This window comes from Nonomuraea sp. LP-02, assembly GCF_036289125.1.
GTDB lineage: Bacteria > Actinomycetota > Actinomycetes > Streptosporangiales > Streptosporangiaceae > Nonomuraea > Nonomuraea bangladeshensis.
Genome location: NZ_JAXCLK010000001.1, coordinates 2,869,380 through 2,926,323, shown reverse-complemented (window position 1 = coordinate 2,926,323; position 56,944 = coordinate 2,869,380). Strand labels below are relative to the sequence as shown.

Below are 56,944 nucleotides of genomic sequence, written 5' to 3'. Positions count from 1 at the left end.
TGGCCCGCCACGGTCCGGCGAGCAGGTCGGCGGCCTTGAGGAAGATCGCCGCCCGCTCGTCGAACGACAGCGCCCGCCAGGCGGGGGCCGCCTGGAGCGCGTTGTCGATCGCGTCCCGCACGTCCTGGGCCGTAGCGTCGTTGGTACGGCCCAGGACGGAGGCATGGTTGTGCGGCTGCACCACGTCGATGGGCGCGCCGCCGCCGAGCCGCTGCTCGCCGCCGATGGTCATGGTCAGGTCGAGCGAGGCCCCGGAGAGCTCCTTGATGCGGTCCTCCAGCGCGGCCCGCTCGGCGCTGCCCGGCGCGTAGCCGTGGATCGGCTCGTTCACGGGCGCGGGGACGTTGCTGATGGCATCCATTACTACTTACCCCCAAGGGCGCGAAGGAAGAAGGCGACGTTGGCCGGGCGCTCCGCCAGGCGGCGCATGAAGTAGCCGTACCAGTCGTCGCCGTACGGGACGTAGACGCGGACCGTGTGACCGGCGCCCGCCAGGGACTCCTGCCGGTCGGTCCGGATTCCGTAGAGCATCTGGAACTCGTGGTCGCCGATCGAGCGCCCGAAACGGTCGGCGAGCAGCTCCGTGATCGCGATCAGGCGGTCGTCGTGCGTCGCCACCATGGGGTAACCCTTCCCCGCCATGAGGATCCGCAGGCATCGCACGTACGCCTTGTCGACCTCGGCCTTGTCCTGGTGGGCGACCGAGGCGGGCTCGCGGTAGGCGCCCTTGACCAGCCGGACGCGGGAGCCCTCGGCGGACAGGTCGCGGCAGTCCGCCTCGCTGCGGAACAGGTACGCCTGGACGGCCACGCCCGTCGCCGGGTAGTCCTCGCGCAGCTTGCGCAGGATGCCGAGGGTGGAGTCGACGGTGGTGTGGTCCTCCATGTCGAGGGTCACGGTCGAACCGTTGAGCGCGGCGGCCGCGCAGATCTCGCGGGCGTGCTCCAGCGCCATGGCGTCGTCGAGCCGCTGCCCGACGGCCGACAGCTTGACCGACACCTCGCCGCGCACGCCGAGCCCCAGCGGGCGCAGCGCCTCCAGCAGCGTGATGTACGCGCCGGCGGTGGCCTTGGCGGCGCCCGCGTCGAGCGTCTCCTCGCCGAGATGGTCGATGGTCACGGCCAGGTTGGCGTCACGGAGGCGTTCGACGGCGACGCGGGCCTCCTCGACGCTCTCGCCCGCGACGAACCGCTGGACCACCTTGTTGGTGAGCGGGAAGCCTGACACGGAGCGGCGGACGAGGCCACTCCTGGAAGCGGCGAGCAACAGTTGACCGAGCATGTGCTCAAGTTTAGAAATCGCAGGTCAGAGGGGTCCACTGACGGGCGTAACGCCTCTTGTGGCAGGCTGTCATACAAATGTATGACCCGGCAGACCTACAAGAGACCGTGGACGAGATCGCCGCCCGGCTGGGCGCCTCCGCCACGCTGGAGGACCGCTCGTTCCGGCTGCTCGCCTACGGCGCTCAGCACGGTGACATCGACACGGTCCGCCAGGAGTCGATCCTGCGCAGGCGGGCCAGCGGCGAGGTGCGCGACTACTTCGAACGCTACGGCATCGCCCGCGCCGGCGGGCCCGTGCGGATCCCGGCCGACGCCGCGCTCGGGGTCCTCGCCCGGGTGTGCTGGCCGCTGCGGCACGGCGAGGTCACCTACGGCTACCTGTGGCTGCTCGACTCCGGCGCGCTCACCGACGAACGCCTCGCCGCCGTCGCGCCGCTCGTGGCGAGGGCCGCCGCCGCGCTCGCCCAGGAGGCCAGGAGCCGCAGCGATCTCGGGCGCGGGCTGCTCGCGCTGTTCTCGGCCGACCCGGAGGAGCGCGCGGGAGCCGTCATCGAGACGGCCAGCCCGGTCACCGGCCCGGTCACGGCCATCGCGGTACGCGAGTCGCAGGAGCGGGTCGCCGCCCTGTGGACGCTGCCGCGCGGGGTGCTGGCCCGCCCCGGCTCGCCGGTCGCCCTGCTCGCCCCCGCGCACCTGGCGGGGGAGGTGGCGCAGACGGTGCGGAGCGCGTACGGCACCGCCGCCGGCGTCGGCGCGCCCCGTACGGACCTGGCCGACGCCTGGCTGAGCTGGCGCGAGGCCCGCCAGGCGCTGCGCATCGCCGAGCACTTCCCCCGGTACGCCCCCGTCGCCCGCTGGGAGGACCTGGGCGTGCACCGTCTGCTGGCCCGGCTCGGCCTGCCGGACCTGCGCGAGCTGGCGGCCGAGGTCGCGGCGCTGGACGACGAGCTGGCCCAGACCGTGGAGGTCTATCTCGACCAGGGCGGCCACGCCCAGAAGGCCGCCGCCGAGCTGGGCATCCACCGCCAGACCCTCTACTACCGGCTGGGCAAGGCCGAGCGCTTGGCGGGCCGGGACCTGTCGGACGGCGACGACCGCCTGGCCGTCCACCTGGGGCTCAAGGCCGCGCGCCTGTGCCGCCAGGAGCGCCCGTAGCCGGTGCGCTCCTGGGCAACGGTGCGCTCCTGGACAAGCGAACGGCTCCGGCAGGGAAACCCTGCCGGAGCCGGAAAAGTTCGTCAGGCGCAGGCGGCCTCGTACACCCGGACGAGCTCCTGGCTGACCCGCTCCCAGGAGTAGCGCGAGCGCGCCCGGTCGGCGCCCGCGTAGCCGAGCGCGGTGCGCAGCGTCGGGTCCTGGAGCAGCTCGCGGGCCAGCCGCGCGGTGCGGGCGGGGCGGTCCGGCGGCACCAGCAGGCCGGTCACGCCGTCGATGACGGAGTCGAGGTGCGCGCCCACGGCCGAGGCGATGACCGGCACGCCGCAGGCCATGGCCTCCAGCGCGACGATCCCGCTCGCGGCCTCGCGCGGCACCGACACCACGGCGTCCGCGCTGCGCATGAGCTTCGGCACGGCCGGGCGCTTGACCTGGCCCAGCAGCGTCACGCGGTCGGCGACGCCGAGCTGCTCGGCCAGCACGCGCAGGCGGCGGGCGTCGCGGTCGGCGTCCAGGTCCTCGGGCTCGGGGCCGCCGGCGATGACCAGCTCGACGTCCTGCAGGCCCTGCAGCGCCCGCACGATGGTGTGCGCGCCGCGGTCGGGGGTGAGCGGGCCGACGTGCAGCAGCCGCTTGTGGGAGCCGCGCGTGGCGACCGGCCCGCGCCGCTGGAAACGCTCGGTGTCGACGCCCGGGGGGACGATCGCGATGTTGTTGCGCGGCACGCCGAGCCGGATCAGCGCGGACTCCTCGTCGCCCGAGCCGGCGATGACGGCGCGGGCGCGGCGGCCGAGCGCCCGCTCGACGTCCTTGTGCGCGGTGTCGACGGTGTGGAACGTCTGCGTCACCGGCACCGACAGCCCCTGCGCGCCGGCCACGGCGGCCAGGCCCCAGGTCCAGGAGTGCGCGTGGATCACGTCGGGACGGTCGTGGTTCCACCGCTTGGAGAGGTGGTCGCCGAGGTCGTTCAGGTAGGGCAACACGTCGTCGGCGGGCAGGTCCCTGGCCGGGCCCACGTCCAGCTGCTCCAGCGTGACACCCGGGGCCACCCTCGTCTTGGGCTTGCCTTCGGCGTTGTCACGGCGGGAGTAGATGGTGACGTGGTGCTCGCGGCCCAGCTCGCGGGCGACGGCGAGAAGGCGGTGGCGCTGGCTGCCTCCGGCGGAAGCGACGATCGCGATATTCATGGCACACCTCAGCAACGTGAAAAGCGTCAGAAGGTGTGCCTGCGTCTTAGGCACGGAAAGGCTGTGCCCTAGAGAATACCCAGGTTTGCCGCGATCGCAAACCCCCACAACTCAGACACCCCGCAGCGCGAACACCACGATCTCGTCCCAAACCTGGCCGCGGGAGAACAGGTTGCGGTCCTCCTCGACCGCCTTCACCACCGCGCTGGGCGCCTGACCTGCGCATCTGGCCAGCACGTCGGCCAGGCGCTCCTCGCCGTACGGCTCGCCCCGGTCGTTCCTGGAGGAGATCAGGCCCTCCGAATAGAGCACCAGCGTCTCCCCGGGAGCCACCGTCAGCGTCTCCACGCTCGTCTCCGCCTCGGGCGAGATGCCCAGCGGCACGCCGCCGCCGGCCGCGTAACGCACGCCCCCGTCGGGCTGCAGCAGCACCGCGGGATGGTGCCCCGCCGACGACATCCGCAGCGTGCGCCCCTTGACGAACCCGGCCACGGCCATCACGAACATGCCCGTGCCCTGCGCCACCAGCGCCTCGTTGACCTTGCGCATCACCAGGTCGGGATCGGACTCCCAGGCGCTCAGCACCCGCAGGCCGCCGCGCACCATGGCGCTGACCGAGGCCGCCTCCTCGCCCTTGCCCGCCGCGCCGCCCAGCGCGAAGCCCCAGCCCTTCGAGACCGGGAACACGTCGTAGAACTCCGCGCCCACCGACGAGCCCGGATGGTAGACGGCCGCCGCCTCGTAGCCGGGCACGTCGGGCAGGTTGCGCGGCGCGACGCTCGCCGACAGCGCGTCCGCCGCCCGCGAACGGCTCTGGTAGCTGCTCTGGGCGCGTACCGCGAGGCCGAGCTGGAGCCCGACCTCCTGCAGCACCGCGAGGTCCGCCAGCGTGAACGGCGACCGGTCGTGCCCGCGCACCAGCGTCAGCACGCCGTCGCCGTTGCCGATCGGCACGCACACCAGCGAGCCCGCGCCCATCGCCGTCAGCAGCGGCCCCTCGGCGGAGAAACCCAGCAGCGTCTCGTCGTCCACCATCTCCTGGACCACGCCCGTGCGCCGCTCCAGCACCTGCAGCACCACCTGGCTGCCCATCGGGTCGCTCGCCTCGACCTGGCGTACCAGCCCCGCCACCGGCAGGTTCTTCGGCCCCATCACGGCCGAGCGGCGCGCCAGCCCGTCGCGTACGAGATCGGCGATCACCCAGTCGGCCCACTCGGCCGCCAGCAGGCGGGTGGCCCGCGCCACCGCCACCGGACGCAGCAGCGCCTGCTCGTCCAGCAGCAGCTTGCCCATCTTGACCAGCAGGTCCTGCCGCTTGGCCGCGGCGATGAGCAGCGCGCCGTCGGACTGCTCGGGCCGCCGCGCGCCCGGCTCGGGAAGCTGCACCTCCGTCGGCAGCGCCACGGCCGCCACCATCTGCTGCGGCTCGCCCGGCATCGTCAGCCTGGTCAGCGCCACCTGCACGGTGTGGGTGCGCCCCTGGTGCGCCAGCCGGGTCTCGAACGCCGACGGCTGCCCGGTCTGCAGCACCGACGTCAGGTGCGAGCGGAACGCCGCCCGCCGCGACACGTCCACCAGCAGCGGGAACGAGCGGCCGACCAGGTAGCCGTCCGGGCTGCCCAGCATCCGCGAGGTCTCGGGGTTGATCCGCCTGACCACGCCGCCGCCGTCGAGCACGATCACCGGCACGGGGAACGCGCGGAACACCTGCCGCAGCAGCTTCAGCTCGCGCTGCGCGCCGTCCTTCCTGCCCGCCGTGCGTTTGGGGGCCTTGCGCAGCTGCTCGCGCGCCTCGGCCAGCAGCTCGACGGCGGTGTCGAGCTCGGCGAGGGTCGCGTCGAGCGTGGGCGCGAGGTCGTTGGGATAGGCGGTCCTCGCCTCACGCAGCGACGTGACGCGCCCGGCCAGCGCGTCCAGCGCATGTTCGAGGTCCGGCATGGTCATCCTCTGACGCTACGCTACTCGGGATATTGGTTGCCATATGGGGTAGAGGCTTATCGCTATGGAATCGACCGCCTTGATCACCCCCGGTCTCGCCCGTGACCTCGCCGCTCTCGGCCGTCTCGGCGAGGACACCTCGATGGAGAGTGTGCTGAGGGGGCTCACCACGGCGCTGGCGGCCGGGGTGCCGGGCTGCGCGGGCGCCTCCGCCGAGCACTGGCGCGACCAGCGGGTGCTCGTCTCCGGCTCGCACAGCGAGCTGATCATGCTCGTCGAGGGCGAACGCGAAGTCGGCGAGGGCCCGTCCGTGGAGGCCAGGAAGAGCGGCGCCCGCGCGTCCGTCGCCGACGTGCTCACCGACGGCCGCTGGCCCCGCTACGACGCCCTCGCCACCCGCTGGGGCATACGCTCCGCGCTGGCCGTGCCCATCGACGTGGCCCAGGCCCAGCTCGTCGTCGGTCTCTACTCCGTACGGCCCGGCGCGTTCTCGCCGCAGGGCGCCCACTCGCTCACCGACATGCTGACCGAGCAGCTCGGCGTCGCCATGGCCAACATGTGGGACTTCGAGGAGGTGCGCACCGACGCCGCCCAGCTCCAGGAGGCGCTCGCCGGCCGCGCGCTCATCGACCAGGCCAAGGGCATCATCATGCAGACCAGCGGATGCTCCGCCGAGGACGCCTTCGAGGAGCTGCGCAGGATCTCGCAGCACCACCAGGTCAAGGTAGCGGACCTGGCCAGGCTCCTCGTGGAGGAGCACCAGCGCAAGTCACGCCGTTGACCCGCCGCCCGGCCCTCATCGCTTGATCACCCGAGGGCGCCGAGGGCGTCGTCGAGCGTGTCGTAGAGCGGCAGGCGCTGCGCCAGGCCCGTGATCCACATCACCTTCGACTTGGAGTACTCCACGCCGACCAGCGCGAACCTGGACCCTGAGGCCAGGCTCGTCTGCCAGTGGTGCACGATCAGGCCCAGCGCGCGCGAGTCCATGAACGTCACCCCGGCGAGATCGAGGATCACGTCGGCACCCGCCATCGACAGGTAATCGGCGAACTGCTCGCGCGTGGTCGCGTCGAGCACGCCGTCGACGCGGATCACGCTGATCCCGTCGACGGTAGACGACGTCAGGCTCAGGGCCGCCGCGGTCCCTTCGCCGTTCTCCGGCATTGTCACGCAGCAACCCTACTGTCACCGCGCGAGCGAGGAATACTTCCGGTGTCAGGGGGGACACTGGACCCGAAGTCCAGCAGAGGGCTTTCGTCTCGAGAGTAGAGCGAGGTGTGCCTCTGCATGGGCTTTTTCACATTGCTCCTGCGGAGGCCGCCCTGCATCCATATGAGGAGCAGCGATGGCTGTGCAGGAATACGTCCTCGAGGAGATGACCGCCGAAGAGCTCCTGGCCGAGATGGCCCGGGAGGACACCCCCGCAAGCCTCAGGGAGCGGCTGCGTGAGCGCATCGTCGAGATGCACCGGCCGCTCGCCATGGAGATCGCCCGGCGCTACCGCTACCGGGGCGAGCCGTTGGAGGATCTCCTCCAGGCCGCGTATGTTGGCCTGATGAAGGCCGTCAACGGCTTCGACGCGAGCCTCGGACACGCGTTCAGGGGCTACGCCGTCGTCACGATGACAGGGGAGGTCAAGCGTCATTTCCGCGACCGCACCTGGGCCATCCGGGTGCCGCGCCTGTACCAGGAGCGCCGCTCCGAGCTCAACAGGCTCGTCGCCGACCTCAGCCAGGACCTCGGCCGATCGCCGACCGTCGCCGAGCTCGCCGCGAAGATGAACATCACCGAGGAGGACGTCCTGCTCACGCTCGACGCCTCCGCCGCCTACAGCACGCTCTCGCTCGACGCGCCGCTCGGCACCGACGACGACGCCGCCTCGCTCGGCGACGTCATCCCGGAGGACGACGACACGCTGAGCACGATGGTCGACAGGGAAGCGGTCAAACCACTCATCGACGCGCTCCCCTCGCGCGAGAAACACATTCTGCTGCTACGGTTCTTCGGCAACATGACGCAGGCGGAGATAGCCGCTGAGTTCGGGATCTCCCAGATGCACGTCTCGCGCATCCTCAGGAAAGTACTGGACCAGCTGCGTACCGAGCTGGTGGGTTGAGAAGAAGGTCGCCGGGTGAACGAGGACGTCGAGCCTCAGTCGGGCCACGCGGGCCCGCCACCCGGCGCGCCCGTGAAACGGCTCCGGTTCCGGCTGCCGGACCTGCCACAGGTCCGGCAGTTCGCTGAGGACGGAGCCCGCGACGCCGGCATGCCCGAGGAATCGATCGGCGACTTCGTCATCGCCGTCAACGAGGTCGCCACCAACGCCGTCACCCACGGCGCCGACCAGGCCGTCCTGCGCACCTGGGTCGCGAGCGGTGAGCTGGTCGTCGAGGTGCACGACGAGGGCACCTGGAAGCCGGGGCCGATGCCCGGCGCCGTGGGGGGCATGGGGCTGTGGGTGGCCCGGCTGCTGTCGTCCGACCTGACGCTGCGCGTCGGCGACGGCGGCAGCACCGTGATCATGCGCTTCCCCAGCAAGTGACCCTCGCGGGGGCGCATGAGGAACGGCCCCCCGCCTGGATCACGCGGAGGGCCGTTCGGTCTCGGGGTGGGGCCGGCAGGTCAGCGCCGGGCGCGGCCCCGCCAGTTGCTGTATCCGCTGCGGATGCCGGCCGTGCCGACGCCCGCCTGGTGCAGGGCCAGCAGGCACAGACCCAGCAGCGCGAAGGTCATGCCGGAGAACCCGCCGGGGATCTTCGCGCCGACCAGGTCGAGCAGGAAGCCCAGCCCGAAGATGATCGCTGCGACTATCGCGAGCATGTCATCTCACCTCATCCCTGGTTGTGGTCGGGTTGTGGGAGCCGTACATGGACGTGTGCGCGCCGATCGTCCCTGCCGTCCCCGGCGGCGTCATCCCGGGCGTCGCGTTCGTCGTCGAGGAGAGCGCCAGGAGCCGCTCCAGGACGCTCCTGTACTCGCGCAGCGCCTGCCGGAGCTGCTCGGTGTCCGGGGCCCCGGCGTCCTTCCAGCGCTCGCGCAGGGCGGACGTACGGCTGTTGAGGCTGGCGGTCACCGACTCCACGACCTCGCTCAGCAGGCCGTCGGCGCGCTGCACGGCGTCGCCGGGGTCGTCCACGAACGCGGCCTGCAGGTCGCGCCAGCGGGACTGCACCTCGGCCGGGTCCTGGTCGAACAGGGCCACGTCGGCGGGGGCGGCGTGCGCCGGCGCCTCGGCCGGGACGGCCCCGGTGGTGGTGCCGGCGGCGTGCGGGGGAGGCGACGGCATGGTGGTCTGCTCGCTGCGGGCGAACTCGTCGTCGCCGTCGTCCAGGGGGTCGTCGTCCAGGCGGTCCTTGTCCAGGGGGTCCTTGTCCAGGGGGTCCTTGTCCAGGGGGTCCTTGTCCAGGGGGTCGCGCGTCTCCGCCGAGTGGACCTTCTCGTCCTCGCGGACCTCGCGCCGATCGGGGTCGTCGAAGCCGCCGGTGCGATCGGGATCGAGGTGGTCAGGCCCGGTGCGATCAAGGCCGGTGCGATCGAGGCCGGTCTGATCGGGGTGGTCGTCCAGGACGTCCCGCCCGGTCCCGGTCCCGGCCACCAGTACGTCCCGGGTCTCGGCCTTCTCCTCGTGCCCGTGCTCGTACGCGTCGCGATCCCGTACGTCGTCGTCCCGCCCGTCGGGACGTTTGGCCGGAACCTTCAGCTCATCGCTGCCGCTGCTCATATCTCCCTCACCGTCCTCGGGTGGTTTCCTGGAGCAGCTCCTCGAACAGCGCGCGGTAGTGCACCATGGCCTGGCGGAGCTCCTCGGTGGAGGCTTCCTTCCTGGCCGCGCGGCCGCTGATCTCGTGAGCCGTCCGGTAGTGGTCCAGGGTGGACGCGTGCCGTACCGACAGGTCGGACAGGCGCTGCTCGAAGTCCTCAGTGGGGTAGCCCCGCTCGGCCATGACGGACGTGACCAACTGGTCGGCCTCCGTCACCGCGAACATGGGGGCGTCCACGAAACGCTCCTGCACCTCGGTCCACCGGTTCGCGTACGAGTCGCGGGTCTCCGGGGGGAGGGGGCGGATGTCGAGCTCCTTGAGCCGCTCCTCGCGGGCCCGCAGCTCCTCCTCCGCCTCGCGACGGTTGTCGCTCTCGGCGACCACGCGTTCGTACTCGGGGCCGAAACGCTCGCGGAGATGACTGCTGCGCTTCTGCCGCTGACCGACGAAATATGCCACAGCGGCGAGTGCCACCACCGCGACCACGACGACGGCCACCCACGCAAAGGTGGTCATGATCTTCGCCTCCGGTCTCTCAACTTGAGACCAGCGACTTCCCTCGAACGGGTAGGTAAAACTCGCCCAACCCCACTAAAAGGCCCGGATCGGCGTTGCCAAGCCCGATCCTCCCGCCCGGTATCGGCCCTTCTGCCGCGCCCGGCTACCGCCCCTCACCCAGCGCCCGGCGCGCCTCCTCCAGCACGACCGCCACGTGCGACCCGCCCGCCGCCGCCGGAACCTCACTGAACCCTTCGGCGGCGTCGTACCGGACGTCGAGCCCGGCGTCCACCAGCCGCTGCGCCCACCGCAACGCCGTGTTCAGCCGCTCGGCCGCCGGCGGCCTTCCTTGCGCCGCCGCCGACAGATTGCGCAGATTGGTCGCCGGTCCCGACTGAGCATGGGCCCGCGCCAGCTTCCACGGCAGGGCGCGGCTGTGGTCCATCATCGGCTTGGCCAGCCCCGCGGCCCGCTTGGCCTGCAGCACCCCCGACTCGCTGACCCCGAAGTGCCCCGCCAGCTCCTGCACGCTCATGCCCTGGGCGACCAGCCGGGCCAGCTCCTCCCGATCGATGGTCGGCTTCCGCCCCACCTGCCACCTCCACTACCGCTTCACGTGTGCGCGTGTACCTCCGATGTGCGCTAAGGTTATGACGTCCCGCCCCGCAGGGGGCGGCCGACAAACCGGGACGTAGCGCAGCTTGGTAGCGCACTTGACTGGGGGTCAAGGGGTCGCAGGTTCAAATCCTGTCGTCCCGACCAGATTTTCACTGGTCGAGCAGGGTGTCATCCATCAGGATGGCACCCTTTCGCATTGGTGAGTGACTAACTGATTGACTACCGGGCGAAGAGGGTGTCCATCGCCGCAGCTCCTTGCAGGAGTACTGGGCGGATCTGCTTACGGTAGACGGCTTCGGTGACCGCTGTTCCGCTGTGGCCGACGAGCCGGGCGATGTCTTCCAGGGGGACGCCGGAGTCGGAGAGCAGCGAGACGAAGCTGTGGCGCATCTCGCGGGGCGTCCAGTAGTACGCGGGCATCCCGGCGTCCTTGACGATCTTCCGGAACGCGCGTCGGACGTTGTGTGCGTCGAGCGGTGTGCCGACGAGCGAGGCGAAGACGAGGCCATGATCCTTCCACTTCTCGCCTGCCTCCTTTATGTCCTTCCGCTGCTGCTCCCGGTGAGCGATGAGCGCTTCTACGCATCGCTTGGGCAGCGCCAGGGAACGCCGTGAGCGCTTGGTCTTGGTGTCGCCTCCTTCGCGTACCGAACGCCACACGGCGATCCACAGCGGGATGTCCTTGTCCGGGTCGCCGACGAGATCCACCTCCTTCCAGGTAAGCGCCCGCAGCTCCTCTGTACGGGCACCGATCAGCAGCGACAGGACGACGTAGGCGTACAGGCGCGTGTCCTCGGCCGCGGCGAGGAGGGCGGTGGCCTGATCGAGGGTGAGGGACTTGGACGGGCGGCCTTCCTTGCCTTCTGGGATCTCGCACAGGCCCACGACGTTACGCTTGACCTTGTCGCGGGCCTGGGCGAACTTCACCGCGCGGTTCAGACACGAGTGGAGCAGCCGCACTGTACGGGCGCTGAGGACCTTCGCCTTGGCGACGAGCCACCGGTCCACATCCTCGGCGCTGAGCTCGCGCAGCTTGCGGGCGCCCAGGTCGGGGATGATGTACACAGTGGCGACGTCGCTGACGACAACGTCGGCATCCCTCGGCGCACTGCGGCAGCCGCCCACCACCCTCTGACCTTGCGCTGAAATGAACGATGAGGGTGATTGCTCCGCTTTGAGAAGCGGAAGGCCAAGCTGCCGCGCCGCTTCCGGTGCCCGGGCCTGGCGGCCCTGCGCTCCGGGTCGGCTTGCCACCGGATACGCGGGTTGCTGTGGTCTGCTGTACAGCAGGGAAATACAGCAACGCCGCCTCACGCAGCCTGATCGTCCCGTACAGCATCACACTGTTGAGCAGCAGCGACGGCTCCCGACCACGGCCCTCCGCTTCACTCGTAATGAAGGGGTCTCCACCGTTCCCCGGTCTGCCTCTACAGCGGGTGGGGCTCATCAAGCTCGGTTGCTGGTGGTCGATCCCGGAAAGTGGTCGCGATGACGAGCGCCGCTGCGACCAGGAGGTGCCATCGGGTCATCTCGGTCGCGTACGCGAGGTGTTCGCCGCCCGCGACGATGAGAACCGTCACGAACCCCTCGACGGCGGCGAGGGTGAGGAGCACACCGATCCCCCATGCGACACGGTGCCGCGTCCGACCTGCCATGACACCGCCGGCCGCCGCGGCCAAGGCGATGAGCACGATCAGCACGCCGTCCACGTCGGCCTTGCAGGACCACGCGCCGGGTTGCTTCCACAGCAGTTCCGTCGGCGGTGTGGAGGTGAACCAGCCGAAGGAGGTGGACTCACCGGTCGGAAGAGAGAGCCGGCCGACCGTCCACGCAGCCGCCACGATCGCCGCCGCCCAGAGCACGATGCCCTTCCGCGCCGGAGGCAGGGGCGAACGTGCTGCCACAAGCAGCGCCACGATGGCCACGGTGTAGCAGACGATCGACGGCCAGGGCTCATCGACGGGAAGGGGCCGGTCGGTGAGGGGGTGGGTACCGGACGGGAGGGAGATCGCGAGCAGCCTGAACACGAGCACGGCACAAACCGCCGCGCTCCCTAGGAGCGTGGTCCGGCGCGAGGCGCACAACAGGAGACCGGCCAGGACCACCGGCAGCAGGAGTTCGCCCCACGACAGCAGCTGCCACCACGGGCTCGTCGTCATGAGGAAGGAAGCGGCGGAGTCGGCTCCCCAGCAGATCCCGACGTTCAGCTCTGCCGCGCTGATCCTGGAAGTCTTCAGGATGACCGGCCCGGAGACAGCCAGGACCGCCCCGACGCGGAGTGCCTTTGCAGAAAGGCGCGTCTCCGCATGAAATGCCTGCGTCACGACGGCCTCTCCGTTCCCCCGCTTGCTGGTAGATCGACTCGGGCGACAGTAGCGGACGAAGGTCGTGATCCCGCAAGGGTGATGACAGCAGCGCTGACAGCAACGTCCCCGCACACGGGCTCACTTCGGCTACCGTCCACCACCTTCTGATCAGGATCTCCGCTATCTGAGCAGGGTGATTGGTCCGCCTGAAAAGCGGACGGTGCTATGACGCCTGCACTGCCAAGCGGACACAGGTGAGGCAGGCCCGGGCTGCCCCTCGTGAGAATGGCAACGACCATCCGCAGATCGGCAGCGGATGTGCTGGCTTGCCACAGAGGCTCGTTCTGCTGTCACCATGTACGGCATGCTGAACGGCGTCTCGTCCCAGGCCGGATAGTCCCAGCCGGTAGCCGTCTTGGACGTTCACCGGCCCGGCGTCCACGGTCTACACCAATAGGTCATCCCAGTGGATGGGCCAGCGTCGTGCTCCGCCGAGCAGTTCGCCGGGCTCGCCGTCGAGTTTCACGAGTGCCAGCGTGCCATTACGTAGGATGCTCACCACCGTGCCACGTTGCCCAAGGAGCCATGATGCGAACGCTCGTGTCCTGGCTGGGCTATGGAGCATATCCACGATCTTGACTCGGCTGCCGATGGTGCTCCCAGCCGTCGTCATGGCGCGCTCTCTTCCATGGGGGAGGCGCTGGCGGCGTGCCCCACGTCGCCGATCGCCTGAGCGAGTGGGTGCTTGGCGCGTAGATCGGCGTACCGGAAGGCGATGCGGTGGGCAGCTCGTTCAGGTTCGATGGCCGGGTGCCAGGCGTAGATGGCGCGCTTGCGTTCGGGGTCCCAGCCGGTGCGCCACCAGAATCGGTCGCCATCGCACCAGACCACCAGCCCTACCCCGACCGACACCAGGGCGAGGTCGTATCCCGCAGGGATGTCTGCCTGTATGCCGTGCTCTCTCTGGAGGGTCTGGCGCAGGAGATCTGCGGACAGGGCGGCTTGCGTTTTCTTGCCGTTCCTGGGCACGGCGATAATCTGATCCTGCATCGTTGATGCCCCAAGCTCTCGATGCTCCGGACCCCCGTCTGCGGGTGGTGTTGCAGCACCGTTCGTCCCGTAGGTGGGGGTCTACTAAAGGGCCCCGCTTTAGGGGGGCTAAAGTCGAGAGTAGAGCTCCGGCCAGGCCCTCGCAATAGGGGGTCTAAAGTGCGCCGAATGTCGGCCCCTGAGGAGGCAACGCCCGGATGGACTTGAAGACGCTGAGAGAGGTCGCGCAGGTCAACGATCCCGTGGAACGAGCCCGTGTGCTCAGCCGACTCATGACCGAGGAGCAGGGGTTGGTCGCCGAGGCTGCCAAGATGCGCCGACAGGCCATCGCAGAGGCGCGGGAGTCAGGGATGAGCCTGGAGGAGATCGCCGGGCGGCTGGGTGTCTCGCCCGGACGCATCTCGCAGATGAGGAAAGGGCCGACCGCTCGTGCGCCCGAAGGCCCTGCCTCGCCGGCCCCTCGGGTGTTGGTGCAGCGGGCGTTGCCGACCGAACCCGCGGTCAGGGGGTCCAAGTCCCTGTTCCTGGCGGAAGCGGAACGGCAAGGGCTCAAAGCTGATCGCCGGATGCTCTACGTCGGGCTCGAACCCGCCAGCGATCATGTCGCGGCCTGTCTGCGGGTCGAACCCGGTATGGACATCGTGGCGCGGCGCAAGATGATGACCGCGAACGACATACCCGTACGCATCGCGACCAGCTACTTCCGCGCGGACCTGTTCGGCGACACGAGAATCGCCGAGCCGGAGTTCGTGAAGCCGTCGCTTCAGTCCGCGCTGACCGCGCTCGGTTACTCGTTCGGTCACGCGGAGGAGAACCTGACTGCTCGGCCGCCGACCACCTTCGAACGCGAGACGCTGGAACTGGAGCCCGGTGAGTGGATCGTCCAGGTGCTCCGCGCGAGCTATTCCACCGAGGACATGCCCATCCACGTTCTTGAGACGATCTGCGCCGCGAACCGGCACATCTTCTCCATCGGCCAGGTCTCCGGGTACGACGAATTCTGAGTGACGAACTGAGTGGCAATCGCGCCGGACGACCTTGGACGATGAAGGGCCGGCAAGGACTATATCCCCAGGTTGGGGCGGGTCTCGGCCGCGATCCCGCCCCCTCATGATGTGCCTGGGGGTCAAGGGGTCGCAGGTTCAAATCCTGTCGTCCCGACTTGTGAGGAACCGCAGGTCGGAGGCCGTTTTCGAGAAATCGGGAACGGCCTTTTCGCGTATTCCTGCGGCCAATCTGGGACCAGACTAGGACAGATCGACGCGCCTGGCTCTTCTCGTGGAGCAGGTCCAGGTCGGTGAGCACTTCGATGAGCCTCGAGAGCGTGATCACGAAGTAGCGTCACGGGCCAGCGGCGTCAGGTCGTAGGAGAGCGAGGCGAACCGTGGGCGTCCGACCAGGGCCAGGTAGAGCAGGTCATGAGCGGCGGGTGCGCCGGCGGCGGCCTCCAGGGACGCTTCCCTGACGCTGCGGACCGGGCGGCAGAACAGGCCCTGTACGGCCGCAGCCGTACAGGCGTGCTGCGCCAGCGCTCCGGCGGCCCGCAGGAGAGCGGGGTAGGCCTGGGGTCCCTCCTCCCGGACCACGCGCCCGACGTCGGCGGTGATGAGAACGGCCAGGTTCATGCCGCCTACGTGGATCTGCTCGGGCGGGTAGGTGAAGGCGGCCTGGACCGCCGCCATCGCGGCGCCCGGTTGTCGCATTTCCAGGGAGGACGGCGGGTGGCGGTCGTCGCACCTTCGCGGCTCCAAGGGAGACAGCGCGTACCAGCCGTCCGGCAGGCCGGTCACGTTCCTGAGCGCCAGCCGTACTCTCAGGCGCGAGGTCGCGGCAGGTGAGCCCGGCGGCGGATCCGTGAGCGCCTCGGCGACCGCCCGGGCAGCCGACTCCGGCAAGGGCCTGGGGTCGGCCGACACGCCGCGCGGCCCCAGACCGGCGCTGCGCCAGGAGGGCAAGAGCGGCAAGGCGACGGCGGCCGAGGCGCCGGGGGTGATCGTGATGCCCGCGGGATCCGGGACGAGGGTGAGCCCATGGCCGGGCGCACGTTCGGCCAGGGCTCCCATGAGGTGCCCGGCTTCCAGCTCGGCCAGGGCCTCGGCGAGCGAGCCGTAGCCGGCGGGCAGCCGGTCCGGACGGCGCCGCAGATCCAGCCTGACCCTCCGGGCGGGGCGCGGCGAGCCGGGGCCGGCCAGGGTGCGCCGGACCAGGTCGACGCGCCAGGCACTGATGCCGATCCGCAGCCAGGGCTCGATCAGGTAGGCGGCGCGCGGCGAGGGGTAGGCGCGGTGGTCGTTGAACGGGTTGTGCGGCTCCCAGCGGGTCGGGGTGAGCACGTCCGTCAGGAGCCTGGCCAGGGCGGAGCCGAAGTCACCCCAGGCCGCGAGCGAGCTCAGCGGGGTGCCTGGAACGGCGGGCGGCTCGGGCCGTACCGGGCCCTCGGAGTGCGGGCCCTTGCCCGGCCCGTGCTCGTGGACGGTGGCCAGGACGGCGGCGATGCTGTCGGCCGACGAGTCGATGCCGTCGGCCGACGGGGCAGGGGACTCCGTCACGAGAGGCTCCGTCACGGGAATGGGTGGGGTGGCAGGCGGTCGGGTCCACGTGTGGGGCGGCGGCCCAGGAGGGCGGGGACGCTCCAGAGCCGGTCCAGGCCGCGCAGGCGCCGGTTGGCGTGGCCGAAGGTCATCGGCAGCGTGCCCGGCACGATCACCTTCGCCGCGTGCAGGCCCAGACGGTCGCGGATGACGGGATGGCTCTGGTCCACGGCGGCGAGCTCCAGGCCGAGCCCACGCAGATGGCCGACGTAGTGGTCGAGAACCGCCCACAGGTCGCCGCCGGGTGGAGCGGGGGCGGGCACCGGTTCCGGAGCGTCCTCCAGGAGGAACGCGTACTTCCCTGCCGCCTCCGGCAGGCCGTACACGGCGACGTGGTCCTCCATGGTGCGGATCCGGTCCGGGTCGTCGAGCAGGCGCAGCAGCCGCTCCCTCGTGTAGTCGCCCGGCGCCCGCCTGGCCCGGTCGGCGGCGGATTCGACGTCCACGGCGATCTCCGCGGCGGCCGAGACCATCGCGGCCACCGGATCGGGATGCGCTCCTGCGGCGAAGAAGGCCGCGGGCTGCCTGCCGTCCCTCCGCCGGGCCATCGCCAGGGCGACGGGGACGCCGAGATCGTTCGTGGCGTCGAGGAATTCCAGGACGTACCCACGGTGGTCGAGGCGATCGACCAGGTGGGGCAGCAGGAGATGATCGTCCGGTACGGCGAGGCGGGGCAGCGGGGTGCCCGCGTACCAGGCCATCAGGAACGCGTCGCGCTCCGCGACCTCGAAGAAGCCGTGCAGCACCGCCTCCGCCAGGCTGTTGCCCAGCCCGCAACCGCTGGAGGTCTCAGCCACGAACCTGGCCGCGTCGCTTCGTGGCAGCCCCCAGTAGGCGACGTGCTCGGGGACGAGGAGGGGCGTGGAGCGGGTGAAGGACCAACCTTGAGCCCAGGTGGTCGGCACGTCGGGGGTGTAGGGGACCAGGGTGCGGTGGGGGTCGGTCCGGTACCGGTCGGGCTCGTGCAGGCCCAGCGTGGCGGGATCGACCGCGCGGTCCGGGCCCAGGTCGGCGAAGGCCGCCCACACCGCACCGCCTGCGCCACCCGCCCGCGCCACCCTGCCCGCGCCACCCGTGCCGGCCGCGCCGGCCAGGCCGCCGTGCGGGCGCATGCCGCTGAGTCGCTCGACCGCCTCGAACAGGGCCACCCGCTCCGACTGCGCGAAGTCCCCCGTCCGGCCGAACCCGGCCACCTGCCCGTCCGGGTCACCGGCCAGCATCGCGGCCACCGTGGGCAGGGCCAGGGAGCCACTGCGTCTGAGACCTGCCACTGGGCCGTAACGCGAGTCGATGAGCGTGTCGTGCAGGCGTGAGCCCTCGGTCCTTGGGTTGTGGGTCCGCAGGGTGCCCGCGACGGCCGGCAGCGGTGCTCGGGCAGCGGGTTCTGCGGCGGGGGACGACGTCTGTGCGACGGCCGTCGCAGCCGGGGGCGATGGCTGGGCGATGGGCTCCTCCGCCGGCCGCGGTGCGCATGTCGGGCATCCCTCCGTGCGGGGCATGACGGTGTGGCGGGTCAGGGAGCCGTGGTCGGTCCGCAGGGCGTAGACGACGTCCGCGTGCTGCTCGGCGTTGGCGAGCATCGTGGCCGCCAGCTCCAGCAGAGCGGGCTGGAAGGCGGGCGATGCCACACCTCGCAGGGTGAGCCGCGGGTCGCCCACCGGGACGGCGGTCCCGAACGCGGCCAGCCGCTGGGTCTCGGCGCAGGCCAGGCAGACGCCGCCTTGGGGGCCCTGGACCGGGCCGATCAGGACCAGTGCGCCCTCGTGGCAGATCGGCAGTAACGGATGCCGTCTGCTCTTGGTGCGGGCGGCGAGCTCCTCCAGCTCGGCCAGGCGGTACCGGGTCAGGAAGAGCGCCTCGGCGTCCGTGTCGCGTAGCTCTGTCGCGCAGGAGAGGATCTTCATTGGGCGCGTCCGAGGACGAGCGGCCGCGCCGCGCGGGCAGGGGGTACCCGGACCGCGACCAGACCCGAAATCGCCCACAGCCCGCCGGCCCCGGCTTCGTCTGCTACGAGTGCAGCCGGCCTGAGCGCGGTGGCCTCAGCTCCACAAATCTCATGCTCGCCGGCCAGGGCTGCGAGGGCCTGCTGAAAGCGGGCCTCGCCTTCGCGGGAACCAGACGGCCAAGCATGGTCCCGGTACCCCCAGGGAAGCGGCTGGGGCGAGGGCTGCCATGCCGGGGTCGCGCCGCAGACCGGTGGACCTTCGGCGATCGACCGGCCCGCTCGGCGCGCCTGTTCCCTCGCCGTCGCCGCGAGCAGGGCGAAGGCTGCCGCCTCGCCTGCTTCGGCTTCCACCGCCCAGCCGAGGACGCACCCGCGTGCACTCACCTGGGCATGCACCACGCCGGCCGCGAGCCGTACCACCTCGATGCCCGCCGGTACGGCCAGGCGTAGGGTCAGCGCTTTCCACCAGCGGCGCGCCGCGGGATCGTCGGCCCACTCCGCCTCCTCCACGAGCTCCACGGCCTCCACCGGTTCCAGCCGGTCGCGATGGGTGGCCAGGCGCAGGGCCAGGCCGCGGGCGTGCAGGTGATCCATGCCGACGGCCACGTCGGAGGGCCGGGCGACCGCGGACAGGGCGGCGTGCAGGCGGGCGGCGTCCAATGTGGTGCCATAGCCCACCATCTCGCCACAGGCGGCCAGGTTGACGGGGAGCTGGGGCAGATCCTGCGCCTGTGGGGCGGGCACCAGGCCCAGCTCAGGATCGCCGAGGACGTCGAGTGCCGCCATGGCCTCCTCCCAGGAGAGCGCCTCGCGGGGTGGCTCGGCGTCGGGCCAGGGGTGATAGGCCATCCTGAGCGGGTCGAGGCGAGCGACCAGGACCGCGTGGTGCGGTGTGGGGGTCTCGCGCCCTTCCCGGGAGGGGTCGGGCAGCCCGGCCGCCGCGCACAGCAACCGGTGCACCGCAGCCCCGGCCACCAGTGCGCAAAGGACCTCGGGCGGCTCCGCGGCGGGCCCGTTCGACAGGCGGGGGGCCGCGTCGGCGGATGCCTCATTCGCCGATGTCTCGGTGGACCCGCCCGACAGGCGGTGGGCCACGGCGGCGGCCTGCGCTGCCGCCGTGTCGGCGGAGCCCGGGGGTACGGCGTAGCCAACCTCTCCCAGGCACCCGGCCACCACGGCGAGCTGGTCTGACGCCTCCAGCGTCAGCGTGGAGGCCGGCCCCGGTACGCGGCGGTAGCGCATCCCCGCTGCGGCCAGGGCGCGCTCGGCGGCGGCGGCCGGTGCGCCTGCGCCGCAGATCGTGAACACCGTCCCGGCGAGCCGGTGCCACGCGGCGGCGGGGTCGGCCGCCGAGGACTCAAGCCAGGCGGCCACCGCGATCGGCGGCAGGTCGGGGCCCGGTTCTCCCCACCCCTGCGGCACGGCCACGAGCATGTCGTGCTCGCGCAGCTGGCCGATGATCAGCTCGATGGCGCGGGCGACCGGTTCCGGGGTGCCGGGTGGGGCGGCCAGCTCGGGGGCGGGCACGCCGCCCGCCAGGGCCGCGGCGAGGTGCTCCCACAGCCGCCACAGCCCGGCCCCGCCGTTGACGGTGAAGCTCGACGTCCATCCGCGTACGTGCACCCCGTCGGCGGTGGGGGCGGCGTGGACGACCGGGCGCAGCCGGAGCACCTCCGTCATCGCGCCACCGACCCGAGGGGCGCCCCGAGCTGTTCGCGCCAGCTGGTGCCCGTCACCTGCTGGACCGCGCGGGCCATCATCGAGGCGGCCAGGTACCGCTCCATGGGGGTGACGTCGCAGACGGCCAGGAGCTGGTAGAGCATGTTCGTGCCGAACCGGTAGACGGTGAAGCTGCGGCCGAGCGGAGGCCGGGTGAAGTCCACCGAGCGCAGCGCCCGGTGGTATTCACTGACCTCGCGCGGGGCGCCCGGGTCCCAGCGCCGGGCGGTGCGTGGATCGTCGAGCAGGGCGGCGCGTGCGGCGTAGCCGGGTCCGAGCTCCATCACCAGGACGCCGTCGTCGTAGGCCTGCCCGGCCTCGGCGCGGGCCGCCGCGCTCCAGGCCCGCCAGGCCGACACGGCGGCGGAGGGTCGGTGTCCTTCGGCGATGCGTGCCACGAGGTCGACGGTCGCCTCGCGGTTGCGTTCCCAGGCGGTGTCGAGACCATGCCGGACCCGGCCGTCCGGGTCGTGCCAGGTGAGGAAATCCTCCACGTGCGACAGGAAGGAGTGGTAGCCGTGCTGCAGGCCGTGCGGGTACTCGTCGGCGTGCACGGTCATCGCGGTGATCGCCAGGGCGATTCGGCCGGGCGCGCTGTCGCCGTCCGATGCGAGCTGGTCCAGGGCGGTACGGCACGGCGGCATGCCCCGTTCGAGCACGCGCGAGCGCAGCCGTACCAGCTCGGCCGAGCCCAGCAGCCCGGCGGTCGCGGCGTGGTCGGCGGGGGTGGTGGTGACGGTGTTGTCGGGAAAAATGGGTTCGTACGGCCCGGCGACCAGCTCCAGGCGCCCGGCCTCGCGCGAGTGGGCGAGTAGTTCGGCGGGGGTCTGCCGGTGGGTCGAGGGGTGGCGGCTCAGGTGGCCGCGCAACCGATCGGCGACCAGCTCCGCGGCAGCGGCCAGCTCCGCCGGGGCGGCCGCTCCGAGCGCGGAGACCGGGTCCGGGGCGCTCATCGTGCCTGGGCCGAGTCGGAGGCGGACGCGCAGGTGGGGGCCGTGGAGCCAGTGGCGCTCGACGTGCCCGCGTACGCCCGCCGCGACCGCCTCCCCCAGCGCGGGAAAGACGGCCTGCCTGAGCAGCCCCGCCTTGACGGGCTCGTAGTAATAGCAGACGACGTCCAACTCGCTCATGAGGCTCTCCAGCAGGATTCGACGATGAGCTCGGTCACCGGTTCGTCCACGGTCCCCGGTACGGGCAGGGCCTCCACCAGGGCGATGTCCTCGGGGTACCGCTCCAGGTGGGCGGGCAGGCAGCGCAGGTGCAGCGCGTTGCCCAGATCGACGTACTGCGGCTTGGCCGCCCGCAGCTTGCGCAGGAACCCGGCCAGCGAGTCCACGGCCGTGGACGCCTCGGCGAACAGGTGCTCGGGCAGCCCGTGGCGGGCCCGGAGGCGGGCGGCGGCGACGGCGGGATGCTCGCTCCTGAAGGCTTCGCGCAGCGCGGTGGCCGCGTCGTCGGCGAACTTCCACTTGCGGCGCTGCAGCACGATCCCGTCGTGGGTCAGCCGTCCCAGCTCCGTCACGCCGCCCGTCTCGCGCCGGCCCGCGAGGCCGGACAGTGCCGGATGCCCGCACACCAGGTCCGCGGTGAGGGGCGCGGTGCGGTCCGGTAGCGAGTAGGGCACGAGGAAGCCGAGGTAGAGCACGCTCAGGGGGCGTCCGGTGGCGCGGTCGACGACCCGGACGAGCTCGGTGTCCTCGTCGTGGACGAGGTCGAGCTCCTCGGGCGGGAGGTCGGCCCAGCGCGGGTCCTCGCCCACCTCGCGGGCGGTGACCATGGGGTGCAGGTTGGCGTTGAAGCCCAGCACCGGGCGGTATTGCACGGTGTCGGGGCCCAGGACGCGGTGCAGCCATTCCGTCACGGCCGCCGTGGCCGAGGGGTCGAGCTGGGGCAGGAAGCGGCTGGTGAACCTGGCGAACCCGGCGTAGACGTGGTTGACCGCGAGCCCGCCGCCGGGGACGGGCTGGACGAAGTAGGAGTAGGAGACCGGCCGGGCGTGCACCCAGGCGGGCAGCAGGTCCGCGGCGGCGTTGACGGCTTCCCCGGGGATCTCGCGGTCGAGCGAGTGCGGGTCGCCGGCGGCGGAGATCAGCTCGCGCACCTGCTCGCGGGCGGCCTCGATGCCGGGGTCGCGCTGCCTGTTGCCGAGCACCTGGCTCCAGACCTGCGACATCAGCTCTGTGCAGGCGGAGAGGGGCACGCGGGCGCCGCTGCCGTACAGGTCGACGAACCGCTCGGTGACCAGGCGGCGGACGAACAGGTGGTGGTCGAAGAGCATGGTCAGCGGGGTGAGCCGGGCCAGCGCGGGCAGGTCGGCGCGACCGTGCCTGGCGCCCAGGGCCAGGGGGCGGGGGAGGGTGACGTCCTCCATGAGAACCGGCACCCCGGCCAGGTCGGCGCCCACGAGCTCGCCCGTCTCCCGCCAGTCGTCGGCGAGCGCGGCGAGCGCGGCCGGGCGGGCGGCGGCGGGCAGGCTGGAGAAGGCCGCGGTGCGCTCTCGCAGGCTCGCCAGCCGCCCGGCCAGCGAGCCGCCCGCGACCGGAAGATCAGCGATCACGCCGTCTGAAACCACGCCGCCGGCGGCCGGGGTGGTCTCCAGCCAGCGTGCCAGGGAGCCCAGCACGTCCGGGTCCTGCGGGTCGACCGGCCACACCGGCACGATGAGCCCGACGTCGATCATCTGTCCCACGTACGCGCCCGCCACCTGCGCGGCCGCCGGGCTGGCGATGTTGCGCGCCAGCAGTTCGGCCAGTTCCCGAGGGGTGCGTTCCCCCTGGCGCAGGTGCCGGAGGAGGAAGGCGATCGGCCCAGTGAGGGCGAGTTCGACCCGTTCCTCTCGGGCCGCGTGCACGTGGGTGGCGTCGGCCTGGGGGATGTCGCGCTGGTACACCACCCGCCCGTCGCGCTCCCGCAGGGCGGGTGCGAGCCGGTGCGGCAGGTCCACGCGTCTGCCCGGGTCTCCGAGGAGGGCGTTCAGCAGCCGTGTGACCAGGACGTGGTTGACCTGCGAGCAGGCGCGCGGCTGGGGGTCGAAGCCAGGGCGTCCGTCCCACCAGCCGAGGCCGACCGAGGTGTACCAGGACAGCGGGCTGGTCTTGGAGGTGGCGCGCAGCGCGTAGCGCAGCACGGTGGGCTCGGCCTGGCGGGCGCGCTTGTCGGGGCGCCCGGCACACGCGGCCGTACGGTCCACGCCGTACAGCAGGTCGCGCCCGGTGAGGGTGACGGCCTGGCGCAGCGGCTCCGCCGTACAGATGCCGGCCAGGACCTCGCGTTCCGCCGTCAGCGCGTCGCCCCATCCGGCCGCGAGCTCCTGCTCCAGCCGGGCGCGTGCGCGGGCGGCGGCCAGCCACCCGGCCAGTCCGGGCACCCTTTCTGGCAGGTCGCCGAGCCGGGCCACGAGGGATTCGCGCGGCACCCGGCCGTTGTGGACGTCGCGCCGCAGCGGCAGCACCACGGCGCGGTGGAAGCCGAGGGAGTGGCGGGCGGCACTGGCCGCGAGCGCGTCGGCCAGGCCGGGCGCGGCCGCCTCCATGGTGCGCAGCAGCCCGGCCAGCTCACGCAGGGCCGCACGCCACGGCTCGGCCCGCTGGGGACGTTCGGGGTACGGCAGGGCCGCGCGCCTGACCACCGCGAAGGGCGCCAGTTCAGCGCTCGCCGTACCGCTGCCTGACGGCCTGTCCAAAGTGCTGGTCATCACGCATCCTCTGTGGGTGGTCCCCCGGCCACCCGTGAGCGGCCGGGGGGTGTGAGCGGCTTCCTAGATCGGGTCGATGGAGCAGCAGGAGCTGCACGACATCGACAGGTTGGAGCAGCTGATGCCGGAGGCGCCGGTCTCGGGAAGCGCGACGCTGTCACGCATCGCCGTCACCGACAGCTCCTCCAGAGCCAGCTCGTCGACCTGGAAGGCGAAACTGGGCATGGCACCTTCTCTCACTCAGGTGGGTTGGATGCACGAGCAGCACGAGGAGGTGGTCAGGCACCCGGAGGCGGCGGTCTCGGGGAGGGCGACGCTGTCGCGCATCGCCGTCACCGACAGCTCCTCCAGGTTCAGATCCGTCACCTCGAAGGGGAAAGCGGTCATCGCACGCTCCCTACTGGATGACGATGCAGCAGCAGGACGAGGACGTGGCGATCGAGGTGAACGCGCTGCAGGCGGAGGCGCCGGTCTCGGGAAGCGCGACGCCGTCGCGCATCGTGGTGACCGACAGCTCCTCCAGAGCCAGGTCCTCCAGGTTGAAGGTCAGGTTCGGCATGGGGTTTCATTCCTTTCCGTACACGTGCGAGTGCGGCTGGCGGGTGGAAGGGAAGCGGCGGGCACCTCCTTCAGTCCAGGGCGCGGCGGCCGAAACCGAGCGCGCCTGCGACCGCGAACCCCGCGCCGGCCACCGCCATGACCAGCAGGCAGAGCCAGAACGCGAGGTGCGGGATCTGGGGGACCATGACCGCGCGCATGGCCTCGCTGACGTAGGTGAGCGGGTTGAGCGCGCAGACGACCTGAAACCACGGCAGCCGCTCCAGCTCCGGCCAGGGGAACTGGGTGGCCCCGGTGAACATCAGCGGCGTCAGCACCGCCGCGAAGACGGTGTTGATGCCCCGGGGCGAGACCGCGGTGCCCAGGGTCATCCCGATCGCCGAGCCCACGAAGGCCCCCAGGGCCATGACGAGCAGGGCGGGCGGCACGGAGGCGAGGGCGATCTCGGTGCCCGGCAGGACGAGCAGGCCCAGCGGGATCATGACCGTTCCGGCGAGCAGGCCGCGAACCGTGCCGAAGAGCATCTTCTCGACGGCCACCAGCCAGATCGGCAGCGGCGCCAGCAGCCGGTCCTCGATCTCCCTGCTGTAGGAGAAGTCCAGCGTCAGCGGCAGCGCGGTGTTCTGCAGCCCTCCGACGAAGGCGTTGAGCGCGATGACTCCAGGCAGCAGCACCGCTCCGAAGTCGCCGCCGACGTAGCCCAGGTCGCCCAGGACCGTGCCGAAGACGAACAGGATGAACAGCGGCTGCAGCACCACCTGGGTCAGGAAGGCGGGCAGCTCGCGCCAGGTGACGACGAGGTCGCGCGTGAGGATGGCGGCGAAGGAGCGCGCCACGGGCGGCCTGGGGGTCGCGGCCCTGGCCTCGTCGATGGTGGTCATCGCAGCTCCCGTCCGGTGAGGCGGAGGAAGACGTCCTCCAGGCCGAGGCGGGCGAACTCCACCCCGGCGAGCGTGAGGTCATGGCCGGCCAGCGCCTTGACCACGGTGGGCAGCACCTCACCGGGATCGTGCGAGGTGTACAGGCGTACGCGCCCGCCCGGCAGCTCCTCCACGCGTTCGACGGTCTCGACGGCGGCGAGCGCCGCGGCCGCCGCGCCCTCGGCCGAGTCCAGCGCGAGCGTGAGGGTGTTGCTGCCCGGCAGCTCCCTGACCAGGGCGCCGGGGGTGTCCAGCGCCAGCACCTTGCCGTGGTCCAGGATGGCGACCCGGTCGCAGAGTTTGGCCGCCTCGTCCATCTGGTGCGTCGTCAGCACCACGGTCACGCCGCGCTCGCGCAGCTCGGCGATGCGCTCGTGCACGAACAGCCGCGACTGCGGGTCCAGCCCGCCGGACGGCTCGTCCAGGAACAGCACGCGCGGCTCGTGCATGAGCGCCCTGGCGATCATCACGCGCTGCGCCTGACCGCCGGAGAGCCGGTCGGCGCGGTCGCCCGCGCGGTCGGCCAGGCCCATGCGCTCCAGCAGCTCGTCGGCCCTCCTGCGCCGCTCGGCGCGGGGCACCGCGTGGTAGGCGGCGTGGCACTGCAGGACCTGCCGGATGCTCAGCGAGCGGTCCAGGTTGGTCCGCTGCGGCACCACGGCCAGCACCTGCCTGGCCCGCGTCGGCTCCCGCAGCACGTCGACGCCCTCGACGACCACCCGGCCGCCGCTGGGACGCACCCGCGTGGTCAGCACGCCGACCGTGGTGGTCTTGCCGGCCCCGTTCGGGCCGAGCATGCCGAAGACCTCTCCGTGGCGTACCTCGAAGCTGATCCCGCCGACCGCGGCACGGGGATTTCCCCGGTAATTCTTGGTGAGATTCTCGACCTCGACAGCGTTCATTTCTTCACCGATACCGATCGCGTCGTGGAAACGGGCGAAGCGTATTCACGTGGGCTCACGACAGTCAAGGTCCGAAAAATTGGCCGACCGCTGTCAGTACACCCTTCCGACAGCATGGTCAAGACAGCAGAAAAGCTGTCAGGTGGTCGCGGCGGGACGCGGCCCATACTCCGGGAGTCGAACTCCAGCACCTGGGAGGTGAATCATGTCCCCTGCGATCACTACAGCCGACTTCGGCCTCGCCGACCTGGATCTGTCCAGTCTGCAGGTGACGGCCATGCGTGACGCCGTCGCCCTGCCCGAGACCGGCGCCTCGTCAGGATCGTCGAGCTGCGGCGGTTGCTCCACCTGCGGCTCGTCGTCCTGCTGCGGCGGTACCGAGATCGAATGATTTACCGGCCGGGACGCCGCTTCCGCCGGAACTGCGCCCCGGCCATTCAAGAGCCCTTTACGCGCTTGGACGGGTACGTATGATCGACGTTGTCTGCCATTATTACGAGGACTTCAAGGCGCCGTTGTTGCGGCAATTCCTCATTCCGCTCGCGCGGTCTTTTCCCGGCAGCGTCCACCTCGATCGGCATTGGTTGCGCGGGCCGCACGTCCTGCTCCGCTTCCACGGTCCTGGCGATCACGCCCGGGCCGCGGAGGAGGCCGCCGACGCCTGCCGACGCCACCTGGCGGCCTTCCCCTCCACCGCCGTGGTGGATCCGGCCGAGCTGGTACGGCAGGCGGAACTGGCCGGGCGCGCCGAGCTCGTGCCCGGGCCGTACGCACCCCTCCACCCTGACAACTCGGTGCTGGTGCGCCCTGCCGACCTGGCTCCCCTGGTCGACCTGCTGGGCTCGCGGGCCGCCGTGCTCGAGCGGTGCGAGCTGCTGGCCCTCGGCCTGGGCGCGGTGGAGCGGTCACTCGAGCTGGCCGGCGACCCCGGCTCCCGCGTCACCCTCGCCCTGGTCGCGATGACCGCCCATGCCGCCGGCTATCCGACCGGGCTGGGAGCGGGCTACCAGTCCTTCCTGTCGCACGTGGCCGACCATCTGGCCTACGAGGATCCCGACGGCAGCCTGGAGGCGGCCTTCGAGCGCCAGTGGGCCGAGCGCGGCGCGGGGGTGACCGAGCTGGTCCGCACCGTCGCGGAAGGCGGGGTGCTGCCCGGTCGGCTGGAGGGCGTCGCGGCGGCCTGGCGCGCCTGGTCACGTGACGCGTCCGCGCACGCCGACGCCGCTCTCGACACCGCCGCCCTGGTCGGCGGCCGTAACGGGCACGCCGCCGTCGCCGCCCGTCTCGGCGGCGACACCGAGATCCGGTGGGACTTCACCCGCCGCCACTACAGCGAATACCACCAGCTGCTCAACCGGTCCGGGTTCGAGAAGGTGGCGCTGAGCAGGCCCTTCGGGCTCTACCGTTTCGGCACCAACGTGCTCTACCGCCTGCTGGCGCTGTGCGACCTGCGGCCTGTGGAGCGTTACCTGGCCGCCTACCTGTTCAGCGAGGCGGTCGAGCGCATCACCGGGCGGACGTGGCGCGAGCGGCTGGGCGGAGTTCCGGCGTGAGCGAGGAGGCGGTCCTGCGGCTGCGCCCTGTGGTGCGGGCCGGTCGCCTGCCCGCGGGTGTGCACCTGCGGTCGTGGAGCGGCGCGGTCAGCCTGGAGGGAGCGGCCGGGCTGTGGCCGCTGTGGCAGCGGCTGGCGCCGTTGCTCGCGGAGGGGGTGAGCGAGCGCGATCTCGACGTGCTGTGCCCGGAGCCCGCTCTGCGGGAGGCCGTGCGGATGCTGCTCGATCGGCTGCGGGAGCACGACCTGCTGGTGGCGGTACGGCCCGGCGACGGCATGCCGCCGGCCGTACGGGGATGGCTGGAATCGGCGGCGCCCGACCCGGACGCGGCGTGGCGCTCGCTGGGCGCGGCCACCGTGACGGTGCGGGGCGAGGGGCGGCTGGCGGAGGCGGCGCGTGACGCGCTGGCCCGCTGCCATATCGGCGCCCGGACGGCACCCGCCTCGGACGGCCTCACGCTCATCGCGGGCGCACTGGTGGTCCGCGCCGCCGGCCTGGGCCCGACGGGGTTCGTCACGCCCGCCCTGCCCCCCGCCCAGGCCGCCGCCCTGGCCGAAGCCCTGACCACCCGCCTCGCGGGCCCTCCGGCCACCACTCACCTGCCCGGCGCGGGCCACGGGCTCGCGCCCGATGCGATGCTGGCCGAGCTGCTGGGAGCCGCGGCGGCCGACCGGATGGTGAGGGCGATCGCCGGATGGCCCGCCAGGTCCGGCGAGGTCCTGCTCGCCAAGGCCGACCCGCTGGAGGCCTCCTACCGCCCCTGGCCTCCGGCCGCCCCGGTCTCGCCCGCCCGCCGCGTCACGCTGGAGGAGGCGCTCCGGCGGGCCGCGCTGCTCACCGACCCCGACCTCGGAGCGCTGCCCCCCGCCGTCCCGGACGGCCACCCCCAGCTCCCCCTCGGCCTGGTCGTCTGCCCGCTGCCCGGCCGCGAGGTCACCGGAGCCGGTCCCACGACCGACACCGCCCATCTGGCGGCCGTTCAGGCCGCCGCCCAGGCGCTCATCGGCGAGGACCCGGCGCGCACGGCCGTGGGCGCGGACGAGCTGCACGCCTGCGGCGTCCTCCTGCGCCGCCTGGCCGACCGCCTGGCCGCCGGGCTCGCCCCGTGGCGCGGCCCGGTCCCCGGCAGCCACTGGTGGCGCGTCCTGACCCGCCGTCTGGGCCGCGCCGTGCGGCTGTGCCTGCGCGACCTGGACGGCGCCTGGCACGCCGAGATCGTCGACAGCGGCGGCTCCCGCCTGGGCTGGGCGGTCGAGCGCGACCGTGACGAGGCGGCGGCCATGGCCGCCATGGCCGCAGTCGGCACGCTCCTGGCACCGGGGCCGGTCACGCCGGTCTGCGGAGCCGTACCCTGCCCCGATCTCACCCCGGAGGAGCGCGACGGCGATCTGGGCCGGTGGTTGTGGCCCGCCGCGCTCTCCGCGCACGAGGAGGAGCTGCAGGCCCGCCTGCGCGAGCTGACCGGCTGCCTGCCTCACCGCGACGAACGGCCCTGCGCGGTGAGCGCCGCGGGCTTCCAGATCTGGCGGAGCTGAGCATGGACTTCGACGTCGTCGTCCTCGACACCTGGACCCTGGAATCGATCACCGAGCTGGCCGCCCGCGCCGTGGACGGCGGGCCCGCCGTCCTTCCGGTGCGCTGCGACGGCGGCCTGGTGCTGGTCGGCCCGCTCACCGGACCGGGAACGAGCGCGTGCGTGGCCTGCGCCGAGCACGCCAGGATCCACGCCCTGCCCGGCCATACCCCGCACACCGGCCAGGTCATGGGCGGCTCGGTCCCGCCGACGGTCGCCGCCCTGGTCGAACGCCTGGCGGAGCGACCGCAGGACGGCGTCATGTGGGCGATCAGGGGCGAGAGTCTGGAGGTCTCCACCCACCGGGTGCGGCCCTTCGGCGGCTGCCGGGTCTGCGCACCGCTGCCCGACGACTCCCCGCGCCCGATCACGATCGCCTCGCACCCGGTCACCGGCACCGGTCTGCGCGAGGCCAACCCCCGCACGGCCGGCGCGGACGGGCTGCGTGAGGTCCTGCTGGACTGGCGGGTCGGCCCGGTGCTGCGGCTGTTCCGCTGGGGCTCGCGCAGCCTGCCCCTGGCCAGCGCCGAGTTGCCGGGCGCCGCCGACTCCTCCGAGGCGGGGTACGGCAGGGCGGAGGACTTCGCCGACGCCGAGCGGGTGGCGTTGTTCGAGGCGCTGGAGCGGCTGACCGGCATGACGCCGCGCGGCAGCCGTACCGTCGTGCGCGCCGCCCACGCCGAGCTCGACCCGCACGTCGCGGTCGATCCGGCCGCCCTCGGCCTGCACGAGCCGGAGTTGACGGACCATCCGGCCTTCCGCCTGACGCCCTACGCTCCCGGTCTGCCGCTCGCCTGGGTCCACGGCTGGTCGCTGACCCACGGGCGCGACCGGCTGGTGCCCGAGGAGCTGGTGTACTGGCGGCTGCGCGGCAGGCGCTCGATCTACGACTCCTCCAACGGCTGCGGGCTCGGCTCCAGCCTGGCCGAGGCGATTCTGTACGGACTGTTCGAGGTCGCCGAGCGCGACGCCTTCCTGATGGCCTGGTACGCCCGCACCCCGCTGCGGCGGATCGCCACCCCGATGGAGGACCCGCAGATCTGCCGCCTGGCCGACCGGCTCGGCTCGCTCGGGCACGATCTGCTGCTGTTCGACGCCACCAACGACTTCGGCGTGCCGGCCGTCCTCAGCATGATCCGCCGACGCGTGCCGGATCCGCGGCGGCCGAACGCCCTGTTCGCGGCCGGGGCCCACCATGACCCGCTCACCGCCGTCAGGTCGGCCGTCGTCGAGGTCTACATCAACGCCAGGAACGCCGCGGATCCGCGCATCGTCTCCTTCGACCCCGACCGGCTGCGGCCCATGCTGGAGGATCCCACGCTGGTCCGCACGGTCGACGACCACGTCTTCGTCAACGCTCTGGCCGAGGCCGCCCCCTGGCACTCCTTCCTGAGCGGCGAGGAGACCCCCGTGCCCTGGCGCGAGGTGTGGCCCCGCCGCCCCGCCGTACCCGACCTGGGCGAGTACCTGTCGGAGTGGGTGGCGCAGCTGGCGGTGCGGGGGCTGGAGGTGATAGCGGTCGACCAGAGCGAGCCGGTCACCCGCGAGCGGCTCGGGCTGCACGCCGCCAAGGTGATCGTGCCGGGGTCGCTGCCGATGACCTTCGGCCACGTCTACCGCCGCACCCGCGGCCTGCCCCGGCTGCTGGAGGTGCCCGCGAGGCTGGGCCGCCTGCCCGCACCGCCGCGCTACGACGACCTGCCCTTCCACCCCCACCCCTTCCCCTGACGTGAGGACTGCCGTGGACACCTGGACGAGCCTGCATTGCTTCGTGCACTGGTCCGTGGAGCGGACCGACGACTTCCTCACCGGCGTCCTGGGCCCGCTCATGGCCGCCCGCCGCACGTCCGGTTGGTTCTTCATCAGGTACTGGGAGGGCGGGCCGCACCTGCGCGTGCGCGCCCTCGGCGTCGGCGACCCGGCGGAGCTGGAGCGGGCGGTGGCGGACGCGCTGGCGGACGCCCCGCCCGCCGACCTGCCCGCCGACGCCGGCTGGACGCCGCACGGGATCGTGAAGTCGATCGCCTACGAGCCGGAGACCGGCAGGTACGGCGGAGCCGAGGGCATCGGCGTGGCCGAGCGGGTCTTCTGCCGCTCCACCGAGACCGCCGTGGAGGCGCTGTCAGGGCGCTTCCCGCAAGGACGGTTGAGCGCCGCCATCCACCTCGTCCGCGCCACCACGCTGGGACTCGGCCTGGACGAGCGGGCGGCGGCGGCCTGGCTGCGCAGGCACGCGGCGAGCTGGCGGTACACCAGCGAGGTCGAGCTCCTGCCGCCCGCCGTGCCCCTGGCGCGCACCGCCAGGCTCGTGGCCGGCCAGGGCGAGGCGCTGCGCCACCTGCTGGCCGCCGCCGAGGACGACGATCTGTGCGTCCGCTGGAGCCGTACGGTGGCCGAGGCGGACGGCGAGCTGGCCGCGCGTGGGCTCGACGAGGTGCGCCGGCTGTGGATCTGGGCGTCGCAGCTGCACATGCTCTGCAACCGCCTGGGCGTCCGGCCCGACGAGGAGCGCGCGGTGTGCTGGCTGGTCGCCGCGCTGTTGGCCGCCGACGCGGGAGCCGACCAGCGCTACCTGGAGGAGTCGAAGTACCCGCCGGGGATCCTGCCGTCGCTGCCCGACGACTCCCACGGCGAGCCGTCCCAGGACCGGCCGCCGATGCCCGGACTGCCCGAGGTGCGCCTGCCGGAGGGCCCGCCGCTCAGCCTGCCGCTGGGCGAGGCCCTGAACCGCCGGGCCTCCTGCCGTACCCTCACCGGCCCGGTGGGTGCCGCGGAGCTGGGCTCGCTGCTGGGCCTGGCGTTCGGCGCCAGGGCCGACCGCACGCTGCGCTTCGGCGACGGCCCCGCCCATGCCTACCGGCGCCGCCCGTTCCCCGGCGCGGGAGCCAGGTACGGCACGCGCCTGCGTCTGGTCGTGCGCGAGGTCGAAGGGCTGGACCCGGGCACCTACCACGTCGGCGAGGACGGCCGCGCCCTGCGACGGCTCGGAGCGCCGCCGGCGGACGACGAACTGGCGGCCACCTCGATGTGGCTGACCTCGGCGCAGGTGGACGAGCGGCTCGGCCTGATCGACGTCACCCGCGTGCCCGCCGTCCTGCTGCTGACCGCCGACCTCAACACCCACCGGCCCAGGTACGGCACGCGTGCCCTGCGCTTCGCCCTGCTGGAGGCAGGCCACGTCGCGCAGAACCTGACCCTGGCGGCGACCGCGCTGGGGCTGGGCACGATCACCCTCGGCGGTTTCTACGACGACCTGGTGCACGAGCTGTTCGGGCTCGACGGGGTCGCCGAGAGCGCGCTGTACCTGCTGCCGGTCGGCCTTCCCGGCTGAGCCGTCAGCCGAGCAGGCCGTCCTCACGGGCGCGGCGAGCCAGGTCCACCTTGGTGTAGGCGCTGCGCCCGCAGTCGGCGTACTTGCGTTTGATACGTTCCAGGTACTTCTTGGCCGTGGACGGTTGGATGCCCGCCCGGCGCGCGGCGGTCTCCAGCGTGAGCCCGGAGGCGTAGCCGAGCAGCACCGCCCGTTCCTGGTCCGACAGCTGCGGGCCGACCCCCAGCAAAGCGCGGATGGCGGGCGCGAGCCGGCCGGGCGCGAGAGCGGACTGCGCGGGCGCCTCCACGAGGGTGGCGTCCTCGCCGAGCGCGAAGGCGCGGTGGCCCGCGGAGCGCAGGAGCCGGAGGGTCTCGGCGCCGTCGGGCGGCCCGGCCAGGGCGGCGTCCACGACGATCACGTCCGCCCGGTCCCCCTGCCGCTCGATCAGCTCGGGGAGGCTGCCGGCCCTGGCCAGAAGCCTGCAGCCGGGGTCGGCCGCCAGCGAGGCGATGGCGATGACCAGCAGATCGGGATTGTCGATGATCAGGGACACGGAGATCATGGGCGCTCCAGGCGGGGAGGGGTGCGGTCCCGGTGGCGGATCCGGCGGTGGATTCGGCGGCGGATTCGGCAGTGGATCCGCCACGGAGGCTAGACCAGCCGAATGGATCACGACTGGACGCCGAATGGATCATCGTCAGCCGGTGGCTCCGGCGACGAGCGTCTCGATCTCTTCCATCTCATGCCGGTTGCCGATCCTCCCGTACAGTCCCCTGGCCTCCTCCCACGCCGCCAGGGCCTGCGCGTTCTCGCCCAGCATGGCGTGGGCGATGCCGAGGGCCTTCAGCACCATGGCCTGAAGGTGCAGCACCCCCAGCTCGCGGAAGACCCGCAGGGAGAACAGCAGACGCTCGCGCGCCTGTTCGAAGTGGCCGTTCACCAGGTCCCTGGTGGCCAGGCTCCGCGAGACGATGGCGCGGGTGATCTCGCCGGCCATCTCCTCGCTGAGCTCCTCGGCCGTGTCGAGGAAGGAGTCGGCGTCCGGCTGCCCGGTGAGCACCCCGCTCTCGCCGAGCACGACCAGCGCCAGCAGCTCCTTCAGCCGCACTCCGAGGCTCCTGCTGAGCCGCAGGCCCTGCAGCAGCGCCTCGCGGCTCTCGTCGTAACGGCCCTGGTAGTGGCGGACCATGCCGAGCGAGCGGAGCGCCGTCAGGTGCAGCCGGTTCACCTTGCGATCCCTGGCCCGCTCGACCACCTGCTCCAGGTGCGCCGAGGCGAGTTCCAGCTCGCCGCGCTCACGGTAGGTGAAACCCAGGCCCGCGTGGACGAAGTCGAAGCCCGCATCGTGGCCGTGCTCCCCGGTCAGCCGTTGCGCCAGGTGCATCAGCTCCAGACCCTCCTCGCCGTGCCCCTCGGCGAGCACCGCGGTGCCCAGCATCGCGAGCGCATGGATCTCGCCGCGGACGTCTCCCACCGAGCGGAACAGGTCGAGCGCGATCTGGGCGTGCTCGTGCATCACGAGCGGCTGGATCATCGGCACGCTGAACAGGTAGGCGAGGTTGCGGGCCATCACCGCCCGCCCACGCGGAACGTCCTCGCCACACGCCGCCATCGCGACCGCGTGCACCGCCTGGCTCTCTTCCAGCAGGTCGCGCATCTCGTGGAAGCCCACGCACGCCTCGGCCAGGTTCCATGCCAGGTCAGCTCGTCCCTCGCGAGCGCTCTGCGTGATCACGACCGCCAGGTTCGCTCGCTCGCTCTGGAACCATTTCACCGGATCGTCCAGCAGCAGGCCGGTGTGCTCCGCCGGCAGCCTCCTGCGGGGCGCCGGACCGCGCAGCGCGGGCAGGGTCCGGTAGGCCAGTTCCATGTCCGCCTGCTCGGCGAGCGAGAGCCAGGTCGCGTAGGCCCTGACCCTGGCCTCCTCCCGCGCGGCCTCGTCGTCCTCCAGCGCCGCCCGCTCTGCCGCGTACAGCTTGATCAGGTCGTGCATGCGGTAACGCGGCTCGCCTGTCTCGTCCTCGTCGGCGACCGACACCAGCTGCACGTCGATGAGCTGGTCGAGAAGGCGCTCCGCCTGCTCCTGCGGCTCGTCCAGGAGGGCCGCCAGGGTCCAGTCGGCGAAGTCGGCGACGTCCAGCAGCCCCAGGACGCGGAAGGCCCGCCGTACGGCCGGCGGCAGCGCGTCGTAGCTCAGCCCGAAGGTCGCTCGCACCGCCAGGTCACCGGCCGACAGGTGGTCCAGCCTGCGGCGCTCGTTGCTCAGCTGCCTGCGAAAACGTTCCAGGCTCAGGTGGGGCTGGGCGGCCAGGCGGGCGCCCGCCACGCGGACGGCCAGCGGGATGTGGCCGCACGCCTCCAGGATCGCGCGGGCGGCGTCGCCCTCACCCCTCACCCGCTGCTCGCCGATCAGGTGCACGAGCAGGTCCATCGCCTCGTCGGCGGTGAAGACGTCGAGGTCGAGCCGGTGCGCGCCGCTCAATCCCATGAGCCGCGACCGGCTGGTGACCACCGTGGCGCAGGTGGCGGCGCCGGGCAGCAACGGGCGCACCTGGCTCTCCTCCACGGCGTTGTCCAGCACCAGCAGCACCCGGCGGCCCGCCATCCTGCTGCGGTACAGCGCCACCCGGTCGTCGAGCTCCTTGGGGATGACAGACCCGTTCACGCCCATGGACATCAGCAGCCGGTGCAGCACCGCCGCGGGATCGGCGGCGGGCCGGTCGGTGCCGTGCAGGTCGACGAAGAGCTGGCCGTCGGGGAAGTTCTCCCGCACCAGATGCCCCAGATGCACGGCCAGGGTGGTCTTGCCGACGCCGCCCAGCCCGGTGACCACCGCCGTCGGCATCGCCGTACGGCCGTCGGCCGGGGAGCCGAGGATGCGCGACAGCGCCGAGAGCTGGCCGAGCCGGCCCGAGAAGTCACTGATGTCGGGAGGGAGCTGGGCGGGGACGGGTAATCTTCCCCACCCCGGCGCGACCGGCTGCCGGCCCGCCTGCGGCTTGGCGGCCTGCTGCTTGCCCGGCTGGAGCGTGTCGGCGTGCAGGGCGAGCTCGTGGGCGGCACCGAGCTGCGCACCCGGCCGCACGCCGAGTTCCTCGTCGAGCCTGCGGCTGATGTCGCGGTAGTGCATCAGCGCCTCGGCCCGCCTGCCGGCGGCCAGGTAGAGCTCAATGAGGACGCTGTGAACGCGCTCGTCCAGCGGCGCCATGCGGCCTATCTCCTCGGCCAGGGGCAGCACGTCGACCGCGTGCCCGTTCAGGACGGCCGATTCGGCAAAGGTCTCCAGGGCGACGATCAGCTCCTGGGCCAGTCCCGCCAGCAGCGGATGCCCCGCCAGGGGGCGCAGCTCAGCCAGCGGCTGGCCGCGCCAGAGCGCCACCGCCCGCCGCACCGGATCGTGACCGCCACCCTGCCTGGCCAGGGCGCGAAACTCCCAGAGGTCCACCTCGACCTCGTCGGTGCTGAGCAGGTAGCCGTCGCCGACGCGCGGGAGCAGGCGGCTGGCCACGCGGCTGGGGCGATCGGGTTCGAGGATGCGCCGCAGCCGTTTGACGTAGGTGTGCAGGACATTGACGGCCGTGGCGGGCGATCTCTCGCCCCACAGGATGTCGACCAGCTCTGACATCGGCGTGCAGCGTCCCTCGGCCAGGGCCAGCACGGCCAGGACGCTTCGCTGCTGGGCGGGCCCGAGGTCGAGTTCCGCCTGCCCACGATAAGCACGGAGGGAGCCGAGGATCTCTATCCGCAACGTCACCCACGGCAGTATGGAGGCAACCGCGACCAAGATCCAGGGCCCCCACGGGCGTGGGGTGCCCGGGGCTCTGTGAGTAGACGCCATAGTGCACGAGGTCGAACGGAGAACCATGGGCGTGAGCGTCCGAGGTGGGTTGCTCACATCTGTGGATCTACGCTGTAAAGGTGGCCGTACGGCATGGGTTCTTTGAGGACCTGGAGGTCACGGTGCCCCGCGTTGTGTCTGCCTCCGCCCATCTCAGGGCACGTGCCTCTTCGGTGCGTATCCCCCTCAGCAGGCAGACGAGGGGAAGGGTGCGACAAGGATGCCTAATCCCAATTCTCCCACCGTAGCCAGCGGTGCTAGTCGAACAGTCAGTCGCTGTCGGAGGTCGAGCAGCTACGCGACGTTCCCGGTGTCGAAGCCCGGTTCGGTGACGAGCACATCGCCATGAGCGTGTTCCGGTTCGACTCGGAAATGCTTGTCACGCCGAACCTGGCGAAGCCATGCCTCGGAGCTGTGGAGCAACGGCCGTGACGTGTGGCCAGAGCCTCAGCCCACGGGCCAGATCCTGGGTGACTGACTGAGCGACGACCAGGCCGGGCGGCCCCGGACTCCAGGGGATCGTACGGGACGGTGATGCCAGGTGGGGGCGGGTAATGATCGTGATCCTGCCCCCTCGTGATGTGCCTGGGGGTCAAGGGGGCGCAGGTTCAAGTCCTGTCGTCCCGACCAGATCGACTCTGGTCGAGCGCTCGCTTCTCCGCAACCGTGCGAGCTGCCTCGTGCGCAGCGAAACGGACATGAGCCCGATTTGTCGGCTCGGTTCCGTTTTCACATTGACATTCGGCTTTGACGCCTTCCGCGCCGGAACGTGCGATGCGAAGATCTCTGTGCCGGAATGTTGCTGGATGGAGGCTTGCTCGGTGACCCACGTACGAGACGAGTCCGTTCCCCTCGTACGTGTGCCGCGCATCGTCGGCCGTGACGCGGAGCTGGCACGGCTGCGCCACGCGCTGGCCGGCCCGCCCGCGCTGGTGCTCGTCGAGGGGGAGGCGGGCGTCGGCAAGACCCGGCTGGTGCAGGAGGTCGTCAGCGGGCGTGACCGGCTGCTCGTCGCGGTCTGCCCGCCGTTCCAGGACGCCTCCACCCTCGGCCCCGTCGTGGACGCCGTCCGGCAGACCGGCGTGGCGCCCGCCGACCTGGGGCTGAGCGGGCTCGCCGGCGCGCTGCGGCCGCTGTTCCCCGACTGGGCCGACGAGCTGCCCGACCCGGTCGAGCCGCTGCCCGACGCGACCGCCACCCAGCACCGGCTGCTGCGCGCCCTGTCCGAGCTGCTCGATCGGCTCGGGGTCGAACTGCTCGTCGTCGAGGACGCGCACTGGGCGGACGAGGCGACCCTGGAGCTGTTGCTGCTGCTCACCGCGCGGCGGCCGCCCGGCGTCGGCGTGCTCGTGACGTACCGGCCGGAGGACGTGCCGGACGGGTCGCTGCTGCGCCGGCTGTCCTCGCGGGTACGCGGCGGCCCCGGGCACCTGCGCCTGGCCCTGGGCCCGCTCGGCGTGGCCGACACCGCCGCGCTCGTGTCGTCGATGCTCGACGCCGAGCACGTGTCGGATGCGTTCGCCCGCTTCCTGCACACCCAGACCGACGGGTTGCCGCTCGCGGTCGAGGAGTCCGTACGGCTGCTGCGCGACCGCGCCGACCTCGTCCGCGTGGACGGGGAGTGGGTGCGGCGCAGCCTCGACGAGATCGCCGTGCCGCCGACCATCCGCGACGCGGTGCTGGAGCGCGTCGGCCGGCTCGCGGAGCACGCCAGAACCGTCCTGCACGCCGCCGCGGTGCTCGCCGAGCCCGCCGGCGAGGCGGTGCTCCGCGCGGTCGCGGACCTGCCGGAGGAGCAGGCGCGCGCCGGGATCGTCGACGCGATCGCCGGCGGCCTGCTCGTGGAGGACGAGCGCGGCCGGCTGGCGTTCGCGCACGTCCTCGCCGCCCGCGCCACCTACGACGCGGTGCCCGGCCCGATCCGCCGGATGCTCCACGGGCGCGCGGGCCAGGCACTCGAAGCGGCGGGCCGGCCGGCCGCGTCGCGGCTGGCCCGCCACTTCCGGCAGACCGGCGACCTGGACCGGTGGCGCAGGTACGCCGAGCAGGCCGCGGACCTCGCACTCGACGTGGGCGACGACGCCGCCGCGACCACGCAGCTGCTCGACCTGCTCGAAGCGGACCTGCCCGCCGACGCGCTGACCCGCGTCGCCGACAAGATCCCGACCCTGGCGTCCACGGGCTACCTGCACCGCAGCGGCCTGGTGGAGGTGCTGCGCTCGGTGCTCGGCCGCACCTCGTCGTCCAGGCGCAGCCGGGCCGAGATCCGCGTCCGGCTCGGCGCCGCGCTCATCCGCAGAGGGGAGCACGAGGCCGCCGTCGCCGAGCTGGAACGGGCCGTCCCGGACCTGGACCACGACCCGGTCCGGCAGGCCCACGCGATGACCGGCCTCGGCATGCCGTACAGCACGGACTGGCCGGCCGCGGTGCACCGCCGCTGGTTCGACCGGGCCGCGGCCGTCGTGGCGCGGGCGTCCCTGCCCCGGCGGGAGGTGCTCGACCTCCAGGTCAACTGGGCGACCGGCCTGCTCACCCTCGGTGACCCCGAGGGCTGGGTCGTCGCCGCCGGGCTGCCCGGCACCGCGGAGACGCCGGCCGAGGCCGCTCCGCTCGCCCGTGCGGCGCTGAACGTGGGCAACGGGGCCATGCGCTGGGGCCGGTACGACGAGGCCCGCGAGCACCTCGACCGCGGCGTCCGGCTCGCCGAGCACCGCGGCTACGTACGGCTGCACGACATGATCGCCGTGACCAGGACGCATCTGGACTGGTTCACCGGCCATTGGGACGGCCTCGCCGAGCGGGCACTGAGGCTCGCCGAGCTCGACGGTGAGCCGGAGATCCGGCTGGACGCGGAGACCGTCGCCGGGCTGCTCGACGCGGCTCGGGGCGACCGGGCGGGCGCGCGGGCCCGGCTGCTGTGGGTGCTGGACGAGGCCGGCAGACGCGGCTTGGCGCAGGTGCCGCCGGAACCCGCCGCGACTCTGGCCCGCCTGTGCCTGAGCGAGCGGGACGTCGACGGGGCCCTGCGCCTCACCGAAGCGCCCATGCGGCTCATCGCCGCCAAGGGCACGTGGTTGTGGGCCACCGAGCTCGCGCCCGCGCGGGTCGAGGCGCTCCTCGCGGCGGGACGGCGGGCGGAGGCCGCCGACCTCGTCGCCGAGTACGACCACGGCCTGCTGGACTGCCCGGCGGCGAGCGCGCACGCGTCGCTGGCCCTCTGCCGGGCCTGGCTCGCCGAGGAGCGCGACGGGCCCGAGGCCGCCGCAGGCGCGTACGCGGAGGCCGCCGGGCGGTGGGAGGCGCTGCCCCGGCCCTACGCGGCGCTGCTCACCCGTGAGCGGCAGGCGGCCTGCCTCGTGGCCGCCGGGCGGCGCGAGGCCGGGGTGGAGCTGCTGACCGGCGTGCTTGACGGGCTGTCTCGGCTGGGCGCCACCGGCGACGCGGAACGGGTCGCGCAACGGCTGCACGACCAGGGCGTACGGCGTACCTGGCGGGGCGGGCGGCGCGGCTACGGCAGCGAGCTGTCACCTCGTGAGCGCGAGGTGGTCCGGCTGGTGATCACCGGTCTGGGAAACAAGGCGATCGCTGAAGCGCTGTCCCGCTCCCCGAAGACCGTCGCCGCGCAGATCAACTCCGCGATGCGCAAGCTCGGCGTGTCCTCGCGCACCGCGCTCGCGGTCGCCGCCGTTCAGACCGGGCTCGAACCGGACGATCTTTAGGTCATCCGCCCAATAGCAAGCAAGTGGACGCGGCTCCGATACTCGCTGCGTGCCCCCAACTCCGCAGCCACCTGACGAAGAGCCCGGCGACGACGAAGGCGTCGAACTCCCGCGCCGGCAGCCGGTGGATGACCCGACGGACGAGCCGCCGCAGGACGACGGCGAATCCGGCTCGGAGCCCTGGCATGGCTACGAACCCCTCTGATCGGAGAATCCATGCGTCTGCGCAGACTCGTCTCCCTGGTGGCCGCCGTCGGTGCCGGCGTCAGCCTGTTCGCCGCGTCACCGGCCCGCGCCGCGCCCCAGCCTGCCGACACGCAGCCCGCCGCCGGCCAGCCGGCCACCCCGCAGCCCGCCACCCCGCGGCCCGCCGCCCCGCTGACCGGCATCCCGGAGCCTGACTACACGCCGGGCGCCTGCAACCGCACGGACCTGCCCGCCGACCACGCCCGCTGCTTATTGGAGGTCTACACCCCCAAGCAGGCGAGGATCGTGCCGAACGCCACCACCCCCCGGCCCACCGCGCTGACGCCCGCGGACATCCGGGCGGCGTACAAGCTGCCCGACGGAGGGGAGGGCCAGACCGTCGCCATCGTGGACGCCTTCGGCTACGCCGCCGCCGAGAGCGACCTGGCCGTGTACCGCGCCCAGTACGGCCTGCCCGAGTGCAGCTCGGCCAACGGCTGCTTCCGCAAGGTGGACCAGAACGGCGGCACCGACTACCCGGCGGACGACCCGGGCTGGGCGGCGGAGAGCGCGCTCGACCTGGACGCGGTCTCCGCGGTCTGCCCGCGCTGCAAGCTGCTCCTGGTGCAGGCGAACTCCGCCAGCATCCGCGACCTCAGCGCGGCGGTGAAGACGGCCGTCGCCCTGGGCGCCAAGTTCGTCTCCAACTCCTACGGCATCCCGGGCGAAACTCCCACTCAGCTGAGCTACGACGAGTACTACGAGCACCCCGGCGTCGTGGTGACCGCGGCCACCGGCGACACCGGCAACATCGTCAACTGGCCGGCCAGCAACCCCGACGTCATCGCGGTCGGCGGAACGAGGCTGACCCGCGACGCGTCCACCCCCCGCGGCTGGAGCGAGAGCCCGTGGACCGGCGGCGGCTCCGGCTGCTCCCTGTACGAGCCGCGCCCCTCCTACCAGGAGGGCATCGACACCAACTGCCCCGGCGGCCGGGCGATCGCCGACATCGCGGCCGACGCCGACCCGGTGAGCGGCCTGTCGGTCTATCACTCCATCGTGTCCGACGGCCACACCGGCTGGCTGCAGTACGGCGGCACCAGCCTGGCCGCCCCGCTGGTCGCCGCGATGTACGCCCTGGCGGGCGCCCCGGCGGAGAACACCCGGCCGGTGACCTACCCCTACGCCTCGGCCGGGTCGGCCGACCTGTTCGACATCACCGAGGGTGAGAACGGCTCCTGCGGCAACGTGTTGTGCCAGGCGGGCCCCGGCTGGGACGGGCCCACCGGCCTCGGCACCCCGAACGGGGTCGGCGCGCTCACGTTCGGCCCGGCGGGCACCGTGACCGGCCACCTCACCGAGCAGGGCACCGGCAAGCCGATCGCCGCGGGCACCGTCGTCGCCCGCAACGCGGACAACGGCAAGACCTACTACGCCGACGCCGACGACAAGGGCGTCTACACGCTGCTGGTGCCCGCGGGAACGTACGACCTGACCGCGTCCGGCTTCGGCTACGCGAAGGCGACCAGGACCGGCGTGGCGGTGGCGGTCGACCAGACGGTCACGGCCGACCTCTCGACGCAGACGGTGCCCAGCCGTACCGTGTCGGGAACGATCACCGGGGAGAGCGACCACGGCTGGCCGCTCGCGGCCTCGATCGCCATCGACGGCTACCCGAACGGCAAGGTCAAGACCGACCCGTTCACCGGCCGCTACACGGTCGACCTGCCCATGAACGCCGACTACACCTTCCGCGTCACCGCCGACTACCCCGGATACAGCACCAAGATCCAGAAGGTCGGCGTCGGCGGCGAGAACACCACATCGGACGCCGCCCTCTCGGTCGATCGGGGCTCCTGCCTGGCCCCCGGGTACGCCTACCCGAGCCGCGCCGACTTCGAGGGCTGGAGCGGCACCACGCCCGAGGACGGCTGGACGGTGTCCGGCTCCACCCCCGGCTGGGAGTTCACCGGCGAGCCCAGCAACCTGACGGGCGGCAGCGGCAACTTCGCCGCCGCGGCCCCGTTCATCCGGGATCACACGGCGCAGGACACCTATCTCACCTCGCCGGCGATCGACCTGACCGGGCAGACCGCACCCGAGGTCCGGTACGACTTCATCTTCGTCGCGCCCGGCACCGCCAAGGCCGAGGTGCAGGTCAGCCTCGACGGCGGCAAGACCTGGACGACCGCCGGCGGGCCGCCCAACGGCTACACCGGGTCGGACAGCGTGGCGATCCCGCAGGCGGCGGGGCGCTCCGGCGTCCGCGTGCGCTTCCACTACAGCGGCGACGGCATCTCCGTGTGGCAACTGGACGACGTCACCGTCGGCAGTTGTGCCGCACGGCCGGGCGGTCTCGTCAGCGGCATCGTCACCGACGCCAACACCGGCGAGCCGCTGGCGGGCGCGAGCGTCAACGGCTCCGTGCCCAGCACGGCCGACGGCTGGTTCTGGATCTGGGCCGGGCCGGCCGGCAAGAGCAAGCTGACCGCGTCGGCCCCCCGCTACGAGTCCTCCGTCAAGACGGTGAAGGTCGCCCCGGAAGCGGTGACCCGCCAGGACTGGGCCCTGCGGACCGGACGGCTCGGCGTCAGGACGACCGACGTCTCGTTCGACGCCAAGCTCGGACGATCGGCGGGTACGCGCGAGGTCCGGCTCACCAACACCGGCAGCGCGCCGCTCAAGGTCACGGTCGGCGAGCACAGCGCACCGGCCGCGCCCGGCTCCGGGACAGGCGCCGCCGCCTGGACCGAGATCGCCGACCATCCCGTTCCGATCGCGAGCAACGTGACGGCCGGCTACGAGGGCAAGGTCTACTCGGTGGGCGGTTACTCGACGAACGGCCGCGAGGTCGCGGCCGGTTACGTCTACGACCCGGCGGCCGGCACCTGGAGCCCGATCGCCGACATGCCCCAGGCCCTGCACTCCTCCGCCGGGATCTTCCTCGACGGCACGCTGTACGTCGTCGGTGGCCAGGCCTCCGACAAGGCGGTGTCCACGGCGTACGCGTACCGCCCGGACAAGAACGCCTGGACCAGGCTCGCCGACCTGCCGACGACGCTCAACAAGTCGGCCATCGCCGTGCTGGACAAGCAGATCTACGTCGTGGGCGGCTGTGTGGAGCAGTGCGTCTTCGAGTCGACGCCGCTGGCGTACCGCTACGACCCGAAGCGCGACTCCTGGACCCGCATCGCCGACTATCCGGTACGTACGAACAACTCGGCCTGCGCCGGCCTCGGCAAGGAGGTCATCTGCGCCGGCGGGCACGCCAAGGCGACCGTGGACATCGACCACGGCCGTAAGTACCGCGAGCTCACCGAGACCTACGCCTACAACCCGCGCAGGAACGCCTGGACCCGGCTCACGGACATGCCCTACATGAACTACGCGGCGGCCTACAGCGGAGCCAACGGCAAGCTCCAGGTCGCCGGCGGTGTCAGCGACCTGGCCGCGATCGACAAGGCGGCCGAGTTCGACCCGGTCAGCGGCACGTGGCGGGCGCTGCCGAACGCCGGCCACGCCGCGTTCACCGCCGGCGGCGCTTGCGGGTTCTACAAGGTCGGCGGCGCCACCCTGACCGATCTCCTGGCCGCCGCCGAGGTGCTGCCCGGCTACGACTCGTGCGGCGGGGACGACGTGTCCTGGCTGAACGAGAACCGTACCGAGCTCGAACTCGCCCCGGGCCGCTCGGCCACGCTGATCGTCAGGGCCGACGCCCGGGTCGGCGGGCCCGGCAGGTACGCCGCGCACCTGTCGCTGGACACAGACTCGCCGTACGCGCCCGGCAAGGTCAACGTCACCATGGAGGTGAAGTCCCCCCACAGAGGCCACTGATCGCACCAAGCGGAGGGCGCCGGAGTGGACCACCACACCGGCGCCCTTCGCGGTCGGGAAGACGCCGACGCCGGTCTGGTCAGGGTCGTCGTCGCCGAGCAGGTTGGCGTAGGCGCCTGGGAACGCGTGCGCGCCGGTGACGAGGATCGTCATGCGGGCACCGATGAGTTCCGGCTCGGCCGGTCGAGCGCTGGGAGTCGCAGTCGGCCGTCGAGGCGTTCCGTAGCGAGGGCCCCAGTGACGCGCAACGTGCTGTGATGCTCGCCGCCTCGGTGGCCGAGTACGAGGTCGGGGCTGTGCGCTCGCTCACCTGAGGAGGAGCTTGCGGCGAACTCGGCGGCCAGGTGGGCAGTCTCATCGATCATGGGAGAACTGACGGCGGTACGTTCGCCGGCGCTGCTGTGCGCCCTGGCCGCCCCCGCGCTCTACCTGGTGGTCAACCTGGTCGCGATCCAGGCCGCTGCCGTCGTGAATCCCCCGGGCGACTGGATGCTGGGGCCTCTGGACAGGGAACGCGCGTCGGCGCGGGTGTGGACGTTCACCATCGCCATCGTCCTCGCCGCCGAGGCGGCCTTCCTCGGTGCTCTGCACGGCTGGCTGAACCGCCGTCCCGGCGTCGCCCGCGTCGTGCCGCGCGCGGTCGTGGGCGTCGGTTACCTGCTGACTCTCGCCCTCGCCATCGAGGCCAATCCCACGAGCTCGCTGTGGGAGCTCAACGATGACAGCGCTCTCGACCGCCTCGTCCCTGCGTGGCACTTTCCCGCGCTGGTCGCCATCGGGGTGGTGACCTCAGTGGCGGTGGCGATCTGGTTGGTCGGCGCGGGCCGGGGCCGCTCCTGACAAGGGCGGTGGTTTCTGGTTGATCGTGTCTTCTTGTCCGTTCTGGGAATGTGGAGGTCGTGGGGGAGCGGGCCGGTGAAGGCGAGGAACGATGCGTGAATCTGTCGTGGTCGGCACGGATGGCTCTCCATCGTCGGCGCCGGCCGTGGAGTGGGCCGCCGCCGACGCCCGCAGGCGGGGGTTGCCGTTGCGGATCGTGCACGTCTGCGAGCAGTGGTCGCATGGCGTGGACACGTCGAGGTACTGCGAGGGCGCGCTGGAGGCCGCCGCGGACAGAGCCCGCGCGCTGAGCACGGATGTCCAGGTCAGTACGGCGATGCTGGCCGGCAACGTGATCGACGTGCTGGTGGCCGAGTCGGCGTCCGCCGACAGCGTGGTGCTCGGCAGCAGGGGCGCGGGCGGGTTCGCCGGCATGGTGCTCGGTTCCGTGGGGCTGGCCGTGGCCGGTCATGCCGCCGGCCCCGTGGTGATCGTCCATGGCGACGCCCGCGGCGAGCACGGTCTGGTCGTGGCCGGTGACGACGGCTCGAAGGACGCCGAAGAGGCCGTGGCGTACGCCATCGACCAGGCTCGTGCCCGCCAGGCCCAGCTGCGGGTGATCTACGCCTGGCGGGTGCCGGTGGTGGAGTCCTCGTGGCCGGTTCAGGGCCCTCAGCTCGCGGCCTACTTCGAGGAGGACGCGCGGGCGGCCCACGAGCGGGCCGACCGCTGGCGGGAGGCGAACCCCGACCTCGTGATCGCCGACGAGCAACTGCGCGACCATCCCGTGGCCGCGCTCTCCGACGCCACGGCCACGGCGGATCTCGTCGTCGTCGGCTCGCGCGGGCTGGGCGGGTTCTCCTCGGCGGTGCTCGGCTCGGTCAGCCACGGCGTGCTGCACCACGCCCAGTGCCCGGTGGCCGTGGTACGGCCACGCGAAGGCGCCGGCCAGGAGGGGCCATGACCGGCCTGATCGTCGCGGGCGTGGACGGTTCGGCGCCGAGCACCGCGGCCGTCGAGTGGGCCGCCGACGACGCGGCCAGGGCCGGCGCGGAGCTGCGGATCGTGCACGTCCTGGACCTGCGGCCGTTCGAGATCTTCGCGGGGCAGCAGGATCCCCTGCGGAGGGCGGCGGGCAAGGTGCTGGCGGCCGCGGAGGAGGCCGCCCGCGCCAGGCAGCCCGCCGTGAAGGTGAGCACCCTCCTGATGGAGGGCGTTCCCGCGGCCGTGCTGCGGGAGCAGGAGGCGAGCGAGGTGGTCGTCGGCAACCGCGGCGTGGGCGGGTTCGCCGGCGCCCTGCTCGGCTCGGTCACCATGGAGGTGGCCGCGCAGGCGCGCTGTCCCGTGGTCGTGGTACGCGCCGAGCCGCGGGAGGAGACCGGCGTGATCGGGGTCGGCGTCGACGAGTCCGACACCTGCGAGCCGGCCCTCGGCTACGCCTTCGAGCGGGCCAGGTCGTACGGCGCCACACTGCGCCCCGTCCACGCCTGGCAGGTGCCCGTGCACGCCTTCGCCCCCGAGATCTTCTACGACCTGGACGAGGTCCGCGCCTCCCGGCAGCGGCTCGTCAGCACCCGGCTCGCGCCTTGGCGGGCGAGGTTCCCGGACGTGGAGGTCGTCGAGGACGTCCAGAACGCGCACCCGATCGACGCGCTCACCGGCGTCGCCTGCGACCTGATCGTGGTCGGCTCGCACGGGCGCAGCGCGCTCGGCTCGCTGTTCCTCGGGTCGGTCAGCCGAGGGGTGCTCCACCACGCGCGCTGCCCGGTCGCGGTGGTACGCCCCCAGGAGTGAACCGAAGGGCCGGACGGCCGCAGCGAAGGGCCTTTGGCCTCTACGGCGCCGCCGAGCGGTGCGGTGTGCTGATCACGCGGGTCGAGGACAGGCGGCTCGAGCCCGCCCTTCTCTTCGCGGAAGACCCTCGGTCGAACGCCCTGACCTGGGAGAATGGTACGACGCCTACGAGGGGGAGCAGGACAGATGGGCGTTTCGGGGTTGTCCTCGCGGGAGGCGGACGCGCGGCTCCGCAGGGACGGGCCGAACCTCCTGCCTTCCCGCCCTCCGACGGCGCTGTGGCGGCGGGTGGCCGGGCAGCTCCGCGATCCGCTGATCATCGTGTTGCTGGTGGCCGCGGCACTGACCGCGGTCACCGGCGACTGGGCGGACATGGCCGTGATCATGCTGGTGATCGTGGTCAACACCGCCGTCGGCGTGGCGCAGGAGGTCCGCGCGGACCGCGCCATCACCGCCCTGACCGAGCTCACCGCCCCCGTGGCCCGCGTCGTACGTGACGGGACGCAGCGGCAGATCCCGGCGGCCGACGTCGTGACCGGCGATCTGCTGGTGCTGGCCGAAGGCGACATCGTGCCGGCCGACGCCCGCGTGGAGGAGGCCGCGGCGCTGCTGGTGGACGAATCGGCGCTCACCGGCGAGTCGGTCCCCGTGGACAAGGAGCCGGGCGAGAAGGTGTCGGCGGGCACGGTCGTCGCGCGCGGGCGGGGCCGGGCCGAGGTCACGGCCACCGGCTCGGCCAGCGCGGCCGGGCGCATCGCCGCGCTGATGACGAAGGGCTCCGGCCTGACGCCGCTGCAGCATCGCCTGATAGGGGTGGGGCGGCTGCTGGCCGGGGTCACCGTGTTCCTGTGCGTGGTGGTCGGGGCGCTCGGCCTCATGCGGGGACAGCCGGTCGAGCTGATGGTGGTGACCGCGATCAGCCTGGTGGTGGCGGCCGTGCCCGAGTCGCTGCCGGCCGTGGTCACGCTGAGCCTGGCGCTGGGCGCGCGGCGGATGGCCGCGCGGCAGGCCCTCGTACGCCGCCTGCACGCCGTCGAGACGCTCGGCTCCGTCACGGTCCTCGCCACCGACAAGACCGGCACCCTCACCGAGGGCCGCATGGTCGTCCGCCACCTGTGGACCCCCACGGCCGAGGCCACGCTCACCGGCACCGGATACGATCCCGCCGGGCAGTTCGAGGGCGGCCCGCCCGCCGCGTTCGCGGACCTGCTGACCGCCGCCGCCCTCTGCAACGACGCCCGCCTCCTGGAGGACGAGGACGGCCGATGGCAGGCGCTCGGCGATCCCACCGAGGCCGCGCTGCTGGCCGCCGCCGCCAAGGCCGGTCTCGACCGCGCCGACCTGCACGAGCGCTACGACCGCGTGGCCGAACGTCCCTTCGACAGCGTGCGCAAGCGCATGACCACCCTGCACGCGCGGCCCGGCGGCGGCTTCATGGTGATCTGCAAGGGCGCCCCGGAGGCCCTGCTGCGCCCGCCGGTGCTCGCCGGCGACCCCGCCTCCCACCTCCGGGCCGCCGAACAGGCCGAACGATACGCCCGCGCGGGCTACCGCGTGCTGGCCGTCGCCCGCGCCGACCTGGCGACCGTGCCCCGTGAGATGACCCGCGAGGTGCCCGAGGAGGGGCTGGACCTGCTCGGGCTGGTCGCCATCGTCGACCCGCCCCGCCAGGCCGCCGCCGGCGCGGTCGCCGACTGCCGCCGGGCCGGGATCCGGCCGGTGCTCATCACCGGCGACCATCCGGGCACGGCGCGCGCCATCGCCACCGAGCTCGGCATCATCGACCCCGGCGCCCCGGTCGCCGACTGCCGCGACCTGCCCGTCCCGGACGGCGTGGCCGTCTACGCCCGCGCCACCCCCGAGCAGAAGCTCGACCTCATCGAAGGCATGCGCGCGGGCGGCGACGTGGTGGCGATGACCGGCGACGGCGTCAACGACGGGCCCGCGCTGCGCCGCGCCGACATCGGCGTGGCCATGGGCAGGCGCGGCACCGAGGTGGCCCGGCAGGCCGCCGACCTGGTGCTGGCCGACGACGACCTGGACACGGTGGTGGCCGCCGTCGAGGAGGGCCGGCGCGTCTACGCCAACATCCGCCGCTTCCTCGTCTACGGACTGTCCGGCGGCGCGGCCGAGATCGCCGTCATGCTGCTGGGGCCGCTCTTCGGGCTGGCGCTGCCGCTGCTGCCCGCCCAGATCCTGTGGATCAACCTGCTCACCCACGGCCTGCCCGGCGTCGCGCTCGGCGGCGAGCCGGCCGATCCCGCCGCGATGAACCGCCCGCCCCGCCCGCCCGACCAGAGCATCCTGCGCGCCGGTCTGTGGCAGCGCGTCGTCCGCATCGCCGTCGTGCTGACCGCCGTCACGCTCGGCGTCGCCGTCTGGGCCCTGCACACCGGCCGTCCCTGGCAGAGCATGGCCTTCTTCGCCCTCGGCGCCACCCAGCTCGGCGTGGCGCTCGGCTCGCGCGCCCGCCCCGGCTCGACGGCCAACCTCATGCTGCCGCTCGCCGTGGCGGGGGCCCTCGTGCTCCAGCTCGCGGGCCTGTACGTGCCGCTGCTGCGCGAACTCCTCGGCACCGAGCCCTTGGCCGCCGGCGACCTGATCGTCGTGGCCGTCCTGTCGCTCCTCGGGTACGCCGCCGCCCGCCTGGACCGGATCCTGCACCGCGAGCCCGTTCCGCCGGCCCGGCCGCCGGCGCCCTGACCACGGAAACGGCCGGAAACCAGCGGAATAAACATCGCATAAACATATTCGCTTATCGCATGCTTAACGACGGCTCGCTATAAATCCGGCATGACGACATTCAAATGGCTCGGGGCGGCCTTTTTGCTGACGAGCATGGCCGCCTGCGGAGGCGGACCGGCCGCGCCGGGCCCGGCGGGGACGCAGGGCGACGGGGTGAAGTACGCGCAATGCATGCGCGAGCACGGCGTCGAGATGGACGACCCCGGCGTCGAGGGAGGCGTCCGCCTGCAAATTCCCTCGGGCGGCAAAGCGGCGCTGGAAAAGGCTCAGGAGGCCTGCAAAAAGTACGCCCCCGTCACGGCCGGAAAGGGTGCGGGCGAAGTCCCCGCGGCCGATCAGGCGAAATTCATCGCGTACGCGAGATGCATGCGCGAGCACGGCGTCGACATGCCGGATCCGAAATTCGAGGGCGGCCAGGCCCGGATGGGCCTGCCCCGGCAGAAGGGGATGTCTGCCGACTCGCCGGTGATGAAGAACGCCGAGAAGGCGTGCCGCCCGCTGCTGCCGCAGGGCGGCGAGCAGTGAGACGGCACGTCAGCCTGCTGGCGGCCGTGGTGGCCGGCGGCGCCGTCGTGGCGGCCGGCGCCGCCCGCGACGGTGAGTCGCCCGAGGCCGCCGCGCCCGCGAGGACGGCCGCCATCACCCGGTCCGACCTCGTGGACGAGCTCACCGTGCCCGGCACCCTGGGCTACGCCGCCCGCCGCGCCCTGCCCAACCAGGCCCGCGGCGTGATCAGCGACACCCGGCCCGAGGGCGGGGTCGTCCGCAGAGGCGAATGGCTCTACGAGGTCGCCGGCAGGCCCGTGCTGCTCATGTACGGCGAGACGCCCGTCTACCGGCCGCTGTCGCGGGGGTCGCGGGGCAAGGACGTCAAGCAGCTCGAACGCAACCTCAAGGCCCTCGGCCAGGACCCCGGAACGATCGACGACGTCTTCACCGCCGAGACGGAGAAGGCGGTCGAGTCCTGGCAGGGCGCGAGCGGCCTGCCGAGGACCGGCCGGGTGGACGGCGCGCAGCTGATCGTGGCACCCGGTCCGGTCCGCGTCGCCGAGGTGACCGGCGCCAAGGGCGAGCCGGCCGGCGCGTCGGCCGTCACCGTGACCGACACGACGCTGATCGTGCACATCGACCTGCCGGTCACCAGCCGGAGCCTGGTGACGCCGCGGGCGGAGGTCGGCCTGGAGAGCCCGTCGGGCGAGCGCGCCACCGGCCGCGTCACGTCGATCGGCGGCGTCGCCCGCCGGCCGCGGGAGCAGGGCGGCGAGGCGACCCTCGACGTCGAGGTGACCCTGGACGGCGAGCTCGACGGCTACGACCAGGCGCCGGTCGCGGTGGCGATGCGCGGCGAGACGCGGCCCGGCGTGCTGTCGGTCCCGGTCGAGGCGCTGCTCGCGGTGCGCGAAGGAGGGTTCGCCGTGCGCGTCGTCGACAACGCGGGCCGGCGCGTCGTCAGGGTGACGACGGGCCTGTTCGCCGCCGGGCGGGTGGAGATCACCGGTGCCGGGCTCCGGGCCGGGATGAACGTCGAGGTGCCCGGTGATTGAGCTGATCGGCGCCGAGAAGACGTACCCGGGCGGGGTCCGCGCGCTGCGCGGCGTGGATCTGCGGGTGGCGGCGGGCGAGCTGGTCGCCATCGTCGGCCCGTCCGGCTCGGGCAAGTCGACCATGCTGCACCTCATCGGCACCCTGGACCGCCCGTCGGCGGGGACGGTGCGCATCGCCGGGCACGACGTCGCCGCCCTCGACGACGCCGGCCTGGCCGACCTGCGCGCCCGTCACATCGGCTTCGTCTTCCAGTCCTTCCACCTGTCGGAGCACCTGAGCGCGCTCGGCAACGTGGCCGACGGCCTGCTCTACGCGGGCGTACGGCGGGGCGAGCGCACGCGCCGGGCGGCCGAGGCGCTGCGGCGCGTGGGACTCGGCCATCGCCTGGATCATCGGCCCGGCCAGTTGTCCGGCGGCGAGAAGCAGCGGGTCGCCGTGGCCAGGGCGATCGTGGGAGAGCCCGCGCTGCTCCTGGCCGACGAGCCCACGGGCAACCTGGACAGCGCCGCGGGGGCCGAGATCCTGGCGATCCTGCGCCGGCTGCACGGCGACGGCACCACGGTCGCCGTCATCACCCATGACAGCGAGGTCGCCGCCGCCGCTCCCCGGCGGATCCGGCTGCGGGACGGGCGGATCGTATGAGGCTCGCGGCGTCCGACGTCGTCCGGGTGGGCGTGGAAGGGCTGCGCTCGCGCCCCGCCCGCGCGCTGCTGTCGGCCCTGGGGGTCGCGATCGGCATCGCCACCATGGTGGCCGTCGTCGGCATCTCCGCCAGCAGCAGGGCGGACCTGCTCGATCAGCTCGACCGGCTCGGCACCGGTCTGCTGCGGGTCGCGCCCGGCGACACCGTGTTCGGCGGGGCCGCCCGGTTGCCGAAGACCGCCACCAGGATGGTCAGGGCCGTCGAGGCGGTGGAGTCGGTGGCGTCCACCGGGCTGACCGGCGTGCCCGCCTACCGAACCGGCCACATCCCCCAGGCCAGAACGGCCGGGCTCCTGGTCCAGGCCGCCACGGCCGACCTGCTCAGGACGCTCAAGACCCCGCTGCGGCAGGGGCGGTGGCTGAACGCGGCGACCGAGCGGCAGCGGGCCGTCGTCCTCGGGGCGCTGGCCGCCGGGCGGCTCGGCGCGGGGTCCGGGGATCAGGTGTGGATCGGCGGGCAGTGGTGGACCGTCGTCGGCGTCCTGGACAACTCCACGCTGGCGGCGGAGATCGACCGGTCGGTGCTGATCGGCTTCCCCGCGGCGGAGCACTATCTGGCCTTCGACGGCCACCCGACCACCATCTACACGCGGGCCGCCGACGAGCACGTCGTCGACGTCCGCGCCGTGCTGGCCAGGACGGTCAATCCGGAGCATCCGGAGGAGGTCAAGGTCAGCCGCCCCTCCGACGCCCTGGCCGCGCGGGCCGCGGCCACGGACGCCTTCACCGGCGTCCTGCTCGGCGTCGGGGCGGTCGCGCTGCTGGTCGGCGGCGTCGGCGTGGCCAACACGATGGTCATCTCGGTGCTCGAACGGCGGCGGGAGATCGGTCTCCGGCGGGCCCTGGGAGCCACCCGCGGCCAGGTGCGCACGCAGTTCCTGACCGAGTCGCTGCTGCTGTCCGTCCTGGGCGGCGCGGCCGGCGCCGTCTGCGGCGCGGCGGTCACGCTCGGCTTCGCGGCCTGGCGGGACCTCCAGGCCGTGATCCCCTTGTGGGCCTTGGGCGGCGGCCTGGCGGCGACGCTCGTCGTGGGGGCCGCGGCGGGGATCCTCCCGGCGATGCGGGCGGCCAGGCTTCCCCCCACCCTGGCCCTCGCGACCGCTTAGCCACCCCTTACGCCCTGAGGGAGATCATGTCCGGCATGCGGGTGCTCATTGCCGAGGACGAGCGCGTCCTCGCCGAGGTCGTGGCGAGCGGGCTGCGGAAGGAGGCGATGGCGGTGGACGTCGTCCATGACGGCTCCGCCGCCGTCGAGCGGGCCATGACCCACGACTACGACGTGATCGTCCTGGACCGGGACCTGCCGGCCGTGCACGGCGACGACGTGTGCCGCGCGCTCGCCGCCGGACGGGTCCCGGCCCGGATCATCATGCTGACGGCGGCGAGCGACCTGCGCTCCAAGGTCGAGGGGCTGGGCCTGGGCGCCGACGACTACCTGACGAAACCGTTCGACTTCCCGGAGCTCGTGGCCCGTCTGCGCGCGCTCGCCCGCCGCGTCCCGCAGGCCGTGCCGCCCGTCCTGGCGCGGGCCGGGGTCACCCTGGACCCGGGCCGCCGCCAGGTGTTCCGCGACTCCCGGTACGTCGCGCTCAGCCCGAAGGAGTTCGCCGTGCTGGAGGTCCTCATGCGGGCCGAGGGCACCGTCGTGAGCGCCGAGGTCCTGCTGGAGAAGGCATGGGACGAGAACGTCAACTACTTCACGAACTCGGTGCGGATGACCGTGATGACCCTGCGGAAGAAGCTCGGCCATCCGCCCGTGATCGAGACCGTGCCCGGCGCGGGCTACCGGCTCTGACCGCGGGGCGGGTGCCGATCCGCCGGCGGCTGACCCTCACCTACGGGAGCGTGTTCTTCCTCGCCGCCGGCATCCTGGTGGTGATCAACTACGTCGTGGTCGACCAGATCGTCAACCAGCAGGTCCTCGCCGAGGGGGCGAGGATCCAGCCGGTGGGGGAGGGCAACCTGCTGTCCGCCCCGCCGCCGGGCGGGAGCCACGCGTTCCTGGCCTCGTCGGTGAACGACCAGATCGGCCGCTACCGGGAGCTGGTGATGAGCTGGCTGCTGCGCTGGTCCCTGCTGGCGACCGCCTTGGTGGGGCTGGCCGGGCTGGCGACCGGATGGCTCATCGCCCGCAGGGCGCTGAGGCCGCTGCAGACCGTCACCGAGACGGCGAGGAAACTGTCGGAGGAGACGCTGCACCGCCGCATCTCGCTGGGCGGCCCGCCCGACGAGATCAGGGAGCTCGCCGACACCTTCGACTCGATGCTGGAACGGCTGGACCGCGCCTTCGACGGCCAGCGCCGGTTCGTCGCCAACGTCTCCCACGAGCTCAGGACGCCCCTGGCGATCAACCGGGCGCTGCTGCAGGTGTCCCTCTCCGACGACGCGCTCCCACGGCCGCTGCGCCCCGTCCGGGACGAACTGCTCGCCGCGAACGGCCGGCAGGAGCACCTGATCGAGGGGCTGCTCCTGCTGGCCCAGAGCGAGCGGGAGGTGACCGTCCGGGAGCCGGTGGACCTGCGCGACCTCGCCGACCGGCCCGACCTGCCGCCGGCTCCCACGGCCGGCGACCCCGTCCTGCTGGAGCGGATGGTCGCCAACCTGCTGGACAACGCGGCCAAGTACAACGACGAGCGCGGCCTCATCGAGGTCCGCACCGCCGCCTCCGCCGACCAGGTCGCCATCACCGTCGAGAACACGGGGCCCGTGGTGCCGGCCGCGCAGGTCGCCCTGCTGTTCGAGCCTTTCAGCCGGCTCGAACGCGACCGCGTCGGGTCGGCCTCGGGCGCCGGCCTGGGGCTGTCGATCGTCCGGGCGATCGTCCGGGCGCACGGCGGCACGGTCGCCGCCGTGCCGCGTGAGGACGGCGGCCTGGCTGTGACCGTCCGGCTCTCTCGCGCGGCGCCCGGCGGTGTTAGCGTCTGAAGCGGGTGCGGTGAGGCCCGGTCGGCACGGTCGTGGTGATGTCGGCTTCGAGGAGCACGCGCGATGCAACTGGTCTGGCTGTCCGACGTCGACGCTTCGATGATCGACGTCGTCGGAGGCAAGGGCGCCGGTCTCGGAGAGATGATCAGGGCAGGTGAGCGCGTCCCCGACGGCTTCTGCCTGACCGTCGAGTCCTACCGGTCGGGGGAGGTCCCGGAGCGGGAGCTCGTCGACGCCTACGAGCGGCTGGGCGCCGGGCGGGTGGCGGTCCGCTCCAGCGCCACGGCCGAGGACCTGCCGGAGGCCAGCTTCGCCGGCCAGCAGGACACCTACCTCGGCGTCGAGGGCGCCGGCGAGCTCGTCGACGCGGTACGCCGCTGCTGGGACTCCCTGTTCACCGAGCGGGCCGTCGCCTACCGCGCGGCCGCCGGGGTCGACGACGCGGCCATGGCCGTGGTGGTGCAGCGCATGGTCGATCCGGTGGCGGCGGGCGTGCTGTTCACCGCCAACCCGATCACGGGCTGCCGTACGGAGATGGTCCTCGACGCGGCCCCCGGACTGGGCACCGCCATCGTCGAGGGCAGCGTCGTGCCGGACCACTACGTCCTGCGCGAGGGGGCGCCGGCCGCGGCGAACCCCGGCGGCTGCCTGAGCGCGGACCACCTCGAACGGCTGCGCGCGGCCGGGCTGCGGCTGCAGGAGCACTTCGGTTCGCCGCAGGACGTCGAGTGGGCGATCGACGCCGACGACACGTTGTGGCTGCTGCAGTCGCGCCCGGTCACCACGCTCTTCCCGCTGCCGCCCGACACCGGTGACACCCGGCTCTACCTGGAGTTCGGTCACATGCAGGGCATGCTGCGCCCGTGCACGCCGATGGGCGTCTCGCTGCTCAAGACGGGCGCGAGCCTGTGGTTCACGGTCGTGGGGGCCAAGGTCGACCGGCGTGACCCGCTGCCCCGGCTGGTGCCCATCGGCGGCCGGATCTTCTACGACATGACGGACTTCCTGCGCAGCAAGGCCATGCGCCGGCGGCTCGGGCCCGCCCTGGAGGTCTACGGGCCGCGGGTGCAGACGGCCGTGCTGCGCATGATGGACGATCCGCGGTTCGCGCCGCGGCCCGGCCTGCCGTTCCGCGTCGGCAGCGTGCTCAAGGGCACGGCGCGGCTGCTGCCGCGTACGCTCGCCGGGGTGGTGTCGAGCCTGGCCGACCCGGTCCGGGCCCGTGCCCGCGCCCGCCGGGGGCTCGCCGAGATCAGGCGGCTGAGCACGCCTCCCGGCCCGTCGGCGACCGCCGCCGAGCGGCTGCGCTGGGTGATCGAGGACTCGCATCGGCCGATCATGAGCCCGGACCTGCACGGCATCCTCGGGCCCCTGGTGGCCGGGATGCTCGCCGGAGCGCTCCCGGCCGGGCTGCTCGGCGGCGTCGCCACCCGCGAGGAGCTCGACACCGTGCTCGGCGGCATGCCGCACAACGTGACCACGGAGATGGACCTCGCGCTCTGGGGCCTGGCCGTGCGGGCGCGCGAGCACCGCGACCTGTTCCTGAACACGCCGCCGGAGGCGCTGGCCGCCGCGTACGCCGCGGGCGAGCTCCCGGACATCGGCCTGGCGGGCTTCCTCGCGAGCTACGGCATGCGCGCGGCGGCCGAGATCGACGTCGGCGTCCCCCGCTGGGAGGAGGACCCGGCGCCGCTGTTCGCCACGATCGCCAACTACCTGCGCGTGGACGATCCCGGGCAGGCGCCCGACGTGCGGTTCGAGGCCGCGGCGGCCAGGGCCGAGCGGATGATCGCGACGCTGGCGCGGCGGGCGCGGGCCAGGCGGCCGGTGCGCGGGCGGCTGGCGGTGTTCCTCATGCGCCGCTCGCGTGAGCTCACCGGGCTGCGGGAGATCGGCAAGTTCGCCTGGCTGCCGGCGCTTCAAGCGGCCCGGCGCCAGCTCCTCCTCGTCGGCGCGGACCTGGTCAGGGGGGGCCGGCTGGAGCAGGCCGGCGACATCATGTTCCTGACGCTCCAGGAGGCCGGTGCGGCCGTGGACGGCGAGCTCGACGTCCGGGGGACGGTCGCGATCAGGCGCGCCGAACACGAGCGGGAGGCGAGGCGCCGTACCGTCCCCGGAGCGCTGCTGTCCGACGGGACCGACGTGGAGGCGCTCGCCCCCGCGCAGCCGGCGCGGGACGGCGTGCTGACCGGCATGTCGGGGGCCGCCGGCCAGGCGACCGGCCCGGCGCGGGTGATCCGCGACCCGATGGGCGCGCATCTCGAACCGGGCGA

General features: G+C 72.8%; 48 protein-coding genes and 2 tRNA genes (2 of these 50 only partly in view). 26 read left to right on the top strand and 24 right to left on the bottom strand.

Annotation, left to right across the window (positions count from 1 at the left end):
- Nucleotides 1–361 carry the 5' end (the start) of an L-glutamate gamma-semialdehyde dehydrogenase gene (gene pruA, locus SMD20_RS13600; protein WP_329580014.1) on the bottom strand. Its footprint begins 1,265 nt before the window's first position, so 361 of the gene's 1,626 nt are visible here — the first part of the coding sequence; the start codon lies at nt 359–361; its stop codon lies beyond the left edge, outside the window.
- A 2-nt stretch (nt 362–363) separates the two neighbouring features.
- On the bottom strand, nt 364–1,281 hold the full coding sequence (locus SMD20_RS13595) for a proline dehydrogenase family protein (protein ID WP_329580011.1): 918 nt from the start codon (nt 1,279–1,281) through the stop codon (nt 364–366).
- A gap of 107 nt (nt 1,282–1,388) precedes the next feature.
- On the opposite strand from SMD20_RS13595, the gene SMD20_RS13590 reads away from it, so the two are divergent.
- On the top strand, nt 1,389–2,438 hold the full coding sequence (locus SMD20_RS13590; protein ID WP_329580009.1) for a PucR family transcriptional regulator: 1,050 nt from the start codon (nt 1,389–1,391) through the stop codon (nt 2,436–2,438).
- An 83-nt stretch (nt 2,439–2,521) separates the two neighbouring features.
- Here SMD20_RS13590 and SMD20_RS13585 read toward each other — a convergent pair whose 3' ends face one another.
- Together SMD20_RS13585 and SMD20_RS13580 are read right to left on the bottom strand one after the other, a co-directional pair.
- Entirely contained in the window at nt 2,522–3,625 is a 1,104-nt protein-coding gene (locus tag SMD20_RS13585) for a glycosyltransferase (protein ID WP_329580007.1), read from the bottom strand.
- Nucleotides 3,626–3,736: 111 nt separating this feature from the next.
- On the bottom strand, nt 3,737–5,569 hold the full coding sequence (locus SMD20_RS13580) for a SpoIIE family protein phosphatase (protein ID WP_329580005.1): 1,833 nt from the start codon (nt 5,567–5,569) through the stop codon (nt 3,737–3,739).
- 58 nt (nt 5,570–5,627) lie between these two features.
- On the opposite strand from SMD20_RS13580, the gene SMD20_RS13575 reads away from it, so the two are divergent.
- The gene (locus tag SMD20_RS13575; protein WP_329580002.1) at nt 5,628–6,344 is read left to right on the top strand and encodes an ANTAR domain-containing response regulator; all 717 of its coding nucleotides are present in this window, start codon (nt 5,628–5,630) and stop codon (nt 6,342–6,344) included.
- A gap of 26 nt (nt 6,345–6,370) precedes the next feature.
- On the opposite strand, the gene SMD20_RS13570 is transcribed toward SMD20_RS13575, so the two are convergent.
- Nucleotides 6,371–6,727 (bottom strand): STAS domain-containing protein, encoded by a 357-nt coding sequence (locus tag SMD20_RS13570; protein WP_329592525.1) that lies wholly within the window; start codon nt 6,725–6,727, stop codon nt 6,371–6,373.
- Between the two features lie 181 nt (nt 6,728–6,908).
- Between SMD20_RS13570 and SMD20_RS13565 the strand changes: the two genes are divergently transcribed.
- Both SMD20_RS13565 and SMD20_RS13560 read left to right on the top strand, forming a co-directional pair.
- Nucleotides 6,909–7,679 (top strand): SigB/SigF/SigG family RNA polymerase sigma factor, encoded by a 771-nt coding sequence (locus tag SMD20_RS13565; protein WP_329580000.1) that lies wholly within the window; start codon nt 6,909–6,911, stop codon nt 7,677–7,679.
- A 15-nt stretch (nt 7,680–7,694) separates the two neighbouring features.
- Nucleotides 7,695–8,105, top strand: coding sequence for an ATP-binding protein (locus SMD20_RS13560; protein ID WP_329579997.1), 411 nt, complete (start codon nt 7,695–7,697; stop codon nt 8,103–8,105).
- An 80-nt stretch (nt 8,106–8,185) separates the two neighbouring features.
- Here the strand turns inward: SMD20_RS13560 and SMD20_RS13555 are convergent, their stop codons facing one another.
- From SMD20_RS13555 to SMD20_RS13540, 4 genes are all read right to left on the bottom strand, one after another.
- Nucleotides 8,186–8,383 carry a hypothetical protein gene (locus SMD20_RS13555; protein WP_329579995.1) on the bottom strand — a complete coding sequence of 66 codons (198 nt, stop codon included), beginning with the start codon at nt 8,381–8,383 and terminating at the stop codon, nt 8,186–8,188.
- Nucleotide 8,384: 1 nt separating this feature from the next.
- Nucleotides 8,385–9,284, bottom strand: a complete 900-nt coding sequence (locus SMD20_RS13550) for a hypothetical protein (protein WP_329579991.1) — start codon at nt 9,282–9,284, stop codon at nt 8,385–8,387.
- Between the two features lie 7 nt (nt 9,285–9,291).
- Entirely contained in the window at nt 9,292–9,840 is a 549-nt protein-coding gene (locus SMD20_RS13545; RefSeq protein ID WP_329579989.1) for a hypothetical protein, read from the bottom strand.
- 145 nt (nt 9,841–9,985) lie between these two features.
- Nucleotides 9,986–10,414 carry a helix-turn-helix domain-containing protein gene (locus SMD20_RS13540; RefSeq protein ID WP_329579986.1) on the bottom strand — a complete coding sequence of 143 codons (429 nt, stop codon included), beginning with the start codon at nt 10,412–10,414 and terminating at the stop codon, nt 9,986–9,988.
- Between the two features lie 93 nt (nt 10,415–10,507).
- Here SMD20_RS13540 and SMD20_RS13535 point away from each other — a divergent pair.
- A tRNA-Pro gene (locus SMD20_RS13535) sits at nt 10,508–10,584 on the top strand.
- A gap of 75 nt (nt 10,585–10,659) precedes the next feature.
- Here the strand turns inward: SMD20_RS13535 and SMD20_RS13530 are convergent.
- The 3 genes from SMD20_RS13530 to SMD20_RS13520 form a co-directional block, all read right to left on the bottom strand.
- A complete protein-coding gene (locus tag SMD20_RS13530; protein ID WP_329579983.1) occupies nt 10,660–11,505 on the bottom strand; it encodes a tyrosine-type recombinase/integrase in 846 nt (281 codons plus the stop codon).
- A 362-nt stretch (nt 11,506–11,867) separates the two neighbouring features.
- The gene (locus SMD20_RS13525; protein ID WP_329579980.1) at nt 11,868–12,764 is read right to left on the bottom strand and encodes a hypothetical protein; all 897 of its coding nucleotides are present in this window, start codon (nt 12,762–12,764) and stop codon (nt 11,868–11,870) included.
- A 651-nt stretch (nt 12,765–13,415) separates the two neighbouring features.
- Nucleotides 13,416–13,796 carry a hypothetical protein gene (locus tag SMD20_RS13520; RefSeq protein WP_329579977.1) on the bottom strand — a complete coding sequence of 127 codons (381 nt, stop codon included), beginning with the start codon at nt 13,794–13,796 and terminating at the stop codon, nt 13,416–13,418.
- 197 nt (nt 13,797–13,993) lie between these two features.
- On the opposite strand from SMD20_RS13520, the gene SMD20_RS13515 reads away from it, so the two are divergent.
- Nucleotides 13,994–14,800 (top strand): UTRA domain-containing protein, encoded by an 807-nt coding sequence (locus SMD20_RS13515; RefSeq protein ID WP_329579975.1) that lies wholly within the window; start codon nt 13,994–13,996, stop codon nt 14,798–14,800.
- A gap of 324 nt (nt 14,801–15,124) precedes the next feature.
- On the opposite strand, the gene SMD20_RS13510 is transcribed toward SMD20_RS13515, so the two are convergent.
- From SMD20_RS13510 to SMD20_RS13465, 10 genes are all read right to left on the bottom strand, one after another.
- Nucleotides 15,125–16,345 (bottom strand): hypothetical protein, encoded by a 1,221-nt coding sequence (locus SMD20_RS13510; protein WP_329579971.1) that lies wholly within the window; start codon nt 16,343–16,345, stop codon nt 15,125–15,127.
- An 11-nt stretch (nt 16,346–16,356) separates the two neighbouring features.
- Nucleotides 16,357–18,291: a TOMM precursor leader peptide-binding protein gene (locus SMD20_RS13505; protein ID WP_329579968.1), complete on the bottom strand. Its 1,935-nt coding sequence runs from the start codon at nt 18,289–18,291 to the stop codon at nt 16,357–16,359.
- The gene (locus SMD20_RS13500) at nt 18,288–20,012 is read right to left on the bottom strand and encodes a hypothetical protein (RefSeq protein WP_329579966.1); all 1,725 of its coding nucleotides are present in this window, start codon (nt 20,010–20,012) and stop codon (nt 18,288–18,290) included. The genes SMD20_RS13505 and SMD20_RS13500 overlap by 4 nt, the downstream gene beginning before the upstream one ends.
- Entirely contained in the window at nt 20,009–21,181 is a 1,173-nt protein-coding gene (locus SMD20_RS13495; RefSeq protein WP_329579963.1) for a hypothetical protein, read from the bottom strand. Before SMD20_RS13495 ends, SMD20_RS13500 begins: the two co-directional genes overlap by 4 nt.
- Nucleotides 21,178–23,745 (bottom strand): lantibiotic dehydratase, encoded by a 2,568-nt coding sequence (locus tag SMD20_RS13490; protein WP_329579961.1) that lies wholly within the window; start codon nt 23,743–23,745, stop codon nt 21,178–21,180. The genes SMD20_RS13495 and SMD20_RS13490 overlap by 4 nt, the downstream gene beginning before the upstream one ends.
- A gap of 63 nt (nt 23,746–23,808) precedes the next feature.
- Nucleotides 23,809–23,970, bottom strand: a complete 162-nt coding sequence (locus tag SMD20_RS13485; RefSeq protein ID WP_329579958.1) for a thiazolylpeptide-type bacteriocin — start codon at nt 23,968–23,970, stop codon at nt 23,809–23,811.
- A 15-nt stretch (nt 23,971–23,985) separates the two neighbouring features.
- Complete coding sequence (locus SMD20_RS13480) at nt 23,986–24,132, bottom strand: thiazolylpeptide-type bacteriocin (RefSeq protein ID WP_329579955.1); 147 nt, start codon at nt 24,130–24,132, stop codon at nt 23,986–23,988.
- Between the two features lie 10 nt (nt 24,133–24,142).
- Nucleotides 24,143–24,304, bottom strand: coding sequence for a thiazolylpeptide-type bacteriocin (locus tag SMD20_RS13475; RefSeq protein ID WP_329579952.1), 162 nt, complete (start codon nt 24,302–24,304; stop codon nt 24,143–24,145).
- Nucleotides 24,305–24,374: 70 nt separating this feature from the next.
- Complete coding sequence (locus SMD20_RS13470) at nt 24,375–25,184, bottom strand: ABC transporter permease (RefSeq protein ID WP_329579949.1); 810 nt, start codon at nt 25,182–25,184, stop codon at nt 24,375–24,377.
- Nucleotides 25,181–26,125: an ABC transporter ATP-binding protein gene (locus tag SMD20_RS13465; protein WP_329579945.1), complete on the bottom strand. Its 945-nt coding sequence runs from the start codon at nt 26,123–26,125 to the stop codon at nt 25,181–25,183. The genes SMD20_RS13470 and SMD20_RS13465 overlap by 4 nt, the downstream gene beginning before the upstream one ends.
- Nucleotides 26,126–26,330: 205 nt before the next feature.
- Between SMD20_RS13465 and SMD20_RS13460 the strand changes: the two genes are divergently transcribed.
- From SMD20_RS13460 to SMD20_RS13440, 5 genes are all read left to right on the top strand, one after another.
- Nucleotides 26,331–26,516 (top strand): thiazolylpeptide-type bacteriocin, encoded by a 186-nt coding sequence (locus SMD20_RS13460; protein ID WP_329579942.1) that lies wholly within the window; start codon nt 26,331–26,333, stop codon nt 26,514–26,516.
- A 79-nt stretch (nt 26,517–26,595) separates the two neighbouring features.
- Complete coding sequence (locus SMD20_RS13455) at nt 26,596–27,678, top strand: hypothetical protein (RefSeq protein ID WP_329579941.1); 1,083 nt, start codon at nt 26,596–26,598, stop codon at nt 27,676–27,678.
- The gene (locus SMD20_RS13450; RefSeq protein ID WP_329579938.1) at nt 27,675–29,213 is read left to right on the top strand and encodes a hypothetical protein; all 1,539 of its coding nucleotides are present in this window, start codon (nt 27,675–27,677) and stop codon (nt 29,211–29,213) included. Before SMD20_RS13455 ends, SMD20_RS13450 begins: the two co-directional genes overlap by 4 nt.
- A 2-nt stretch (nt 29,214–29,215) precedes the next feature.
- On the top strand, nt 29,216–30,979 hold the full coding sequence (locus tag SMD20_RS13445; RefSeq protein ID WP_329579935.1) for a TOMM precursor leader peptide-binding protein: 1,764 nt from the start codon (nt 29,216–29,218) through the stop codon (nt 30,977–30,979).
- A gap of 13 nt (nt 30,980–30,992) precedes the next feature.
- Nucleotides 30,993–32,582, top strand: coding sequence for a thiopeptide-type bacteriocin biosynthesis protein (locus tag SMD20_RS13440; RefSeq protein WP_329579933.1), 1,590 nt, complete (start codon nt 30,993–30,995; stop codon nt 32,580–32,582).
- Nucleotides 32,583–32,586: 4 nt separating this feature from the next.
- Here the strand turns inward: SMD20_RS13440 and SMD20_RS13435 are convergent, their stop codons facing one another.
- Complete coding sequence (locus tag SMD20_RS13435) at nt 32,587–33,126, bottom strand: response regulator transcription factor (protein ID WP_329579930.1); 540 nt, start codon at nt 33,124–33,126, stop codon at nt 32,587–32,589.
- Nucleotides 33,127–33,261: 135 nt separating this feature from the next.
- Nucleotides 33,262–36,318 (bottom strand): AfsR/SARP family transcriptional regulator, encoded by a 3,057-nt coding sequence (locus SMD20_RS13430; RefSeq protein WP_329579927.1) that lies wholly within the window; start codon nt 36,316–36,318, stop codon nt 33,262–33,264.
- Nucleotides 36,319–36,926: 608 nt separating this feature from the next.
- On the opposite strand from SMD20_RS13430, the gene SMD20_RS13425 reads away from it, so the two are divergent.
- From SMD20_RS13425 to SMD20_RS13355, 15 genes are all read left to right on the top strand, one after another.
- Nucleotides 36,927–37,032, top strand: a tRNA-OTHER gene (locus tag SMD20_RS13425).
- A 191-nt stretch (nt 37,033–37,223) separates the two neighbouring features.
- Nucleotides 37,224–40,121, top strand: coding sequence for an ATP-binding protein (locus SMD20_RS13420; protein WP_329579925.1), 2,898 nt, complete (start codon nt 37,224–37,226; stop codon nt 40,119–40,121).
- Between the two features lie 49 nt (nt 40,122–40,170).
- Nucleotides 40,171–40,326 (top strand): hypothetical protein, encoded by a 156-nt coding sequence (locus SMD20_RS13415; RefSeq protein ID WP_329579922.1) that lies wholly within the window; start codon nt 40,171–40,173, stop codon nt 40,324–40,326.
- Nucleotides 40,327–40,337: 11 nt separating this feature from the next.
- Nucleotides 40,338–44,141, top strand: a complete 3,804-nt coding sequence (locus SMD20_RS13410; protein WP_329579919.1) for a carboxypeptidase regulatory-like domain-containing protein — start codon at nt 40,338–40,340, stop codon at nt 44,139–44,141.
- Between the two features lie 363 nt (nt 44,142–44,504).
- Nucleotides 44,505–44,981: a hypothetical protein gene (locus SMD20_RS13405; protein ID WP_329579916.1), complete on the top strand. Its 477-nt coding sequence runs from the start codon at nt 44,505–44,507 to the stop codon at nt 44,979–44,981.
- A gap of 91 nt (nt 44,982–45,072) precedes the next feature.
- The gene (locus SMD20_RS13400; RefSeq protein ID WP_329579913.1) at nt 45,073–45,924 is read left to right on the top strand and encodes a universal stress protein; all 852 of its coding nucleotides are present in this window, start codon (nt 45,073–45,075) and stop codon (nt 45,922–45,924) included.
- On the top strand, nt 45,921–46,754 hold the full coding sequence (locus SMD20_RS13395) for a universal stress protein (RefSeq protein ID WP_329579910.1): 834 nt from the start codon (nt 45,921–45,923) through the stop codon (nt 46,752–46,754). The genes SMD20_RS13400 and SMD20_RS13395 overlap by 4 nt, the downstream gene beginning before the upstream one ends.
- 186 nt (nt 46,755–46,940) lie before the next feature.
- Nucleotides 46,941–49,457, top strand: coding sequence for a cation-translocating P-type ATPase (locus SMD20_RS13390; RefSeq protein ID WP_329579907.1), 2,517 nt, complete (start codon nt 46,941–46,943; stop codon nt 49,455–49,457).
- A gap of 90 nt (nt 49,458–49,547) precedes the next feature.
- On the top strand, nt 49,548–50,024 hold the full coding sequence (locus tag SMD20_RS13385; RefSeq protein ID WP_329579904.1) for a hypothetical protein: 477 nt from the start codon (nt 49,548–49,550) through the stop codon (nt 50,022–50,024).
- Complete coding sequence (locus SMD20_RS13380; protein WP_329579901.1) at nt 50,021–51,043, top strand: peptidoglycan-binding protein; 1,023 nt, start codon at nt 50,021–50,023, stop codon at nt 51,041–51,043. The genes SMD20_RS13385 and SMD20_RS13380 overlap by 4 nt, the downstream gene beginning before the upstream one ends.
- Complete coding sequence (locus SMD20_RS13375) at nt 51,036–51,686, top strand: ABC transporter ATP-binding protein (protein ID WP_329579899.1); 651 nt, start codon at nt 51,036–51,038, stop codon at nt 51,684–51,686. Before SMD20_RS13380 ends, SMD20_RS13375 begins: the two co-directional genes overlap by 8 nt.
- A complete protein-coding gene (locus tag SMD20_RS13370; RefSeq protein ID WP_329579896.1) occupies nt 51,683–52,852 on the top strand; it encodes an ABC transporter permease in 1,170 nt (389 codons plus the stop codon). The genes SMD20_RS13375 and SMD20_RS13370 overlap by 4 nt, the downstream gene beginning before the upstream one ends.
- A 35-nt stretch (nt 52,853–52,887) precedes the next feature.
- The gene (locus SMD20_RS13365; protein ID WP_329579894.1) at nt 52,888–53,541 is read left to right on the top strand and encodes a response regulator transcription factor; all 654 of its coding nucleotides are present in this window, start codon (nt 52,888–52,890) and stop codon (nt 53,539–53,541) included.
- An 11-nt stretch (nt 53,542–53,552) separates the two neighbouring features.
- On the top strand, nt 53,553–54,671 hold the full coding sequence (locus SMD20_RS13360) for a sensor histidine kinase (RefSeq protein WP_329579891.1): 1,119 nt from the start codon (nt 53,553–53,555) through the stop codon (nt 54,669–54,671).
- A gap of 63 nt (nt 54,672–54,734) precedes the next feature.
- A protein-coding gene (locus tag SMD20_RS13355; RefSeq protein ID WP_329579889.1) for a PEP/pyruvate-binding domain-containing protein crosses the window boundary here: on the top strand, nt 54,735–56,944 show its 5' portion. Its footprint extends 226 nt past the window's final position; only the first 2,210 of its 2,436 coding nucleotides appear in the window; its start codon is at nt 54,735–54,737; the stop codon falls past the right edge of the window.

What these genes read in the sequence shown, in the direction of transcription:
- SMD20_RS13595 (WP_329580011.1), bottom strand. Translation starts at nt 1,281, where the DNA reads ATGCTCGGTCAACTGTTGCTCGCCGCTTCCAGGAGTGGCCTCGTCCGC.
- SMD20_RS13585 (WP_329580007.1), bottom strand. Translation starts at nt 3,625, where the DNA reads ATGAATATCGCGATCGTCGCTTCCGCCGGAGGCAGCCAGCGCCACCGC.
- SMD20_RS13580 (WP_329580005.1), bottom strand. Translation starts at nt 5,569, where the DNA reads ATGACCATGCCGGACCTCGAACATGCGCTGGACGCGCTGGCCGGGCGC.
- SMD20_RS13575 (WP_329580002.1), top strand. Translation starts at nt 5,628, where the DNA reads ATGGAATCGACCGCCTTGATCACCCCCGGTCTCGCCCGTGACCTCGCC.
- SMD20_RS13570 (WP_329592525.1), bottom strand. Translation starts at nt 6,727, where the DNA reads ATGCCGGAGAACGGCGAAGGGACCGCGGCGGCCCTGAGCCTGACGTCG.
- SMD20_RS13565 (WP_329580000.1), top strand. Translation starts at nt 6,909, where the DNA reads ATGGCTGTGCAGGAATACGTCCTCGAGGAGATGACCGCCGAAGAGCTC.
- SMD20_RS13555 (WP_329579995.1), bottom strand. Translation starts at nt 8,383, where the DNA reads ATGCTCGCGATAGTCGCAGCGATCATCTTCGGGCTGGGCTTCCTGCTC.
- SMD20_RS13550 (WP_329579991.1), bottom strand. Translation starts at nt 9,284, where the DNA reads ATGAGCAGCGGCAGCGATGAGCTGAAGGTTCCGGCCAAACGTCCCGAC.
- SMD20_RS13545 (WP_329579989.1), bottom strand. Translation starts at nt 9,840, where the DNA reads ATGACCACCTTTGCGTGGGTGGCCGTCGTCGTGGTCGCGGTGGTGGCA.
- SMD20_RS13520 (WP_329579977.1), bottom strand. Translation starts at nt 13,796, where the DNA reads ATGCAGGATCAGATTATCGCCGTGCCCAGGAACGGCAAGAAAACGCAA.
- SMD20_RS13515 (WP_329579975.1), top strand. Translation starts at nt 13,994, where the DNA reads ATGGACTTGAAGACGCTGAGAGAGGTCGCGCAGGTCAACGATCCCGTG.
- SMD20_RS13505 (WP_329579968.1), bottom strand. Translation starts at nt 18,291, where the DNA reads ATGAAGATCCTCTCCTGCGCGACAGAGCTACGCGACACGGACGCCGAG.
- SMD20_RS13500 (WP_329579966.1), bottom strand. Translation starts at nt 20,012, where the DNA reads ATGACGGAGGTGCTCCGGCTGCGCCCGGTCGTCCACGCCGCCCCCACC.
- SMD20_RS13495 (WP_329579963.1), bottom strand. Translation starts at nt 21,181, where the DNA reads ATGAGCGAGTTGGACGTCGTCTGCTATTACTACGAGCCCGTCAAGGCG.
- SMD20_RS13490 (WP_329579961.1), bottom strand. Translation starts at nt 23,745, where the DNA reads ATGACCAGCACTTTGGACAGGCCGTCAGGCAGCGGTACGGCGAGCGCT.
- SMD20_RS13485 (WP_329579958.1), bottom strand. Translation starts at nt 23,970, where the DNA reads ATGCCCAGTTTCGCCTTCCAGGTCGACGAGCTGGCTCTGGAGGAGCTG.
- SMD20_RS13480 (WP_329579955.1), bottom strand. Translation starts at nt 24,132, where the DNA reads ATGACCGCTTTCCCCTTCGAGGTGACGGATCTGAACCTGGAGGAGCTG.
- SMD20_RS13475 (WP_329579952.1), bottom strand. Translation starts at nt 24,304, where the DNA reads ATGCCGAACCTGACCTTCAACCTGGAGGACCTGGCTCTGGAGGAGCTG.
- SMD20_RS13470 (WP_329579949.1), bottom strand. Translation starts at nt 25,184, where the DNA reads ATGACCACCATCGACGAGGCCAGGGCCGCGACCCCCAGGCCGCCCGTG.
- SMD20_RS13465 (WP_329579945.1), bottom strand. Translation starts at nt 26,125, where the DNA reads ATGAACGCTGTCGAGGTCGAGAATCTCACCAAGAATTACCGGGGAAAT.
- SMD20_RS13460 (WP_329579942.1), top strand. Translation starts at nt 26,331, where the DNA reads ATGTCCCCTGCGATCACTACAGCCGACTTCGGCCTCGCCGACCTGGAT.
- SMD20_RS13455 (WP_329579941.1), top strand. Translation starts at nt 26,596, where the DNA reads ATGATCGACGTTGTCTGCCATTATTACGAGGACTTCAAGGCGCCGTTG.
- SMD20_RS13445 (WP_329579935.1), top strand. Translation starts at nt 29,216, where the DNA reads ATGGACTTCGACGTCGTCGTCCTCGACACCTGGACCCTGGAATCGATC.
- SMD20_RS13435 (WP_329579930.1), bottom strand. Translation starts at nt 33,126, where the DNA reads ATGATCTCCGTGTCCCTGATCATCGACAATCCCGATCTGCTGGTCATC.
- SMD20_RS13410 (WP_329579919.1), top strand. Translation starts at nt 40,338, where the DNA reads ATGCGTCTGCGCAGACTCGTCTCCCTGGTGGCCGCCGTCGGTGCCGGC.
- SMD20_RS13405 (WP_329579916.1), top strand. Translation starts at nt 44,505, where the DNA reads ATGGGAGAACTGACGGCGGTACGTTCGCCGGCGCTGCTGTGCGCCCTG.
- SMD20_RS13400 (WP_329579913.1), top strand. Translation starts at nt 45,073, where the DNA reads ATGCGTGAATCTGTCGTGGTCGGCACGGATGGCTCTCCATCGTCGGCG.
- SMD20_RS13395 (WP_329579910.1), top strand. Translation starts at nt 45,921, where the DNA reads ATGACCGGCCTGATCGTCGCGGGCGTGGACGGTTCGGCGCCGAGCACC.
- SMD20_RS13390 (WP_329579907.1), top strand. Translation starts at nt 46,941, where the DNA reads ATGGGCGTTTCGGGGTTGTCCTCGCGGGAGGCGGACGCGCGGCTCCGC.
- SMD20_RS13385 (WP_329579904.1), top strand. Translation starts at nt 49,548, where the DNA reads ATGACGACATTCAAATGGCTCGGGGCGGCCTTTTTGCTGACGAGCATG.
- SMD20_RS13370 (WP_329579896.1), top strand. Translation starts at nt 51,683, where the DNA reads ATGAGGCTCGCGGCGTCCGACGTCGTCCGGGTGGGCGTGGAAGGGCTG.
- SMD20_RS13365 (WP_329579894.1), top strand. Translation starts at nt 52,888, where the DNA reads ATGCGGGTGCTCATTGCCGAGGACGAGCGCGTCCTCGCCGAGGTCGTG.